Origin of the sequence: Sporosarcina sp. FSL K6-1540, assembly GCF_038620285.1 — a bacterium.
GTDB lineage: Bacteria > Bacillota > Bacilli > Bacillales_A > Planococcaceae > Sporosarcina > Sporosarcina psychrophila.
This window is the reverse complement of sequence record NZ_CP152018.1, coordinates 4,435,729-4,493,399: the sequence shown is the minus strand read 5'-3', so window position 1 is coordinate 4,493,399 and position 57,671 is coordinate 4,435,729. Positions and strand designations below refer to the sequence as shown.

Below are 57,671 nucleotides of genomic sequence, written 5' to 3'. Positions count from 1 at the left end.
TATGGGGTTGGATCTATCATCCTAACTTTGGAATTCTTAATTATATTACTAGTTTTTTTGGAATAGAGCCGGTCTCCTGGCTGGGAGATCCTAAAACAGCTTTGATGGCGATTACAGTTATATTAATCACGACTTCCGTTGGACAGCCAATTATTCTGTACGTTGCTTCACTCGGTAACATTCCGACTACGTATATTGAAGCAGCCCAGATTGATCGAGCTACACCGTGGCAAATTTTCCGGAAAATTATATGGCCATTACTGATGCCGACAAGTTTATATGTGATTGTCATTACGACAATTAATTCGTTTCAGTGTTTCGCTCTCATCCAATTGCTAACCTCTGGAGGTCCAATATACAGTACATCGACCGTGATGTATGGCGTATATCAACAAGCATTCCTACTTGGTAATTTTGGCTTAGCTTCTGCAATGGGGGTCATTTTAGCTTTAGTCATTGGAGTGATTTCTATCATTCAATTTAAATACTTAGGCAATGATGTTGAGTATTAGGGGGAGGGAAACGTCATGAAAGCACAATCCCAGTTAAACATGAAGAAAAAGTTTAATCGATCTAGTAATAAAAAATGGTTTCATGAATTAAGCGCATTCAAAATAATAGCTACTCTATTACTGATTCTCTCTGCACTATTCTTTGTTTTTCCGTTTTATTGGATTATCACGGGGGCATTCAAAGCTCAAGTTGTTGCGATAACGATACCACCAGAATGGTTTCCACTAAAACCAATATTGGATAACTGGGTAACACTATTTAGTAATCCGGTTTGGCGCTGGACATTTAATAGTTTTTTTATTGCAAGCAGTGAAATGATTGCTGTCTGTTTTGTAAGCGCTACAGCGGGCTTTGTTCTAGCCAAAAAAGTATTTCCTGGGCGCAAGCTGATCTTTATTGTACTAATTGCTGCAATGGCACTCCCTAAACAAGTTATTCTTGTTCCATTGTTCACAATGCTAGCGGATTTCGGTTGGGTAGATACATATAAAGGGTTAATCATTCCGGCAATCGGCTGGCCATTCGGTGTATTCCTTATGAAACAGTTTTCTCAAACGATATCCAATGAACTTTTGGAAGCTGCTAAAATAGATGGCTGTGGTGAAATTCGTACGTTTTGGCATATTGTTATTCCGATGCTAAAACCAGCTCTAGGTGCTTTGGCAATCTTTACATTCATGTTAAGTTGGAACGATTATTTCAGCCAACTTGTTATCACTCGTTCGACGGAAATGATGACCCTACCACTAGGTATTGCTACGATGCAGGGTGAGCATAAGACTGATTATGGGGTCATGATGGCTGGAGCAGCACTTGCATCTGTACCGATGATCGTCATATTCACATTGTTCCAAAAGTCCTTTACACAAGGAATTACGATGGGCTCAGTCAAATAAACACCCGCTTCGTCGCTCGGCGAAAGGCTGCCTCTTGTAGAGCGCCTTCGCTCAGTTTACATAGATAGTCAAGAGGGGAGAAAAGAATATGTTACTTGATAAGTATAAAGGAATTATTCCAGCATTCTATGCTTGTTATGATGAAGCAGGAGAAATATCACCAGAGAGAATTAAAGCGTTAGCGATTCATCTTTATGAAAAAGGAGTACAAGGTCTCTACGTTGGTGGCAGTTCGGGGGAGTGTATTTATCAAAATCTTGAGGAGAGAAAGGCGACATTGAAATATGTTGCCGAAAGCCTGAAAGGGCAACTTACGTTGATCGCCCATGTTGGAGCACCATCAACAAAAGAAAGCGTTGAATTAGCGAAGTACGCGGAAGAATTAGGGTATGATGCGTTGTCTGCTATACCGCCAATTTATTTTCAACTGCCTGAAAGTGCAATTGAAAAGTACTGGACGGAAATTATGGATTCAACGGACCTGCCGTTTATTATTTATAACATCCCTCAAACGACCGGATACAATCTTTCAATTAACTTACTCAAGAAGTTATTACAGAACGACAAGCTAATTGGTGTGAAAAACTCTTCGATGCCAGTCATGGATATTGAAAGATTTAAAGCGGCAGCACATGACGACTTTATTGTTTTTAATGGCCCAGATGAGCAATATGTATCCGGAAGGTTAATTGGTGCGGATAGCGGGATTGGCGGAACTTATGGTGTGATGCCAGAGTTGTTCCTAAAAGCGGAAGAGTTTGTATCAGCCGGGGATTTCTCAGAAGCGCGGAAAATTCAACATGACATTAATGATATCATTATGGCATTATGTTCATTGAATGGTTCAATGTATTCCGTTATTAAAGAAATCTATAAACTAAAGGGCGTAAATATTGGTAGCGTTAGAGGCCCATTAGAGCCGGTATCTGGAGACGATATTGAGAAAGTTGAAGGTATTAAGACTAGGATTGACGAAGTAATAATGAACTATCAGACTCAAAATTAAAATGTTGGCGGTGGATAAATGAAACCAATTGTATTGAATTCAGAAACGATTTTGGGCGCTATATCACTTGAAAAAAGTGGAGGGCTTATTAGTCCTTGGAGAATTTTTCATGAAGATAAAGATTTTTATACGCCAAATCAACTTAACCGAACAGCAGAGATACCTGCCGGCGTTCGAATAACGTTTGAAACAAACTCCCCAACGATTAAAGTGGAATTTGCAGCATCTGAAGTTGAAGTAGAATTCGATGTCGTGATTGATAGGGAATTAGTGAAAACGATAATAGTTAGATCTAAGGATACGTCTTTTACAGTGGATGGTCTTTTAGCAAGTAATAAAGTTGTTGAAATTTATTTATCGCAACGACAAAAAATGGCCGTAAGGAATGTTTATATTGCTGAAGAAGCGAATTGGAACGCTTACCCTTCTTTAAGGAGGAAATGGCTGGCCTATGGGAGTTCCATTACTCAATGCCAGGCGGCAGAAAGCCCTTCACAGACATGGCCGGTTATTACCGCGGCCGAATTAGATTTGGATTTAACTTGCCTGGGATTCAGTGGGCAATGCCAGTATGAACCAATGATTGCTAGGACGATTAGGGATACGCCCGTTGACTTCATTTCCCTTTGTGCGGGCATAAATATATACGGTGCAAACAGTTACAATGAACGAACATTTCAAGCGATTATCATTGGATTTATTAAAATTATTCGTGAAAAACAGTCGAAAGTTCCAATAGTTTTAAGTTCTCCTATTTATGGAGCATTTAGAGAGGGGACCCCTAATCTAGTCGGCTTTACGCTTATTAAGATGAGACAACAAATACAAGAAATTGTAGAGATATTTAGAAGAAATGGTGATGATCATCTTTTTTATGTGAACGGGTTGGATATCCTGGGGGAAGACTACGCCGGCTTACTACCGGACGAACTTCATCCGAATGCAGAAGGCTATAAGCTGATGGGGCATAATTTTGCAAATGAATTTAAGGAATATTTTAAATGAAAGCAGGGCTACATGGAGGTGTATTTAACTGAAAACTAAAGCGGAAATTTTTGCTGCTATAGAACATGAACTTATTGTTTCTTGTCAGGCACTTCCAGAAGAACCAATGCACAGTTCGTTTATAATGGGGAAAATGGCATATTCCGCAATGAAGGGCGGGGCTAAAGGAATTAGAGCGAATAGCGTTGAAGATATTAAAGAGATTAAAAAAAATGTGGAATTGCCGATCATTGGCATCATTAAAAGTGTTTACAAGGGATCTGATGTTTTCATCACACCAACTCTAAAAGAAATAGATTTACTTTATCGAGAAGGTGTGAACATTATTGCGTTAGATGCAACTAATAGAATCAGGCCGGACGGTAAACTCATAAGCGAGGTTTTCCCTACTATTCGCGAAAAATATAGTGATCAACTATTCATGGCTGATTGCTCAACGTATGAAGAAGCGAAAGAAGCTTATGCATTAGGATTTGATTGCCTAGGAACAACACTTAGTGGCTATACCGACTATACGCGAGGGACAAGTTTGCCGGATTTAAAGTTAATTGAGAGGCTAGTGAAGGATTTTCCTATCCCGATTATCGCAGAAGGCGGTATTTGGACACCAGATCAACTTAAGCGCGTGTTCGAACTAGGGGCTTACTCTGCTGTTGTTGGAACAGCAATAACAAGACCTATGGATATTACAAAAAGGTTTGTTGATGCTATTAAATGAGTGATGTTAATTGAACAGTAAAAAGGAGCTAAAACCATAGCGGTTTATAGCTCCTTTTTGTGTAGGTAACCCGTGGCGGTGATAATACGGCAGATGCCAGTCATAATCGGAGCCATGGCGAGCATAACAGGTCTCATGCCGGTCATAAGTGTGTCTATGGCGAGCATAACGAGTTCTATGCCGGTCATAATCAGATGGACGGTCGCTTTTCCAGCAAGAAATGCCTTGAATCTGAGGTGCAGTAATGTATTTAGTTAATTGTTTGTTTGTTCCTTCAGAAGAGAATCAAACGCGATGCTCTTTGTAATTGTGTATTTTTGCAATATGCCCTAACTGAGTGATTTCTTCGTCAGTCGTTTTTTTCTCGTAAGCGATGATTGAATCGAGCAATTGCTCAGTTGTGCGCGCACCAACGAGGGCTGAGGCTACTGTTTTATCATGAAGGGCGAAAGCAATTGCCGCCGCGTGCAGGTCTTCTGATTGTTCACTCAGCGCTTGGACTGTATGTGTTAATTCACTCGCATTATATTCGACAAATCCATTCGCTTTTGCAGCTCTTGATAAACCTTCCGATGTTAAAAAACCTTTGGCAATGGTCCCACGCGTAATAACAGAGGCACCGGCCTCGTGGATCGTTGGAAACCATTCTTCTGGTCTGCGGTCAAGCAAGTTATATTGCATCATGACAGAGACTGCTGAACTAGTATCCAAGAATCGCTTAATAACATTCGGACGAATCGAAGAAATGCCGTATTGACGAATAAGACCATCTTTTTTTAAACTTTCAAATGCATCAATTGTCTCCCCCACATTGTCTTCCATTGTCCCGCCATGAAGCTGGTAGACATCGATATAATCTGTGTCGAGGCGCAATAGACTCTGTTTGACTGCCTCCATAATATGCTCTTTTGAAGAATCCCATGTCCATCCTTCACCACTCGGATTCATCTTATTGCCGGCTTTCGTCGCAAGGATAATATCATTCCGTCTTCCTTTTATCGAAGACCCCAGGAGTTCTTCATTTTTACCGCTATTATACAAATCGGCTGTATCAAAGTAATTGATGCCTGAGTGAATCGCAGCGTCGACGATGTTTTTCGATTCGGTTAAATCATCTGGCAGTGACATACATCCGAGTCCGATTTCGGAAATGTATAGACCGCTTTTACCCAATTCTCTTTTCTTCATGAAAGCACCCCCTGTTTTGTTCATGGTACAATGACGTCACACTATTATCCATAAAAAGGAGTCGGAAATGATGAGTAAATATGAAGAAAAAACAATTTCAGGTGAAACACTTTATGAAGGTAAAATTATCACACTGCGTGTTGAGGAAGTGGAACTTCCGGATGGTAAGAAAGCGAAACGTGAATTGATCAAACATCCGGGGGCAGTTTCCATCATTCCGATTACTGCTGATGGAAAAATTGTACTCGTTGAACAATATAGAAAAGCGCTGGAACGTACGCTGATTGAAATTCCAGCGGGGAAAATTGATCCGGGAGAGGAACCGGCAGTGACGGCGGTCCGCGAACTGGAAGAAGAAACGGGATACGGCGCGAAAGAATTTACTTATATCCAGTCCTTTGCAACGTCCCCTGGTTTTGCAGATGAAGTAATTCATATGTATTTAGCACAAGATCTATATAAAATCGAAAACCCGGCAGCGGGAGATGAAGATGAATTCATTGGACTACTAGAAGTGACACTCGTAGAAGCGCAAGAAATGGTTGTGTCAGGAGAAATTTTCGATGCAAAAACTGCGTTCGCTGTTCTTTATGCCAAAAACCTTTTAACAAAGTGACCTAATTTTGAACGGACAAGCATATGTTGTATAAGGTGACACTTCAATCGATGGGGGAAGTCTTATCCCCCCGCGGATTGAGGCAGGACTCAGACTTATTACGCCGTGTTCTATGGCAAAAAGGAGGGATGAATTTCAATCCCTCCCTTCTGAGTGACCGACAGGGAGGAATGAACTGCAATTCCTCCTCGTTGGCCCGAACCAATCGGGCTTTACGGACAGTTGACCCCCATTTACGTTTATTCTTACGCCAAAACTTAAATGGGGTTCTTTTGACGTACTAATGCCGATGATGCCACAGGAAGTGGTGTTTCTAGTCGGCTTGTCCGTCACCGTTAATGCAGGATAAACTATGCGGAGGTGAAGCTTTGGTCCGTTCTTTATCGTTCATCCACTTATTTGTCATTCTTGCAATTGGCTTTATTGGTGGAGCGCTCTTATTTCGCGAGATGCCTACAACTGCGGTAGAGAGGGTAGTTACATTTTATGATGCTCGGGTCGTTCTAGGGCATGATGCAGGTTATATAAAACCCGTGGGTATGGCAGCACTATTTTTTATCATTGCGTTTATACTGGCGATGTTTAGGAAAACAAGATTCACCGTATTACTTTTCGGAGCAGTGAAATGTGTTCTTTTCGGATTGTCTTCATCCTATTTACTAGCTTCAGGCACGAAAATAATGGCTTATTCAATTTGGTGGTTTCCGTTTCAGTTTCTTATTTGTTTTCTGTTTTTAGTGTATTGCGCAATCCTAAGTCCACCTTACTTTATGCGTTCAACGATGGGGAAAGGCCCTAATACACGCGCATTACCGATGATTGTCGGCATGTCGATTGCCATACTTGCTATCGAAATTATCGTCTTTCAATTCATTTTAAAGTAGAATATTTTCGTCTTTAATTATCTGTCTGCTCCCTTTCTGTTGTCATAAGGAAAGCCCATTTGTTATAATGGATACAGTTTGAGGGGGGCGTCGTATGGAGAGCCGAATCGATCGGATAAAAAAACAATTGCATGGGGCCAGCTACAAGCTGACACCTCAGCGCGAAGCGACGGTTTTGGTCCTCCTTGAGCATGAGGAAGATCATCTGAGTGCTGAAGATGTATTTTTGCTAGTCAAAGAGAAAGCACCGGAAATCGGGCTTGCTACCGTGTATCGTACGTTGGAATTGCTGACAGATCTTAAGGTAGTCGATAAAATCAATTTTGGTGACGGTGTATCGAGGTATGATCTGCGGCAGGAAGGTGCTGCCCATTTCCATCATCATCTTATTTGTATCGAATGTGGAACAGTGGATGAAATTCAAGAAGATCTTCTCGGAGATGTCGAAAAGATTGTTGAAAGTCGCTTTGAATTCGCTATTAAGGACCATTGGTTAACGTTTCACGGTATTTGCAAAAGATGTAAATCGGATGTAGATGAAGGTGAGAAGTAAGAAGAGGGATGGCATAATGCTGTCCCTTTTGTCGTTGGGTAGGAAATTATAAAATTTAGGTCTGTAGAAAACTTGAGGAAAAGCTATTCCACGTTCAGATTCCAGCACTTTTGTCTTGGACTCAAACCTGTAACAATCGAAGGGGGGAAGGGATTTGTTCAAATTAAAGGCAAATGGAAACGGTTTTTCTGTTTCCCGCTTGTTATGAAAGACATCCGTTTTGCGCTTGAAGATTACATGCACTTTTTACAAGTGGAGCGGCAGTTGTCAGGAAATACAATTATTTCATATAAGCGTGACCTTGCCGAATATCTAGACTATATGGAACAGGCAGGTTACGAATCATTGGATGACGTAGATCGTCCTGTTATAGTGGGGCATTTACATCGATTGAAAGAAGGCGGGAAATCGGCTAGGACCATATCTAGACATATTTCATCAATCCGTTCATTTCATCAATTCCTTCTTCGGGAAAAGGTCACGACCCAGGATCCAACAGTCCATTTGGAACTGCCGAAACTTGAGCAGAAATTACCACGTGTTTTGTCAATGGACGAAGTAGACAGACTAATCAAGGCGCCAGATCGTTCAAAGCCACAGGGTGTCAGAGATACTGCGTTGCTCGAAATTTTGTATGGGACAGGTATGCGTGTAAGTGAACTGATTGGACTTAATATGGATGATATTCATCTCACGATGGGGTTTGTCCGTGTATTCGGTAAAGGTGGGAAAGAAAGAATTATCCCTCTCGGGGGGAAATCAATTACGGCGTGTAAGCGTTATATCGAAGAAGCACGTCCAATTTTTATAGAAAAACAAAAAGGTGCCGATGCATTATTTGTCAACATGAGGGGAACAAGACTTACTAGACAGGGTTGTTGGAAACTGTTGAATGGACATGCCCTAAAAGCGGGTATACAGAAAGAGTTGACGCCACATATATTGCGTCATACTTTTGCTACTCACCTCATCGAAAACGGGGCGGATCTGCGGGCAGTACAAGAAATGCTCGGACACGCCGATATTTCCACTACGCAAATTTATACACATGTCAGCCGTTCGAGGTTGAAAGAGGTCTATGTGAAATTCCATCCAAGAGCATAGAATTCTACAGGAAAGATTATTTTTAAGGAGGACTAACTTATGGGGAAACAACAATTCAAACGTATCCATCTAATCGTGCTCGACTCTGTGGGCATCGGAGAATCACCGGATGCTTCTGCATTCGGCGATGAAGGTGCTGATACGCTGGGACACATCGGGGAAGCAATGGGAGGCCTGCATATGCCGAACATGGGCAAACTAGGTCTTTCTAATATTAGGGAAATTCAAGGTATTTCCGTTGCGGAAGAACCACTTGCTTTTTACGGTAAAATGCAGGAAGCATCTGTAGGGAAAGATACGATGACGGGGCATTGGGAGATCATGGGTCTTAACATTGACACGCCATTTAAAGTATATCCAAACGGCTTTCCGCAGGAATTGATCGCGGAACTTGAACAAAGAATAGGACGTAAAGTAATCGGCAATAAACCGGCTAGTGGCACCGCAGTCATTGATGAATTTGGCCAGGAACATATGGAGACGGGCGCAATTATTGTCTATACGTCTGCAGATCCTGTGCTACAAATTGCGGCGCACGAGGGGATTATTCCAATTGAAGAACAATACCGGATTTGTGAAATCGCACGTGAGTTGACATTGGAACCAGAATATTTAGTTGGTCGCGTCATTGCACGTCCATTTATTGGAGAACCGGGCAACTTTACACGAACAACAAATCGACATGATTATGCACTTAAACCATTTAATCGTACAGTGATGAATGAATTGGTGTCTGCGGATTATGATGTTATGGCGATTGGCAAAATTGCTGATATCTTTAACGGTGAAGGCATTACCGAATCCGTTCGCACTGTGAGTAATATGGACGGCGTCGACAAATTACTTGATGTTATGAAAAAAGATTTCAAGGGCCTCAGTTTCACGAATCTCGTTGATTTTGATGCGTTATTTGGACATCGGAGAGATCCGCTTGGTTACGGCAATGCACTACAAGAATTTGATGTCAGGTTGCCAGAAATTTTAGAATCACTGCGTGATGACGATCTACTTATTATTACAGCGGATCACGGTAATGATCCAACTTATCCCGGAACGGATCATACCCGTGAATATGTCCCACTCGTGGTCTACTCGCCTTCATTAAAAACTGGTGAGGAAATGCCACTGAACGAGACTTTCTCAGATATTGGTGCTACGATTGCGGAAAACTTTGAGGTAAAGATGCCTGAGTTTGGTAAGAGTTTCTTGCGTTTATTAAAAGAAAAGGTGTGATGAAATTGTTCAGAATGGTAGATGTAATTGAGAAAAAACGAAACGGTGAAGTCCTTACAAAAGAAGAAATCACCTTTTTTGTGAACGGCTATACAGTTGGTTCGATTCCGGACTATCAAGCGAGTGCATTCCTTATGGCAATTTACTTTAAAGGGATGACTGCAGAGGAACAGGGATATTTGACGATGGCGATGGTCGAATCTGGAGATCAGATTGACTTATCCGCAATCGAAGGGATTAAAGTCGATAAGCATTCTACGGGCGGAGTTGGCGATACGACTACGTTAATCCTTGTCCCTCTTGTCGCGGCGTGTGGCGTTCCTGTCGCGAAAATGAGTGGTAGGGGTCTTGGTCATACAGGCGGGACACTCGACAAGCTAGAGGCCATAGAAGGGTTCCATATCGAATTGACAGAAGAGCAGTTCGTCAAGCAAGTGAATGATTTAAAATTAGCGGTCATCGGCCAAAGTGGCAACTTGACACCTGCTGATAAAAAACTCTATTCATTGCGCGATGTGACAGCAACTGTTGACAGTATCCCGCTAATTGCCAGCTCAATTATGAGTAAGAAAATTGCTGCAGGTGCAGATGCGATTGTCCTCGATGTTAAAACGGGTGACGGTGCATTCATGAAGACTGAGGCAGACGCAAGAGCTCTGGCTCATTCGATGGTGGCGATTGGTAAACAAGTCGGTAGAAATACGATGGCGGTTATTTCGGATATGAGCCAGCCGCTTGGGTTTGCAATTGGGAACTCGCTTGAAGTGATTGAAGCGGTTGAAACGCTAAAAGGGAATGGTCCTGAAGACTTGACGGAACTATGTCTAGTTCTTGGTAGCAAGATGATTGTTGCAGGCGAAAAAGCTACTTCAGTTGAGGAAGCTAGGGAAATGTTAAAAGCGGTCATTACTGACGGTTCAGCACTTGAACTGTTTGGTAAACTGATTGAAGCGCAAGGCGGAAATGGGGCAATCATTCATGATACATCTCTATTACCGACAGCGAAATATCAGATTGAAGTACCTGCACTTTCATCGGGTTATGTAACGAAGATGGAAGCGGATGACATCGGTGTTGCCGCAATGCTTCTTGGCGCGGGTAGAGCAACAAAAGATGATGAAATCGATCTTGCGGTAGGTATTGTGCTTACTAAAAAAATCGGAGATGCTGTGCAAGAGGGAGAACCACTTGCCATTATCCATTCGAATACTGAAGCTGTAGAACAATCCATGACACTGATCCAGAAACATATTACGATTGGAAAAGAAGCTGTGGAAAGCCCGCGCCTTATAGGCGACATGATTACAGGCTAAATAGTAGTTGAAAATAAAAGCTACCCTATCAACCGAGTTTGGTTGATAGGGTAGCTTTTTGAAATTAATCATACCCGGAGCCAACCGATCATATCCGGCCCACCCAATCATACCCCCAGCCAACCGAGCATATCTGGCCCACCCAATCAAACCCGCAGCCAACCGAGCATATCGGAGCCCACCCAATCAAACCTGCAGTCTGGCCGAGCATATTCGGCCCAAACCAATCAAACCCGCAGCCAACCGAGCATATCGGAGCCCGCCCAATCAAACCTGCAGTCTGGCCGAGCATATCCGAGCCAAATCAATCATACCTGCAGCCCAACCGAGCATATCCGGCCAAAACCAAATCATACCTGCAGCCAACCGAGCATATCCGGTCCAAACCAATCATACCTGCAGCCAACCGTGCATATCCGTCCCAAACCGATCATACCCGCAGCCCGACCGAGCATATCCGAGCCAAACCGATCATACCTGCAGCCCAACCGAGCATATCCGATCCAAACCAATCATACCTGCAGCCAACCGAGCATATCCGTCCCCACCCGATCATACCCGCAACCAACCGAGCATATCCGAGCCCACCCAATCATACACACAGCCAAACCGAGCATATCTGCCCCCAAACATTTCTTTTTTTATCGGATGTGTAAATCGTATGGAAGACGTACATACTTTCATCAGTAGTGGGCAATGTCGAAACATAAGAACTTTACGCTGACTGTGACTAGTTCTGTCAGGCGAAAGGGTTTCGGCCTCCAAATGTGGAATATTTCGCAGGAAGGAGGGGGTTCAGCATGGCTGACATCGAAATTATTGACAATGGGATTTTAATTGCAACACTGCAAGGGGAATTGGACAATCATGAGGCAAATCGAATCCGGTCCCACATTTCTTCATCTATTTATAGCGGACAAGTCCGAGCGATTATTTGGGATTTGTCGAGGCTTGGTTTCATGGATAGCGCAGGAATCGGGCTCATTCTTGGAAGGATGCGCGATTTAGCACCTGTGGAAGGGGAAACGCTCATTTTGAATCCGTCCACGACAATGGAGAAGATATTCACATTTTCCGGTCTTGGACCAAATATAAGACATAGTACGGTCGATTTAGCGATCGGTGAAATCGGAGGGGTATTACATGAACAATGAAATGACGTTATCATTCGTCGCAATTGAGGAAAACGAAGCACTGGCAAGGATGGCAATGACTTGTTTTATAACGCCGTTGGACCCGACTATTGAAGAAATTTCAGAATTTAAGACCATTGTGTCGGAAGCCGTGACGAATGCAATTATTCATGGCTACGAATGTGATGGGAAGAGTCTTGTCACAGTCCGCGCTGTGATTGAAGAAAACAAAGTTACAATGACGGTCCGCGATGAAGGAATGGGTATTTTTGACGTAGAACAGGCGATGGAACCGATGTTTACGACACGCCCCTTCATGGAGCGTTCAGGAATGGGATTTACGATAATGGAAAGCTTTGCCGACAGTTTGTCCGTCGAATCAGTATTGGGAAATGGAACAATCGTCAAGTTCGAGAAAACGTTTTCTCCGGTCCCGGAAGCAAGCAGAATGAGGTGACCCATGGACGCATCCGTTGAAGTGAAACCTGCATTGTTGACCCAAGAAAAGATGAGAGAACTCATTAAAGTTTCTCAAGAAGGTGATAAAGAAGCGAGAAGAATGATGGTGGAGGGAAATACGCGGCTGGTCTGGTCTATTGTCCAGCGGTTTGCTTCCCGTGGCGCAGATCCCGAGGATTTGTTCCAAATTGGTTGTATTGGGCTTATGAAATCAATTGATAAATTCGATTTGTCGTATGAAGTGAAATTTTCTACTTATGCGGTTCCTATGATTGTCGGAGAAATTCAGCGTTTTCTAAGGGATGATGGAATGGTAAAAGTGAGTCGATCCATCCGTGAACTTAGTTTCAAAATCCGGCATGCAACTGATGATTATATTAAATTGCATGGAAAATCGCCATCGATTTCAGAGGTTGCAGCAGTCTTGGAGGTATCCGTCGACGATATTGTTCTCGCATCTGATGCTTTACGTGATCCTGCATCACTTCATGAACAGCTATATGAAAGCGAAGGGGATAGCTTAACGCTGATGGATCAGTTGCGAGATGATCGGTCTGAAAGAGTGTTCGACCATATCCCACTTCGGGATGTCATTTCTAAATTAAATAAACGAGATCAAACGATCATTTATATGCGTTACTATTTGGATTGCACGCAAAGTGATATTGCAGAAAGAATTGGCATATCACAAGTCCAGGTGTCACGGCTTGAAAAGAAAATTTTAGCCCAATTGAAATTATGGATGGGCGTTGATTCGGAAGAAATTATACTAAATGTGAGGACGGATTGAACTAATGGAAAAGCTATTCCAATCGGTGAATGAAGGGGAAGAGTGGTTCTATACCTGTTTCGGTAAAGACAAGACGTTCGATGCTACTGCCAGATCATTGCATCTTTGGGATATGCCTGCTCTGTTGCTTTATATTAATGGACTCATAGACAGTGAAACAATCACGACTTTATTGACTGAAATGCAAGGGGCTAGAGGAAAAGAGGACGAAAACCAGGAGGATGGAGGGGAACGATTCCTCTCCTTTTTCCCGTATCACGCCGTTTCCAATGTGAAAGATAGGGACGAATTACTTACTTCAATATTAAGTGGACAGGCAGCCTTCATCACGCCTGATGGCTATGTGTTTACCATTGATATTCGGTCTTATCCAGGCAGGCAACCTGAAGAGCCTGACAATGAAAAAGTCGTCAGAGGATCGAGAGACGGATTTACGGAGAATCTTATTCAAAATACCGCGCTAATTAGAAGGCGGCTTCGTACTGAGGATTTACGATTTGAAATGCATAAAGTGACGATGAATGGGAAAACAGATGTTACAATCACCTACATGCAAGGGGCAGCAAGTAAAGAACATCTTGATTATATTCGTGAAAGGCTGGATGCTATTCACCATGATGGGCTGACAATGACGGATAAGTCGCTTGAAGAATTTTTGTTCAAACAGCGGTTTCATCCAATGCCTTTCGTTCGTTTTACAGAGCGTCCTGATATATGCGCGGCGCATTTATTGGAAGGGCATGTCGCTATCATCGTGGATACATCACCTTCTGTTATACTTGTTCCGGCTCCACTATTTCATCATTTACAACATGCTGAAGAATACCGTCAAGCCCCGCTTATTGGAACATTTGTCAGGATTATGCGTTTGTTTGCAGCTACCATGAGTCTTGTTCTTTTACCATTTTGGTACTTGCTCGCAACGAACCAACACTACTTACCCGATTTCCTCAGTTATATAGGACCGAAAGATATCGGGGAAATCCCATTACTTGTTCAGCTTCTTATCGCAGATGGCGGAATCGAAATACTTCGAATGGCGGCTATTCATACACCGACACCGATGTCGACCGCGATGGGGCTTGTTGCAGCGATTGTCATTGGACAAGTAGCGATAGACGTTGGTCTTTTCACCCCAGAAGTTGTTTTATATGTGGCGGTAAGTGCAATTTTCACATTCTCAATACCTTCTTACGAATTAAGTCTTACGACAAAAATCTTCAGGATTTGTATTCTGTTGTCGACTGCATTATTAGGAGCACCCGGATTTTTCTTGTCCATAACCGTACTTTTCTATTACTTATGTGCATTGAAGCCAATGGGGGTACCGTATTTGTGGCCCGCTGTACCATTTTTTCCAAAGGCAATGTTACGTGTTCTTATTAGGTTTCCAATGACTGCCGATGCACCTAGACCGTTTATAACGGATTCTCCTGATCGAGACCGTGTCTCTTAGATCATTGCCTCAACCCTTCTTTATATGATAAAATTTTAGTTATCTAATTCGAGAGGGGCAGGCAACATGCATTTATATGGAACACAATCAGTCAACGAACGTGGCCATCTGACAATTGGTGGCACAGATACGGTTGATCTCGCACATACTTATGGAACACCACTTAACGTCTATGATATTGCCTTGTTCCGTGAACGGGCAAGCGCCTTTAAGAAAACATTTGAATCGATGGGCATCCGTGCGCAAGTCGCTTATGCGAGTAAGGCATTTTCGTCTATTGCTATCTACGAAATCGCCGAACAGCAAGGACTTTCTCTAGATGTTGTTTCTGGAGGGGAATTGTTTACAGCGGTGTCTGCAAACTTCCCGCGTAATCGAATTCATTTCCACGGTAACAATAAAAGCTTTACCGAATTACAATATGCTTTTGATGAAAAAATAGGATGTATCGTTATTGACAATTTTTCTGAAATCGAACTGGTTAAGGAAATCGCGGAATCTCGTAAAGAGTCTATGAACGTACTTATCCGTGTAACACCGGGAGTGGAAGCTTCTACACATGATTATATTACGACTGGCCAGGAAGATTCGAAGTTTGGTTTTGATTTGAAAAATGGCCAGACAGATGAGGCTTTCCTTCAGTTGTACAATCATCCTTACATCAATTTGTTAGGTATGCATTGCCATATTGGTTCTCAAATATTCGAAACAGATGCGTTTCGTTTAGCGGCAGAGGCGCTTATGAATAAGATGGTTGCCTGGCGCGATAATTATGAATTCATCTGCACAGTTCTGAACTTAGGTGGCGGATTTGGTATTCGTTATACTGAAGAAGACAAACCGCTTGAACCGTCAGTATATGTCGAAGAAATGGCGACGGTTGTTCTTTCAATGACGCGGAGCCATAACTACCCATTGCCAGAAATTTGGATTGAACCCGGCAGATCGCTAGTCGGAGATGCAGGTACAACTTTGTATACTGCTGGTAGCTCAAAAGAAGTGCCTGGTATTCGGAAATATGTCGCAGTTGACGGTGGAATGTCGGATAATATTCGACCGGCGTTGTACGGTGCAAAATATACTGCCGTTTCGGCAAATCGTATGAACGAACCTCACGTCGATAAAGTGACGATAGCGGGGAAATGTTGTGAATCCGGTGATAAGCTTATTGAAGAGGCTCAACTCGCTGATCCAACTGAAGGAGACATCATCGCTGTTTTCTGCACAGGTGCTTATGGCTATTCGATGGCTAGTAATTACAACCGTCTTCCAAAACCGGCAGTTGTATTCAGTGAAAATGGACAACATCAGCTTGTCGTCCGCAGGGAAACTTATGAAGACATTGTCAGATTAGACATTCCGTTGCAACTAGTAAGACGGGAGGAGAGGATTTGAGAAAACGCAACATCCTCCTTTTCATCTTCATTGTAGTTGCAGCTATTATGTGGGGAGCGGTATACTGGAAGTTCGTCATGCCAATTATTGATCCGCGATAAAGTGAAACTTCAATCAGTAGGGGGCTTTTCTTCCACTGATTGTTAGTTGCGGCCACAGGGATTATGTTCCGATTGATCTGGCTTTTCCGGAAGTGGGTCCTCCACTTAATGTGTTAAATCACTATATATATTGAACAAATGAATACCTATATAAACTGAGCGAAGGCGGCCTTTCAAGGGGTAGCAGAAGCCAAAAGAATGGCTGCGCAGCTGCCTGACTGATTGCGGAAGGAATCCCCTAGCGCCGCAGCGAATTCGATGGGATTTCTGTATGTCAATATATATAGGCCTTAAATGGGCTCTTACTGCTCATTACTGCGCGATAAAGGAAACTGCTTATCATTGGAAAACGTAGTTAGTTCTATCCAATGACCAAAGTGTTTTCAGAAAAGAAGGGATTCAATTGATACTTTTGCGTTATAAGAAAACGTACGAAAAAATTGCGATGGGGCTGCTTTCTTATATGCCCGGCGATAAAACCGTCAAGAAATTGCAGGAATGGATTCAACGATATGAAACAGATGATAGTTGGCAACTATATCTTTTGAAAAAAGATGAGGACTTCATCGGTTTGATAGGCATCGAATTAGGGGAAGAAGACTACACTTTACAGCATCTCTCTGTCAATCCATCTTTCCGTGGTGAAGGAATTGGTCAAGAAATGGTCATGAAGCTGCAAGCGCTCTTCCCTGATAAAACATGTATTGGAACTGAAGAAACTGATTTATTCATACAGAAATGTAAGCCTAAAGAAGAAGGTTCAGACTAATTAACGTCTGCCCTTCTTCTTTTCTTCGCGTTCCCGAAGAATATCACTACGGTCTCTGAGCATATGTTTATGAATGACAGCATCACTGCCGAATGGTAGAAGTGTCATAGATTGTTCCAACTTACTAGCCAGGTCAGTAACGTTAGCTGATAGGATAGTGATGGGGAACGATTCGAATGGCAGATCTTGCTCCAAACGGTTGACTGCTTTTGTAACATCGTAAACTAATTGGTCAAAATCAATTTCTTCCGTGTATTTAGGGTAGTTAGCAAGGAAAGTCGGAAACTTTGTCATTGCTTTGTTAAGTGTACGGGATGCTCCTGGTTTATTGCCTCTACGCCAATGATACATTCCTGTCGCAAGGAGGATATAGGCTGTCAACGGGTGATCTTTATCGCTGTCAGGAATAGACTTCCAATACTCCTCCAGTACTTCGTGGCATTCAAAATAGTCTTGATTGCCATTGAAATAAACAATAAAATTTACGAATAGCGGATGATGATACGGATGCATGTAATCAGCCCTTTCCATAGTCTGAAAGATAGGTAGGTGTCACGAATGACATATCAAGTAAAATTAGAGGCTTTCGAAGGGCCACTAGATCTATTATTGCATTTAATCAACCGACTTGAAATTGATATATATGATATCCCGATGGCGGAACTGACAGCGCAGTACATAGAACACCTCCAAGCGATGCGAGTACTGCAATTAGATGAGTTAAGTGAATACCTCGTCCTCGCTGCGACGCTGATTGAAATTAAGAGCAAAATGCTTCTACCAGTCCACGAAGGAGATGAGTTTGATGACGACTTTGATTTTGACATGGAAGACGATCCACGTGACGAGTTAGTTGCGCGCCTGATTGAATACAAAAAATATAAAGATGCAGCAATTAGTCTGAAAGAGTCTGCAGATGAGCGATCCGGTCATTTTACCAAACCACCCGAAGATCTTACGGAGTTTGGTGAAATTGTGGCGAGTGAATCAGATGAAAGTTTGAACGTTTTCGATTTAATTGGCGCGTTTCAAAAGATGCTTAACAGAAAACGTTTGAAGGCACCTATGATAGCAAGTATATCTAAGACGGAAGTTTCTATCAGTGAAAAGATGGATGAAATTATGGCAATACTAGAAAAGGGCGGCGGGAAATGTGATTTCTACTCCTTATTCGACAAAGGCGAAACAACAGATCTTGTCGTAACTTTTTTATCGTTGCTTGAATTGATGAAACGGCGGGACATCATTGTCAATCAGGAAGGTAATTTTGACGATTTGACAGTATCGTACCGACGGGAGGATGAGTGAAATGGAATTTAAAGACCGTTTGCCTGGGATGATCGAAAGTTTTTTATTCATAGTAGGGGATGAAGGGTTAACGATTAAACAGTTAACATCTCTAGCTGAGCGTAAAGAATCAGAGGTTACTGAGGCAATTGACTGGCTACGTATGAGTTATGAAGAGCGCAAAGAGAGCGGCATTATGCTGAAGCAGTTTGGAGGGGCATATCGTCTTGTGACGAAAGCTGACTTCGCGGAAGATATAAAACGGTTGTTGGAAAATCCATCTCCGAAATCCATGACCCAGGCATCACTTGAAGTATTGGCAATTATCGCATATAGGCAACCTGTGACACGTGTTGAAATTGACGATCTTCGGGGTGTTAAATCCGAGGGACCTATCAATACGCTAATTGCCAAGGGACTCATAATGGAAAAAGGTCGATCGGAAGGAAGTGGACGAGCGATTCTCTTTGGCACAACAGACTTGTTCCTGGACCGTTTCGGTTTGGCATCACTAAATGGATTGCCACCCCTTTCGCAGGAAGAAGAAGGCGAGACAGTTGAAACAGACTTGTTCATGACAAAGTTCCAAGAAGCGTTTGCGATGGAAAATGATGGAGGAGGAAGCATTTCTTGAAACGGGCGATAATCGTTGTCCTATTTTTCACGTTACTAGTTGGCGGAGGTTTGAAAGAAGTCGCTGCGTCCGGCCAAGCATGGGCCGTTATTGACGCTGATACAGGCAGATTGTTGGAAGGTCATAATGAAAACGTTAGACTGCCGATAGCCAGTCTAACAAAAATCTGGACGGCTTTTACGTTCCTTGAAAGTGTTACAGAGCCCGGAGACGTCATAATTTCGCCACAAGCTGCTTCGGCCGAAGGTTCGTCCCTTTATTTACCGCAAGGGATGAAGATTGAAGCAGATGCCCTGCTAACTGGTCTAATGCTACGGTCAGGCAACGATGCAGCGCGTGCGTTAGCAGAACACGCGGGCGGTTCAATGGACGGCTTCGTGGACCTGATGAACGACAAGGCACTGTTGTATGGATTGAATGATACTGTCTTTTCGAATCCGTCAGGTCTGCATGATGAACGTCACTTGTCTACTGCATACGAAACAGCGCTCATGCTACATTATGCTATGGAAAATGACCAGTTTCGTACTATTGCTACCACAAAGAATTTTAGTTATCAGGGGAAGGATCAAGCTTATAGCTGGCGTAACAAACACCGCCTCCTACATTCCGAATCGACTGCGATTGCAGGAAAGACTGGTTTTACAAAAGCCGCGGGCAGAACGCTTGCAACTTATTTCGAGAAAGATGGCAAAAACATCATCGTTGTCACTCTGAACGATGGTGACGACTGGAATACACATAAAAGTTTGGCCAATAACGTGTTTTCCTCATTCAAGTTGGTGACTGTCGCTAAAAAAGGGGTATATGATATTCTACCCGGTGTAGAAGCAGAACTGTCCAAGCCAATCCGTTTGTTATTGAAAAAAGGGGAGAAATCGAAACTATCAAATGTTATTATTATCCCCCGTGGAAAAAATGAAAAAAGTACAGGGCATTGGACCGTGTCACTCAGTAATGAGCCACTTATTACGACGGAAGTACTTATAAAACAATGAACTTGTTACCAATGGCAAAAAACACAGCAAACTTCAAGCGAATATTAATCGAAAATATGCAATTGTGACGGTTTGGGGAAGACTGACGCCATATAGGTCAGTCTTCTTTTCATTTGCTACAAAGTGTGACATAATTTTTTCAAAGGTAAGAAAGTATAAGTTTCTTGACATGGAACAGTGTCTAGACTTCAGGCGCCAGCCGCTTGGCTCATAAGCAATCCAGCTATGTGGCAAAGAGCGCCACGTCGCTGGATTGACTTATGACCATCGCGTCTAGCGGGCGCCTTCCGCTTTTCTTACAGAATGAAGATGGGGTGACTTAATGGAAAGATTACAGAAAGTGTTGGCACAAGCAGGCGTGGCATCACGTAGAAAATCAGAAACACTAATTGTTGCAGGAAGAGTGAAAGTGAACGGTGTCGTCGTAACAGAGCTTGGAACAAAGGTATCTAGTTCGGATCGTGTAGAAGTTGAAGGAGTTCAGCTTGTTAAAGAGACTTACGTCTATTTCTTATTATATAAACCAAGAGGAATCATTTCGACAGTGGATGACGAGAAAGGCAGGAAGACGGTGTTAGACCTATTCCCGCAAATCGAACAACGGATTTTTCCGGTTGGACGTCTAGACTATGATACATCCGGTGTTATTATCATGACGAATGATGGCGATTTCTCTTACTTAATGACGCATCCGAAATTCGGTATTAAGAAAAAGTATATTGCAAAAGTAAAAGGAATCCCTAGTCGTGAAGCGTTGCGCAAACTTGAGACTGGAATTGACCTAGAAGACGGTAAAACTGCCCCTGCACATATAAAAATGCAGTCAGTAGATAAAAAAACTGAAACTGCGCTTATTGAGATTACAATACATGAAGGAAGAAATCGTCAAGTACGCCGTATGTTCGATGCAATTGGATGTCCGGTCCAAAAACTTCGCAGGGAATCATTTGGTAACGTAACAACTCACGGAATGAATGCTGGAGAAGCTCGGGAATTAACAAAACATGAAGTGAAACAGCTACGTGTACTCGCGGAAACAGGTAAAATAGGCTGATTGTGAGTCAATTGCACCTCGATTTAATTGCGCCTAAATTTTGAATTGCGCTTGTAGCCGCAGGACGCGGCGAACTCAGGTTGCCTTCCCAAACTCCTGTCAAAATTTGTGACATCCGCCTGGGGCTTGCCGTAACTAGTAGGAGACTTCTACTGATTACGGCAATTGTTCACAATCCCTTCAATTATGATGCGTTTATACAAAGGTCTATTTGTTATAATTAAAGGCAGAACTTATTTATTGTAAGGAGGCATTACGTATGGCTAAGGCGGATCAAAAGAAAACACGTCTTATTATAAGGACAATCGTCCTGTTACTTCTCGTCTCGGCAGTTGTCTATACAATCGCTTCAAAAGATAAAGTGAAGGTATTAGCAGTTGGAGATAAAGCACCCGATTTTGAGCTTGTCGATTTGGAAGGTAACAAACAACGACTTTCTGATTATAAAGGTGAGGGAGTTTTCTTGAATTTTTGGGGAACTTGGTGCGGACCATGTAAAAAAGAAATGCCATACATGGAAAATCAACATAAAGCATTCGAAGAAAAAGGTGTCAATATTCTTGCCATCAATATCGCAGAGTCTAATTTGAAGGTTGAAACGTTCAGAGACCAGTATGGCCTGTCTTTCCCAATCGCTATTGATAAAGATAAGAGCGTTAAGGAAGTCTATAATATAGTGCCACTTCCTACGACCTTCCTTATCAATAAAGACGGCAAAATCGAACAAATTATAACAAGGGAAATGTCTGAAAATGAGATAATTTCACTCATGGAAAGCATTCAACCCTAATAAGGAGTAAATCCAAAATGAGCAAAATCAAATGCCAGTGCGGTCATGATAATCCATTTGGCACAGTGCTTTGTGAGCGATGTGGTAGACCGCAGACTGAAGAAGCGAAAGAAAGCAAACTTGTCGACATGCGTTACGAAGGTGCGGCAAGAAGATCGCAGACATATAAACGGTCGATCATCGATAAAATATGGAATTTCTTTTCGAGTGTAAAAATTGGAATTAGTATTATCGTTGCCGTTCTCGCAACTGCTGCGATAGGTACTATTTTTCCACAGAAACTGTATGTAGCCGCGTCAACTGAGGCGGAGTATGCAGCTTACTACGAACGGCTTTATGGATTGGCAGGCACGATTTATTACAAACTTGGTTTTCATGACATGTATAATAGCTGGTGGTTCATCACGTTGGTCGGGATGCTTGGAACTTCCATCATTATTGCCAGTGTCGACCGAGTTATACCGCTTTATAAATCATTGAAAAGGCAACGTACAAAACGCCATCCTTCATTCATGAAAAAACAACGAGTCTATGGTGAAGGACCGTCGGAAGACCCAGAAGCTGCACTTATAAAAGCTGAGGGGAAACTGAAGGAACTTCGTTACAATGTGAAAATCGAAGACGGAGCTTTGCTTGCAGAGAAAAACCGTTTTTCAAGATGGGGTCCGTACGTCAATCATTTAGGACTTATCATTTTTCTGTTTGGTATTCTACTGCGCGGTATCCCTGGGTTTTATGTTGATGAAACAATGTGGATTCGCGAAGGGGAAACACGCTCTATTCCAGGTGCAGAAGGTTATTATTTGGAAAGCAAAAATTTCATTATGGAAAACTACACGAAAGAGGAAGCTGATGAGGTATTCGGCGATGCGCTTGAACGTGTCGGCATGATTGCGAAAAACTATCAGACGGATGTCGCTCTATATCAGACACCTGAAGGCGGTCTTCCAGGATCTGATGAAATGGACTTCGTTAAAGAATACTCTATCATTGTTAATAAGCCATTGAAATTTGATGGATTCAACGTTTTCCAAATGGATTTTCGTTTAGATGAATTAAAATCGATGACATTCCAATTAACTGAAAAAGCTACGGAATCTTCACTTGGGGAGTTTACAGTCGATCTTACTAATCCGGAACGTGAATATGAACTTGATAATGGCGCGCGCGTTATTTTGAGCGATTATTATCCGGATTATGACGGGATTGAAGACGGAGAACCGAAATCGAAATCTCCAGTACCGAATAATCCAGCATTCATCTTTAAAATGGTGACCCCAGCCAAGCCGGACGGCGAGATGAGTTTCGTCGCCATCAAACAAACGCTTGAAACGGAAGTCAACGATTATAAGGTGAAATTCGTTAGTGCAGAAACCCGTGATATATCTGGGCTGACAGTACGCAAAGATAAAACATTATATCTCCTTTTACTAGGAGGAATTATCTTTATGATTGGTGTTTCGCAAGGATCTTATTGGAATCATCGACGAATCTGGATTCAAAAAGGACCTAATGGAGAGCTACTAGTTGCAGGACATACGAATAAAAACTGGTTCTCCTTGAAAAAAGAGTTAGATCAAGTGAAAGACGTTGCTAATTTACCGTCCTATGAAGACAGACAGGACAAGGAATCTATCTTGCGAGATAAGGAAGTGGACAAAGTATAATGGGACTTGCATCGTTAAGCGCTAACTTGCTGTTAGTTTCATTTATCGCTTACCTCGTCGCGACGCTATTTTTTGGCGGCGCGGTGAAAGGCGCTAAATCTGAAGCATCTTATAAAAATAACCGTTGGGGAAAAATTGCGATTACCATCACGGTCATCGGATTCATTACCCATGTAGGTTACTTCATCACACGCTGGATTGCATCAGGTCACGCACCAGTAAGTAATATGTTCGAATTTACGACTGCCTTTGGGATGATGCTCGTTGGGGCATTCATTCTTCTGTATTACTTATATAGAACACCATCACTCGGCTTGTTTGCTTTGCCGATTGCGATTATTATTATCGGCTATGCAAGTATGTTCCCGAAGGAAATTACACCACTTATTCCAGCACTGAAAAGTTACTGGTTGACAGTTCATGTAATTACAGCTGCACTTGGTGAATCGATCCTCGCGATTAGTGCCGTAGCCGGGTTAATCTATTTATTGAAGAATATCGATTTGACGAAAAAGTCGAAACAGCGGTTCTGGCTAGAGGCGGTTATTTTCACGCTTATCTTAGTAGTCGGTTTCGTGTTATCTTCGTCAACGTTTAAATTGACTGGCTATGAAGCACATTTCACTTATATTGATAAAAATGAACAAGCTGCTAAAATTGAGTACAATTATCCACCACTTTTCGGTATGTCTGGCTATGAGTCGCTAACACCGGACGCGATGACGCCTTGGGCTGAAATGCCACCAATCGTCAATGCGAAGACGCTGACGACGTTCGTCTGGTCAATCGCAAGCGGAATCATTCTCTACTTGATTCTTAGACTCATTTTCCGTCGTCCAATTGCGGCATTGTTGCAGCCATTCGCTAAAAAAGCGAATTCGCAACTAATGGATGAAATTGGATACCGTGCGGTTATGATTGGTTTCCCTATCTTTACACTAGGTGCTCTCATTTTCGCAATGATCTGGGCTCACGAAGCGTGGTCAAGGTTCTGGGGATGGGATCCAAAAGAAGTATGGGCCCTTATCACATGGTTATTCTATGCTGCATTCCTTCACGTGCGTTTATCACGCGGTTGGGATGGCGAAAAATCGGCATGGCTTGCGGTTATCGGTTTCGTCATCATTATGTTTAACCTGATTGCCGTGAATTTGATCATCGCAGGGTTGCATTCATACGCTTAAGCGAGAACTGCCTAGTAGTTATCTAACTACTAGGCAGTTTTTTGTTTTATAAGTGAAAATAAAAATCCCCTTCAAATCTACTTCGGTGCTTAGTTTATGCTATACATTGGCTCAACATATATAAAGGGGGATTATAAGATTCGGTAATGTCAATGTGTTGTAACTTCGAGGTTTCAAGTCAAGTGCTTGGGGCCGTTTATGATCGGTTGGTAAGGGTATATGGTGGGTGTGTGTCGATTATGATCGGTTGGCAAGGTTATATGCTCGTTCGTACGCCGATTATGATCGGTTGCAAGGTTATGCTCGTTTGTGTGTCGTTTATGATTGGTTGCAAGGTTATATGCTCGTTCATGTGGGGTTTATGATCGGTAGTCAAGAGTATATGCTTGGTCATGCGTCGATTATGATCGGTTGGCGAAAGTATATGCTTGGTTGTGTGTTCACTTTTGATCTTACTAGACACCGGTTCGCCATTTTGAAGTTGCGCTTAAGAACGTCGCTACGGCTTTTCTGTTTCTTTTTTGCACAACGACTTGTACAATGAGGATAGTAGCTAGTTGAAAGGGGTAATCATTTATGGAAGAAAAAGTGACGTTGTTAGTAGTAGACGACGAGGAAAGAATCCGTCGTCTGTTAAATATGTATCTTACTCGTGAAGGGTATGAAGTCGAAGAGGCTGTCGATGGCGCGGATGCACTCGAAAAAGCGCTTGTGAATAACTATGATTGTATTTTACTCGATTTGATGATGCCTGAAAAAGATGGATTAGAAGTGCTAGAAGAACTAAGAGAAAAGAAAATTATGACGCCTGTCATGATGCTGACGGCAAAAGGCGAAGAGTCAGACAGAGTAACTGGTTTTGAGTCGGGTGCTGATGATTACATAGTGAAGCCTTTTAGTCCGCGTGAAGTTGTTCTGCGGGTTAAAGCAATTCTTAGAAGGTCTGTTACGTTTCCAGGTGCCGCTTCATCATCTACATCGAAGGACTTGGTCGTCTTCCCTCAATTAACGATAGATCACGATGCACACCGGGTTACAGCTGAAGGAGAAGAAGTTGGGCTGACGCCGAAAGAGTACGAATTGCTCTATTTTCTTGCGAAGTCGCCTGACAAAGTATTCGACAGAGAGCAGCTGTTAAAAGAAGTGTGGCATTATGAATTTTTCGGAGATCTCCGTACAGTAGATACGCATGTCAAACGGCTACGTGAAAAGCTGAGCCGCGTTTCTGAACAAGCAGCAAAAATGATTGTTACTGTTTGGGGAGTCGGTTACAAGTTCGAGATTCCTAATGAATAGAATATGGAATTCAATTGTCGGGAAGCTATGGGCAACCATATTGCTTCTCGTTTCTTTTGTATTATTTATTGTTACGGCCTTGCTCCTTGAATTCCTAGATGACTTCCATACACAACAGGCTGAGGAATCATTGCGAAGGGAAGCAACAACGATCGGGAAAATTGTTAATGATCACGAAAGTCAAACTTCGATGAACTTGATTATTGATGACATTCTTGACGACGAAACGAATGCGATGATTGTCGATACCAATGGGGAAGTTACGCATTCATTCCATAAAGGATTGAACAAGGATAGAATAGAAAATAAAGTGCTCTATGAATCCATGTTTTATGCAGCTGAAAAGAATAATAAACAAGTTGTAAAAGAGATGATCTTACCTTCGATTAATGAAGAGAATGTCATGGAACAATACCTTGTTCTATCCTATCCACTTGAAAAAGGAGAGCAACTCGGTAGCTCAGTTATCATTTATCAAAGCCTTGAAGCCGTCCATAGGACAACAGAAAGTACTACACGTATCGTATTCTTATCAGCATTTATTGCCTTTATTTTAACAACATTTTTCGCCTTTTTCCTGTCAACAAGAATTACTTCCCCTTTACGTGGATTGAGGCAGGCGGCATTTGAATTATCGAAAGGGAATTTCGATACAAGATTGCCTGTAATGCAAAATGATGAAATTGGCCAGCTTGCAACTGCATTCAATCAGATGGGTAGACAGCTTAAATACCACGTTGAACTTATTAATCAGGATAAAGAGCAGCTTTCAAGCATCCTTACATCGATGACTGATGCTGTCATTACATTTAATCGAGATTATACAATCCTGCTAAGTAATCCACAAGCTGAACAGTTATTGCAGAATTGGTATTTTAAAAATGGCGCACAAGAGGGTAACCATCATATCCCACCGGCGATTTTTCATATGCTTGAACATGTTATTACGTTCGCTGAGGAAGTTGAAGATGAATTAGAATTAGGTGGACAGTTTTATGGAATCTCTATTAGCCCGTTATATAGCGGAAATAGTATTCGTGGGGCAGTTGCTGTCTTACGTGATATGACAGATCAGCATAAGCTTGAGAAACTTAGATCCGACTTCATAGCAAACGTATCTCATGAACTTCGGACACCGATATCTATGTTGCAGGGGTATAGTGAAGCCATTATTGATGGAGTTATAACAAGTGATGAAGAGCGCGACGAAATGGTACAGATCATACACGATGAATCGAAAAGGATGGGCCGACTTGTGACGGATCTTCTCGATCTCGCAAGGATGGAATCAGGACATATGCGACTTTACAAAGACGATCTATCGATGATTCCTTTTCTCGACCGGATAGTCAATAAATTCATGCAAGTTGCGCGTGAAGCAAATGTCGATTTGACTTTCGAATTCTTGGAAGATACAGTACTCATTTCAAATGTAGATGAAGACCGTATGGAGCAAGTATTGACGAATTTAATAGACAATGCAATCCGCCATACACCTGATGGGGGAAGTGTTAGACTTGGAATACAAAAACAAGTTGATATGATTGAAATAACAGTGACAGATACAGGTGTTGGAATTCCGCAAGAGGACTTACCGTATATCTTCGAACGTTTTTACAAAGCAGATAAAGCGAGAACTAGAGGAAAAGGTGGAACAGGTCTTGGACTCGCCATCGCGAAAAGCATTATCGACTCACATGGTGGCAAGATCGCTGCAACAAAAGGCGACACTGAAGGAACGATTTTCAGTTGCATATTGCCCTTAAAAAAGATGTAACTTAATAGCTTGAAATACGACTAATTGATAGAACGGGGGTATTTCATGGACGACTCCGTTTTCCATCGGCTTTACGAACAGTACCATCAGGATGTGTTCAAGTTTCTTATCTATTTGACGAGAGACCGTGACCATGCTGAGGACCTCATGCATGAAGTCTATGTGAGGGTACTGCGTGCCTACGCCGGTTTTGAGGGGAAAAGTTCCGAGAAGACATGGCTCTTTTCAATTGCTAAAAATGTAGCAATCGACCATTTCAGGAAAAATACAGTTCGTAAAAAGCATCTGTTCGATAAATTCGACTGGGAAAAGAGCGAACTCGTATCGACAGGTATCCTGCCGGAAGAAATCGTAACACTCAGTGAAGAGATGCAAGAGCTGCTGCAAGCACTTAATACATGTACTGGTGATCAGAAAATGGTTATCATCATGCGCTATTTCCAAGATCTTTCCATAGCTGAAACAGCCGAAATTCTTAGCTGGACAGAAGGCAAAGTGAAGACAACACAACATAGGGCGATCAAAGCATTACAAAAGAAATTGAATGCTCTTCCGACAGAAGGGGGGAAACTAGATGACCCACAAAGATTGGAACGACAACAAGATTGAAAAACTCCTCGGTGATGTGCCTGACATATCAGATAATCGTCCAATGTCGGAAATACTGGCACGGCTGAAGCAAGATGAACGGCTGAATACGCCTCACCGTAAAAAATCAAAGAAATGGATGCCAGCACTTGTCGCTGTTGCTGCTTTGCTTGTTATCGGCCTGTTGGTTCCTTCTATGTTTGGTGAAAATGAATTGTCAATGAAGGATCAAAGTACCGACAATAAAATGATGCAAAGTGAGGACGCCGAGCCTTCTGCAAGAGGTGCGAGTTTGGAAAATGAATCGAGTACGGATGAAGAAGCGGAAATGGGCACAATGGATGGATTTTCTACTAAGATGGCATCTGAAACAGGGAAGACACACCATTTTGCTGTCTACTCCGAAGACGTTATCGATAGTACACTATTCCATTTAGGTCTTGCAGGTGATCAAGCTTTAAGCATTCCCATTACATTTATCATTCCGAACAGTCAAATCAAGAAGGATATTGGTTTCTTGGAGCCAACGAGTTATGATTTGTACAAAAAGTATGCGAGTCGTCTCGATGAAAGTGCACTAGGTTTTCAAGAGTACCATCCTTATAAAGGCAATATAGCCGCAGAGGATCATGTAATTATCCACCAGCTACCGCAAGGTCATGGTTATGACATAGGTTCGGGATCGATGGAAGTCTATCTCGACTCTTTACAAGATACGTTTTACGGTTATCAGGAGGTCCGATTTGAGAACGAGGATGGAACTGCGACCATGTTCTCTGAAGTAGGTCAACCGAGCACACCGTTGATTTTGAAAAGTGGTCGTAATCATTTGAATTACTATATGTTTGAACAACAAGATGGACAGCAGTTTCTTACATCGAACTTTTCCCAACCGCAGCCATCGTTGAACGAGGCATTACAGCAAATGAAAGTGAAGCCGAATGATGTTTTCAAGCCAGTCATTCCAAGTACTTTAAATTTTGAAGTAAAGGCAGATGACAAATTGACGACCATCAAATTCACACAACCACTGGATTTGGACGCGATGGAGCCGGAAAAAGCGATGCAAATGGTTGAGGGCATGCTCCTGACAGCAGCTGATTTTGGTGAACAGCTTCAATTCGAAAATGTCGTTCAAGAAGAATGGAACGGTTTTAACTTCAGCCAGCCTTTACCGGTACCGGTTGGATCTAATCCACTTCCACTTATATTGAAGTAAATAGAAAGACCTTTGTAAACAGCCTTGTTTACAAAGGTCTTTTTTTTGTATACAATAAGGTTGTAACAAAATATTGATTCATCTTCGGGGCAGGGTGTAATTCCCGACCGGCGGTAAAGGAAAGTCACTTTCCAAGCCCGCGAGCTTAACAGCTGATACCGGTGTAATTCCGGAGCCGACAGTATAGTCTGGATGGGAGAAGGTGAAGGTGCGGCCATCTTTTTGTGTTGTCTACAAAAAGAGGTGCTTATTTAAATGTGGGTTAAAAGAGAAAGAAATAGTCTCTTTTCTACTCTCTATTTGAGTATACCTTTCAAATCCCTCGAGCTTATTTGCTTTTGGGATTTTTTGTCGACATAAACAAGGTGGAACGGCCTTTCCTCTTTTGAAGTGAATCGCAAAAGGAGAGAGGAACAAATGAATAACAAAAAGTTGCGAAAGATGATTCTCATCGCGATGTTAGGGAGTATTGCAACTGTTTTGATGCAGTTTAACTTCCCATTACCTGCACTACCTGGATTCCTGAAAATTGATTTCAGTGAGATTCCAGCGGTTTTGGCAATAATGACGATGGGACCTGTAGCAGGTATTGCGGTCGAACTGCTTAAAAATATAATGCACTGGTTCATGTCAGGTAGCCCGACAGGTGTTCCTGTTGGTGAAATTGCAAACTTTGCAACAGGCGTGCTTTTCATAATGCCGATTTATTTTATCTTTAATAAATTTAAAACATCTATTGGTCTAGCTGGAGGCCTCATTGCTGGAACTGTCTCGATGGCTATTGGCATGAGTGTCTTGAATTACCTACTGTTTTTACCAATGTATACGTATTTCATGAATTTCCCAGCCATGGCAGGGAATGAGTTAGCTACTTTTATTGTTTTAGGAGTTCTACCATTTAACTTGATCAAGGGAATTATGCTAATGATTATTTCCATGCTGCTTTTCAAGAGTATGAAAAAATGGATTGCACAACAGCGTACCCAATTAACTTCATAATATAAAAAAAGGTCGTCCCGGGATTTTCCAGGACGACCTTTCCACGTTCGATTTATCTAGCTTCGTGACAGTGGTCTCTCAGCCAATTGGTAGAGCCACTCACGAGTCTTTAACACTATTGTAGAGTAACGTCTGTCTGGAAGCCAGCACGACAAGTTGTCGTAGTTTTAAAGCGACTTCTGTTATCGACAGCGCTTGCCTAGTTAATCTTCGTATTTAAGTGCATCGCCATCAAATGGTGCGTCGGCGGTTTTGATAGAATCGGTTGGGCAGCCATCGAAAGCGTCTTCTAGGTCTTCCATCAGTTCTTCTGGAACTTCAGCTGTTCCCATGTTATCATCGAGGATAACATAAGCAATTCCTTCATCATCATAATCGTATATATCCGGGGCAGCAGCTCCACACGCACCACACGCTATACATGTATCCTGATCAACGATTGTATATTTAGGCATAGTCTTTCTCTCCTCTTTTCTCCGTACAAACAATTTACTTCACCTTTCATTCTAATGATGTTGACAAGAGTTTTCAACAAAAAACATTTGTTAATCGGAGGAATTCAAAATGAAACTATCTTCAATACTATTAACCATCATAGGCAGAATAGACGGTGAACGAACAATCTATGCGGGACTTCACCTATTACGCGGCAAAAGATCGGGACAAACACTGCAAGATGTTGAATATTATGGTTTGAAGGAATTCTTTGGTATTGTACCAAAACTGACAGCTGAACGATTCGATGAGGCGGCTAAACAGTTAAGTGATAGGGGTTTCATCTCAACAATGGATGATTCTTTCGTCAAACTGACGGAGCAAGGTCGCGTGGAAGTTGGCAAATTACCGTCCTACCGATTTAACGGCTGGGATTATAGAGGAAGGGAAATGATTTTTTTCGGAAGGTTATCGCTTGTTGTGCAGACGGTTTCGAATTTCAAAGCAAAGGAAAAATCGTTTATGCCCGCTCAAAAAGACCGTGATATTCAAACTTTTGTTAAAATGCTACTACATAATCAGCGAATCAGTGATCCAGTATTTGCTAAAGGCGTCAGCGAAGAAATTCGGCTATGTATTACTCGAAGTGAAATGGATGAAAGACAAAAAACAATTATCACTCATCGCTTAAGTGGTTTCGGACTGACAGGCTGGACATGGGATCAGTTAGCAGATAATTTGAAACTAAATCCATTCGATATCCGTCTACTATTTATAGAAGGTCTACATATGATGCTTGCTGTCATTATTCTGTCTCCTGATTTGCCTTTTTTGCGAAAAATAGCTGAAAGCGTCAAGGTTTCGACATATTTGACGGATTCCTCTGTAAAAACGAAGCAACTTTTTGATTGTGGCTTTTCTCTTGAAGAAATTGCGATGGCGCGCAACTTGAAACAGAGTACAATTGAAGATCATTTTGTAGAAATGTCTATTAATGATACAGAATTTCCGCTAACACAGTTTGTTTCTGAGGAAGATGCAGAAGCAGTAGCTGGAAAAGTGAAGGAAATTGGAACCCGTAGACTTCGCTTGCTGAAATCTGAATTCGAAACGCTTTCCTATTTTCAACTTCGTCTCATCTTAGGTGCGCGGACGGGAGGGGGCAACTAATGGCTATTCACAAATTATTAAAAGAGAGATTCGGTTTTGATCAATTCAGGGCAGGACAAGAAGATGTCATTCGAGATGTGATTGCGGGCAAGGACACGATTGCAATTTTACCTACAGGTATAGGGAAGTCACTTTGCTACCAATTACCTGCCTATGTACTTGAAGGTACTGTCTTAATCGTTTCACCACTCGTTGCGTTGATGGAAGACCAGGTGGCAATCATGAAAAGGAACGGTGAAAAAAGGGTTGTTGCGTTAAACTCATTTCTTTCTTATTCGGAGAAAACCAGGATAATGGGGGAATTAGGCCGCTATAAGTTCATTTTCATATCACCTGAAATGTTGTTGCAAAAAAATGTGACTGCTCATTTTCGTAACATTCATTTGTCGTTAATTGTTGTTGATGAGGCTCATTGTATTTCTCAATGGGGATTTGATTTTAGACCAGAATATTTGCGGCTAGGAGAATTTTTTGAAGGATTAAACCGACCAGGTATTTTGGCTCTTACCGCAACGGCCGATGATAAAGTAAAGGCTGATATTTGCAGGTATCTGCAACTTCAAATGCCTGCAATTCATCAACATTCGTTGGACCGCCCTAATATTTCTTATTCAATTGTCAAAGTTGATAATGGGATGATGAAAACGGAGTGGATTAAGAATCGTATAGTAACGACGGCGGGTCCTGGAATCATTTATGTGGCATCGCGAAAGCGGGCTGATGAACTATCTCAGCTTCTTCAGCTGGAGGGTGTTTCTGTGGCATCTTATCACGCCGGCAAAGAGCAAGAAGATCGAGCGTTCATTCAGGAACAATTTATCACTGGTGAAATTAGCTGGATATGTGCTACAAATGCGTTTGGAATGGGTATACATAAAGACGATATCCGTCAAGTGATCCATGAACATGTACCTCAAGCTATCGCAAGTTACATTCAGGAAGTGGGGCGTGCGGGACGTGATGGTGATTTAGCGGCAGCGACGTTACTTTTTTCGTCCGATGACGAAGGAAGAACGCGTTTCATTATCCAAGACGATCTCCCTCAAGAATGGGAAATCAAGCACTATAAAAGTCTTCTCGTAGAGAACTATCCGCCTGCTGAAGCAGCTGAACTGGCACGGATTAGCGAAACAGGAAAACGTGTCATAGACTACTACATCGAACGGATGCCGATTGAAGATGTCATTATTCGTATGTCTGAATTGATACGTGAAAAAGAAGCGCAACTACAGACGATGCTTCGATTAGTTCATTCTGAAAGATGTATTCGGGAAGAGATTTTAGGTTTTTTCGGCGAGGCATGTGGAATGAAACCGAAGTTTTGCTGTTCGGTTTGTGGAACAGCGGATGGTCTAAAGCTTGATGTACAAAAAACAATCGTGTTGGATAAACGAATGGTGGATTGGGAGGAAAGGTTGACGGGGCTTCTTGGATAAGAAACCTGTTGTCCATTTAACTTCATTCTGAAGAACTATGCCTGATGACTCGTGGAACAAGGAAAGTTGCAGTTCAATCGCCCCTCTGAGTAACCAATATCCTGTTGGTGCAAATACAGCAAGGTGTATTTGATTTTTACGACAAAATTCGTCATAATGAAAGAATAGCACGATGTGATAGGAGAATGTAGCGATGAAAAATGATGATTATAAGACTGACTTTGAAGAGCACAGGAAGGAAATCGGTCTAGACGATGGTCATGAGGTTAGCAAGCTTCCATCGCGTAGCGAATTGCATAGGAAAGGTCGTAAACCTAAAAAGAAATCCAGCCATACGATGATTAATGTTATTCTTGGGTTATTCACACTTATTCCGGTACTCATTTTAGTGTATATTATTTCCGATTTTTATACTCCGGGTGATCGTACGTCAGCAAAAGGTGGGGAAACCGGCACGCTCTTTGAAATGAACAGTGAAAAGCCAGTTGAAAAAACTGCTGATGCTGATAAAGACGATGAAAAAAAAGCAACTAGTAATGAGGACGAAAAGAGTGCTGTGAAAACTGAAGCTGAAGCAAAAGTTGAGGAGAAGCCAGTATCTAAACCAGTAGTGAATGTCAATCCAACACCAGAAAAGAAACCAGAAGTAAAAGTAGAAACGAAGCCGGAGAAGAAACCGGAAGTAAAACCGGAGTCTAAACCAGTAGCAAAAACGCATACGGTTGGTAGTAATGAAAACCTTTATCGTATTTCTTTGAAATATTATGGTAACGGTGGAGGCGTCGAAAAAATCAAAAGCGCAAACGGCTTAACATCGAATGAAATTGGGGTTGGACAGAGACTTGTCATTCCTTGAGGAATAGCAGTATGAAAAAGGCGAAGTATAGATTCTTTGCCTTTTTCTTATGATAATAGGGAAATCTGGGTTTTTTGACACGGAACTGTGTCAAGCTCCAAGCGCCAGACGTTCGGGTCATAAGTGAGCCCGGCTAATCGGCAAAAGAATGCCGCTTCGCCGGTCCGCCCTAAGCCTGTCGCATCTACATGGCACTTTGCGCTTATCTTATGAAGGGTGGGCATGATTACGGTTAATAAAATGATATGGTCATCTGTTTCGCTGATGATTGGATTTTTAATATATATGTTTATGAGTGCTAGAAGAAGGAATGTTATTTACCATAATATGAATGTTGCGTCTGATAGTCAGGCTGACAAAAAAATGTCGGTATTTTTCATTTCAGATATCCATCGGCGTAAAATCGATGATAAATTGCTAGCGAAAGTTCAATCTGCCCATGATATCGATATTGTTATCATTGGCGGTGATCTAGCTGAAAGAGGAGTACCACTAGTACGGATAGCTGAAAATATCCGTAAGTTAGCGCAATTGGGACCGTTATTTTATGTTTGGGGTAATAATGACCGTGAAGTTGGAGAAGAAGAAATGCGAGAGATTATTACTCGTTATGGCGGGAAAATCCTTGACAACGAAAGTAGTGTTATTCCTGGACATCCGCGTTGGGGTATAGCTGGAACGGACGATCCGTCAAGTCGAAATGTCGATATTGACTCGACCCTCCGTGTTGTCAGTCAGTATGACAATGTTATTTTGGTCACGCATACGCCTTCGCTTTTTAGGAAAGTGGAGCAGTTATATGAGCCTCGATTGATGCTTGCGGGGCACACACATGGCGGACAAATTCGAATCGGGAAATACGGTCTACAGGAAAAAGGATCGTTCCGATTGAAGAAGGGTAGAGCGAAGCTAATCAGTAATGGATACGGCACGTCTACGTTGCCACTGAGGCTTGGTGCGGCGCCTGAATGTCACGTCATCGTCATAAATTATGGAGAAGTGTACTAAAGGAGTGTATTAAATAAAATGATACAAAAAGATGTAATAGTGGTAGGGGGAGGTCCATGTGGCCTGTCAGCAGCAATAGAACTGCAAAAACAGGGACTGGATGTTCTTGTTATCGAAAAGGGCAATATAGTCAATTCGATTTATCATTATCCGACGCATCAGACGTTTTTCAGTTCAAGTATGAAGTTGTCTATAGGGGATATTCCATTTATCACGGCTATAGATAGACCGAAGCGGAATGACGCACTTGTTTATTACAGGAAAGTTGCGGAACTGAAAGAAATTCCTATCAATAGTTTTGAAAAGGTAGAGGATGTTGCGAAAATAAGTACGGGATTCCATATTTTGACGGATAAAGACGAGTATTTAGCAACTAATGTGGTAATCGCGACTGGCTACTACGACAATCCAAATCAACTCGGTATTGAAGGGGAGGACCTCCCGAATGTCTTCCACTATTTTGAAGAGGCACATCCTTACTTCAGAAAAAAAGTGGTTGTAATTGGAGGAAAGAACTCTTCCATCGATGCTGCTCTCGAATTGGAACGTGCTGGGGCACTGGTTTCAGTTGTTTACCGCGGTTCCGATTATTCACCAAGTGTTAAGCCCTGGATTTTACCTGGTTTCGATAGCCTTGTTCGTAGTGGTGAAATTGCCATGCATTTTAATGCGGATGTTGTCAAAATCACGGATGCTTCCGTCACGATTGATATCGAAGGGGAATTGTTTGACATTGAAAATGATTATGTCTTCGCAATGATTGGCTATCATCCCGATCACACTTTCCTAAAAAAGGTTGGTATTTCGATTGAAGAAGAAAGCGGTCGCCCTTCTTTTGACGAAGAAACAATGGAAACGAATGTCGAAGGGCTCTTTATTGCAGGTGTTATTGCTGCGGGGAACAATGCCAATGAGATTTTCATCGAAAATGGTAAGTTTCATGGTGAAATAATTGCGCGTACGATTGATGCAAAACAAAATAGTGTAAAATAAAAGCTACCCTTCAATCTAGGAAAACAGGTTGAAGGGCAGCTTTTTGACATTTACATCTACAACAATTTTACTTCGTACAAAGTTCGAGTAATAGTTTTAAGCGTGCTTTTTGGCCACTTAGCCCGTGTTCGAAGCGTACACCCATATCTTTCAGCATCTTACCTCCGCCTTCATACGCATAAATATCCTGTGCAATCCCATTGAAGCATCGGGAAACTAGGATGACTGGAAGACCTTCAGAAAGTAGACGTCTGATTCCGCCGACCACATCAGGTGGGACGTTCCCTTGTCCTAGTCCTTCAAGTACGACACCGTCATAGCCAAGAGAAGATATCGAAACAAGCAAGTCGGATTCCATTCCGGCATAGATTTTAAACATGGCTACTTTTTTGTTGATGGACACGACAGGGAGATAGGTTCTTGATAATGGTGCATGGTGGAAATGAATGGCTGACTTCGTTACAATGCCGATGGGTCCATATTGCGGACTTTGAAAAGTAGAGACACTACTGCTATGTGTTTTCGTCACATTCGTCGCTGTGTGGATTTCATCATTAAGTACGACGAGTACCCCTTTATCGTTTGCGTCGTCTGCTGCGGCAACTCTGACAGCTGACATCAGGTTATAGACGCCGTCCGATCCAATTTCATTGGAAGAACGCATTGCACCCGTCAATACAATTGGGATATTGAAATTTGTTGAGAGTTCAAGGAAATACGCTGTCTCTTCAAGCGTGTCTGTGCCATGTGTAATGACAATACCATCAAAGGAATTATTCTCCATCAGACGGGAGATCAGCTCTTCGAGTTCAAGCATTCGTGCAGGTGTAATATGTGGAGAAGGTAAATTAAAAGCTTCCACTTCTGTTATGTTGGCGAATTGCTGGATGTTGTCTATTTCTAATGCGAGAGGATTTGCAGCACTTAACATTACTCCGCCGGTTTTGGTATCCAGTTCCATTGAGATCGTACCGCCTGTATGAACAAGCAGAATGTTTTTCTTCATAGTAGTTCCTCCTGTTTAAGGGAAATCATGGTATAATAAAGCAAAATGGGGGCCGGCCGATGTTCATATTGTTCACTGTAGCGATTGCGCCGGGATTGGCGCTCTTTAGCTATTTTTATTTGAGAAAACAGATTGCGAAAGAACCATCACTTACATTATTTCATACATTCATATACGGCGCTATCATGACTTTTCCGATAATGTTTATCCAACACGTATTTGAAGAGGAAAACATCTTCTCCCACTTTTTCATTCGGAATGTTATTTTTACAAGTGGACTTGAGGAGTTCTTTAAATGGCTCATCCTGTTGCTTGCCATTTATAGGCATGTTGAATTTGAAGATGCATACGATGGGATCTTATATGGTGCCAGCGTGTCATTAGGTTTTGCGACGGTTGAAAATATTATTTATCTACTTACATTTGGAGCGGACACCGCATTTCTTCGGGCTTTATTGCCGGTTTCCAGTCATGCACTATTCGGTGTAGTAATGGGCTATTATTTTGGCCGAGCAAAATTTGCCGTAGAATCAAACATCAATATGTATTTGTTTCTAGCATTCCTTGCCCCATATAGTCTTCACTTCATCTATAATGGCATCCTCGCTGTAGATAATCTCTGGCTCTATCTGATTATTCCTTTCATGCTGTTTCTTTGGTGGTTTGGCTTAACTAGAGTTAAATATGCACATACGTTCGCAATGCAGCAATTCAGACGCAAAGCACGAACAAACACAAAATGATTCAGCTTTAGCTGGATCATTTTTTATTTGTTAATAATATTGCTGATTTTGGACAAACTATAGAAAAAGGAGGAATGAAAGTGAAAAAACTGGTCATCCGTATGATAACAATCATCTTGCTCCTTGGATGTGCTTATGCAACCTCACCTGTCCAAATAAAAGCATTCAGTTCCCAAAATGTCGCACGCGGCGCATTTGGAGATGATGTAATCGAGCTGCAGTCGAGACTTCAGTATATTGGTTATTACACTGGGACGATTGATGGAACATTTGGCTATGGAACCTATTGGGCATTGCGCAATTTCCAAGAGAAGTATGGACTTCCGGTAGACGGAATTGCAGGATTGAAGACTCGGAAAAAATTGGTGGATGCATCACAGTATGATGAGAAGTTCGTAAAAGATAATTTGAATAAAGGGAATAAGTTCACGTATTACGGAAGTAAACCGCTTGCATCTCAGGTAGGTCAAGGAGCGGGTAAAACGGAAAATATCCAATTGCCAGCAAAATATTCGGATCAGGATCTTAAGCTGATGGCGAATGCTGTCTATGGTGAGGCAAGAGGAGAACCGTACGAAGGGCAAGTTGCAGTAGCTGCAGTCATATTGAACCGGGTTGAACATCCAGATTTTCCAGATACAGTTGGCGGTGTCATCTTTCAACCGCTTGCTTTCACAGCGGTCGCTGACGGGCAAATTTGGCTAACACCGAACGAACGGGCAAAAGAAGCCGTTCTCGATGCTATTAATGGATGGGATCCTTCCGAAAATGCAATTTACTACTTCAATCCAATTACAGCGACGAGCAAGTGGATTTGGTCACGACCTCAAATTAAAAAAATTGGTTTGCATATATTTGCCAATTAATCAATACGGAAAAGTATTGAAAACTAGTGATAAAGGAGGGGAGGCGGAATTTTCCGGAAACAACGAAAGTTTCCGGCGATATTTTGCCGAAATATGAAAAAAATGATTTTTGTATTAGTGTACTCAATAGCAGCACTTTCAATCTTTTCTTACGGTAAAGCAGCTGAAAATGAACAATTATCTATCGCACTAAGTGGACAATACGCCAGTAAAATGACAGATGCATCGGAGAAACTGGAAGAATTGGATAATGCGGTGAAAAAGACTTTATTATTTAATGAGGCGGATGGATCCTCAAAAGCGCGAGATGACATTTGGCGTCTGTCATCGGATATTAAAAACTCTGTTTCTTCATTACCGATGGATCCAAGCTTTTCAACATCGTGGTTGAATTATCTTGGACGTCTTGGTAATTATGCCAAGGAAGCAACTCGTGTAGCCGATAACGTCGAATATCACCGGGTTATGGAGCTGGCTTCTAAGAACCTTCGCTCAATGGCGGATGAGTGGCAAGTGGCAACTGCGGGCATGGTAAGTGGGAATTTATCGATAGACGGTTGGAAACAGAGATTGGATGTTGCTGATTCAGGCCATGATTGGACCGCTATGGGTACTAGTGTTAAACAGTATACGGAGAGTGATTTCCCACTGACAGCAAGTGAGTCGGATTCTATGAAGAAAAAAGATTTGAAAAATATTGCGGATCCTGAAGTGACTCGTGAAGAGGCCATAGCTGAGTTCAAAAAACTTTTTCCACACCTATCTAATGAGACTATCGGTGTAGAAATGAGTCAACCAGGCTCACCTTATCCGTTTTATCACATTCGTTTTGCCGAAGCTGAGTCAGTCGGTTATATTGATATCACGGAAAAAGGGGGGCATGTCCTTTCATTCCTTACAGAAAGGCCATTTGGCAAGGAGATTCAGCCGTTTGACGAACTTAAAAAGAAAGCAGAGACGTTTTTAAAAGATGCAGGTTATAAGGACCTTGTTTACGAGGAAGCAAGGGAAAATAATACGGCTTGGCATATGGTATTTGTCAGAGTAGAACCGGAATATGGAGCGAAAGTATTTTCAGATGTAATCCATTTAAAGATTGCAAAAGATAATGCGGGCATCGTTGGTCTGGATGCTTCCGAGTATATTCGGAAAGAGAAGACTGAACGACAGCCGATCACGAAGAAGAATTGGAAGACATTTTTCCATTCGGGCGTCGAAATTGTCAAAGAAGAATATGCATATGTTGAAAATGATCGGTTAGAACAAAGGCTAACGCACTATTTGACAGTTACGATAAATGAGAATGGGCAAATAGGCACATATGCAGTAATCGTCGATACGGAGACCTCTGAAGTGATCAAAACCGAGAAATTACAGTAAAAATGAAGTGTAAATAGTCATTGGAATTTCCATCCCGTCATGACATAATAGTATCTATGAATAGCGACACGCGCCGATAGCGCCTGAAGCTAGACCATATGACATAGGGATGGCGGGTGCTTTAATATGCTACTTTCGATTGGGACGATTATTGTTATCGATAAAGACTTTACAAAAGATAGCGAAAAGTTCAAAAGTAAAGTGGTTGATATAGGAGACGGTTTCGTAATGATTGACTACCCAAGCCATATTGAGACGGGACGGACAGCATTTTTTATGGATGGCACGCAGTTGCACGTTACATTCATAGATAGTATGAAAATGTCTTATGCTTTCCGGACTGAAGTGAGCGGCCGCCTTAATAAGGGAATTCCAATGATTAAATTATCCTATCCTGGTGATGAACAGCTTATCAAGATTCAACGACGTGAATTTGTACGGGTAGAATCAGCAATTGATATTGCTGTTGAGAAAGATGGACGCTTCAGCCAGTTTGTGGCGGCAGACCTTAGCGCAGGCGGAGTCGCGCTAACTCTCCTTAACCCCGACACTTTCAAAGAAGACGAGCTGTTATCGCTGACCATCGTGCTCCCTTTCATGAACCGTGAAATTAAATATGTCAAAGCTGATGCACGGGTTATAAGGGTTTTTGAGAAAGATGGCAGACTAATTGCCTCATTACAATTTGAGACAATCAATCAAGTTGAGCGTCAATACGTTATCCGATTCTGTTTTGAACGGCAGTTGCAAATGAGAAATGAAAAATAGAATTTAGTTGGGGGGAGTCTGTGTGAATGAGACTTTTCCCTTTTTAATTGTCCAAACTCCAGCCAGTTAACCAAGGCGCTTACGCTCTTCTTGGTGTCTAGACTCCAGGCGCCTAGACCCTCGAGTCGCTTCAGTCCTTAAGTTAAAGGCAAAAAGCGCCTTTATCTTAAGGCCCTCCAGCGCTTTTCGGGTCTACCCAGGCGCTTACGCTCTTCTTATGATACAATATTGTCTAATTGACTACGGGGGTAGATGAAATGGCATTAGAGATAAAAATCGCGATTGATGGTCCGGCTGCGGCTGGAAAAAGTACAATTGCTAAAATCACAGCTGAAAAATTGGGCTATACGTATATCGACACAGGTGCTATGTACCGCGCACTAACGCATAAAGCGTTAGTTCACAACATAAATACTAGGGATGGACAAGAACTTGAAAAGTTATTGGAAGAGACGGAGATAGTTCTTAGGCCATCAATTAACGGCCAAGCGGTCATTGTAGATGGTAAAGACGTAACAGAAGACATCCGTTCACAATTAGTGACGGCTTCTGTATCCTCTGTCGCTACTCATATGGGTGTCCGTCAGCTGATGGTTGATAAACAGCGGATTCTAGCTATAGGTGCAGGTGTTGTAATGGACGGGCGCGATATCGGGACGGCTGTCCTGCCGGATGCAGAACTAAAGATTTTCATGACAGCCTCTGTTGAGGAGAGAGCGATGAGACGTCATATTGAAAACGAAAAACGTGGCTTCACAACGTCTCTTGAACAATTGAAAGCTGAAATTGCTGAACGTGATCGCGCGGATAGTGAAAGAGAAGTGTCTCCACTCAGACAAGCGGAAGATGCTGTTCTTATCGATACGACTTCGATGTCAATTACAGATGTGGCGGAAAAAATCAGTGAACTTGCAGAAAAGAGGATGAACTTATGAACTTATATCCACTTGGTAAAATGCTCTGCAGTGCAATATTTTATCCGTTATATCGCATTAAAGTAATTGGTGCGGAGAACTTCCCGAAAGAAGGGGGTGTTCTGCTTTGCACGAATCACATCGATAATGTCGATCCTCCGGTTGTCGGTAGTACTTGTCCTAGGCCTGTTCACTTCATGGCAAAAGAAGAGTTATTCAAAATGCCATTGCTAAAAAGTATTCTTCCGCAAGTGAATGCATATCCTGTGAAACGGGGTATGAGTGACAGGGAAGCATTCCGGAATACATTGAAAATCCTTAAATCGGGAAAAGTTGTCGGGATGTTTCCAGAAGGAACGAGAAGTAAGACGGGGGAACTTGGTAAAGGGCTTGCAGGCGCAGGATTCTTCGCGCTGAAGGGTGGCGATGCGGTCGTTATGCCTTGTGCAATTATAGGGCCTTACAAAGTGTTTAGAAGATTGAAAGTTGTCTATGGTAAACCGTTAGATCTGACAACTTATCGTGAAAGTCGGACTTCAGCTGAAGACATGACAGAGATCATCATGAGTGAAATTCAAAAACTTATCGAACAAAATAAATAAGATAAGGGTAATTTTTTGTTATTTTGAATAGATTCGAATAATATAGAAGTAGGATTCTTTATGAAGGAGGACTACATAATGACTGAAGACATGAACTTAGAAGCAGCGAACATCTACAATGAAGGTGACCGTGTTACTGGGAAAGTGACTAAAATCGAAGAAAAGTCTGTGACAGTTGAAATTGCGGGAGCACCTTTTGATGGTGTTATTCCAATCAGCGAACTATCGAGCCTTCACATTGAAAAAGCTGAGGATGCAGTTGCAGAAGGCGATGAAATTAAACTGATTATCACTAAAGTGGAAGAAGATAATTATGTCCTTTCAAAACGTAAAGTCGATGCAGAAGGTGCATGGGGTTCTCTTGAAGAGAAATTCAATAATAAAGAAACAATCGAAACGGAAGTAAAAGACGTTGTTAAAGGCGGACTAGTTGTTGACCTTGGTGTACGTGGTTTCATTCCGGCATCACTTGTCGAAGATTATTTCGTCGAGACTTTTGAAGAGTATAAAGGTCGTATGATGACATTTAAAATTGTTGAAATGGATAAGGAAAAAAATCGTTTAATTCTTTCTCATCGTGCAGTTATCCAAGAAGAAAAAGCATCACAAAAAGGTGAAGTTTTGGATAATCTCAAAGAAGGTGAAGTACTGGAGGGGACTGTTCAACGTCTTGCAACATTCGGTGCTTTTATTGATATCGGTGGCATTGATGGACTTGTTCATATATCTCAACTTTCTCATGATCATATCGAGAAAGTTTCAGACGTTCTAAAAGAGGGCGACAAAGTGAATGTGAAGATCCTATCAATCGACCGTGATTCAGAACGAATTTCACTATCCATCAAGGATACATTGGCTGGTCCGTGGGAAGGAATTGAAGAGAAGGCTCCTAAAGGATCTAAGTTTGAGGGGACTGTGAAACGTCTCGTCTCATATGGTGCATTTGTAGAAGTGTTCCCTGGCGTCGAGGGGCTTGTCCATATTTCGCGTATATCCCACCAACACATCGGTACTCCGCATGAAGTGTTGAAAGAAGGTCAAAAAATCGATGTCAAAGTACTAGAAGTCAATACGGATGATAAACGTCTATCTTTAAGCATTAAGGATCTTATTGAAAAAGAAGACAATAACTCTTATGGAAATTATGAAATGCCAGAAGAAGCATCAGGTTTTTCACTGAGCGATGTCATCGGAGATCAGCTGAAGAACTTTTCAACTAAAGACTGACTAAGAAATGTTGTTTAATTTACTCGATGTGACTAATTTGTGAATATAATGAACGAGAATTTGAAAAGATGATGATGCCCCTTATGGGCATCATCATCTTTTTTGTTGCATAGGAAATGATACTATTCCCGATCCGTGGATAATTAATAACGTAGGAATTGTCATAGGGGTTGTCTAAATAGTTACATATAATAGTAAGCAAGGTATTTTCTTATCGGCGTGATAAGTGGGGGATTAGTAAGAGGCCTTTATTCCGCCGACAGGGCTTTAGTAAAAAAAGAAGGTGAATAATATGCCATATACAATAATCAACAACTACATTCCGACGTCTCTTTATCCTCTGAAAGCGACGTATCCGATGAAGCCGGAATACATCACCATCCACAATACAGCCAATGATGCGACGGCAATCAACGAGATTGCTTTCATGACGCGGAACACGACTGCGACGTCGTATCATGTGGCAATCGATGATAAACATGCAGTGCAAGCTATCCCGTTTACACGCAACGGTTGGCACGCTGGGGATGGTCAAGGGGCAGGTAATCGGAAATCCATAGGGATTGAAATCTGTTACTCACAATCAGGCGGTCCGAAGTATGTTAATGCGGAAGCGAATGCCGTCGACTATATAGCACGCATACTTAAGCAATACAGCTGGGGTATAGATCGTGTTAAATGGCATCGGGATTGGAGTGGTAAAGAATGTCCGCACCGTATCATAGGTGAGGGGCGTATGACGACCGTTCGCAATGCCATAGTTAAACGTCTGGCAGAATTGAATATCCCAACGCTACCAAAGGAGGATGCACGCATGTTTAATCCAAGCTCAGCAACGTTAAAAGTTGCTTATGAACAATACTTGTCGGATGCCGTAAAAGAAGGTTTAATTTCCGACAAATGGTTAACGGACTTTAGGGCAGGTAAGTTGTCACTAGATGATGCACTCGCACTAAAAGTCTTTATTGACCAGCGCAGATGAGGTAATTAAGGTAGGGAAGATCAAAAGGCGGTAAATCCATCAAGGACAGTCGTCATTTTCAAAAGAAAAGAACGTATAAGATTTCAGCGGAGCGGTGTCTAGATTCCAGCACCTAGCCTTCCTTTATCTTAAGGCTCTCTAGTGCTTTTCCGGTCTACCAAGCGCTTGTGCTTTTCTTATTTGTCATAATAAGAACGTTCGCTCCATATGTTGGTGGAAAGGGAGGGGGGGAGGGAATGAGTGTGCGTAATCAATTGGTCAAGTCGATGAAGTATAATGAGTCATTAGATATGATGTACCAGGCGAATGACGGTCAAATTAGTAAGAGGCGAATAAGGGTGCTGGATGTCGGTGAGGTATCGTTCAGAGCATACTGTTTTCTGCGTAAGTCGAATCGTACGTTTACAAACGACAACGTGTTGGCGCTTGTTCCCATCATTATAAAAGAAAGATCCGTGATCTAACAGTTAGACGTTTACAGATTGTAGTATGAAGTGTTGCGTTATTAATAGAAGAAATAAATTTAAAATTCGCAAAGTATAGCGCTGCAGGTTTCATTTATGCTTCGCGAAAATCAGTAGCAGTGATAGTGGATATGCGGAAAATTAATTGGTAATAATAAGAAAGAGCGACTTCTCAGAAATGGGATAGTCGCTCTTTCGATTATTAATATGAATTGTAGGACTTACTTCATTTTCAAAGTTCTCAAAAAGCCCCACATACAAATAGTTTAGTCTTGCGTAAGTTAAATTCACGTAAAAATGATATACTGTCGTAGTGTGACAAAGACAGTGTTTACAGTTATAAATGTGCCTGTTTAGACGTGTTAATGATTATTGTGTATAATATGCAGAAGATAAGCTGGAAGGATGTTAGATTATGAATAAACCAACAGTAGCGATCGTCGGTAGGCCGAACGTCGGGAAATCGACAATATTTAACCGAATCGTTGGTGAACGAATTTCAATCGTAGAAGACGTTGCGGGTGTTACACGTGACCGTATTTACAGCTCCGCAGATTGGCTCGCACATGAGTTCAACCTTATTGACACAGGAGGAATCGATATTGGAGATGAGCCTTTTCTTGAGCAAATCCGATTACAAGCGGAAATTGCAATAGACGAAGCGGACGTTATCATTTTCCTTGTGAATGGTCGTGAAGGGGTAACAGATGCTGATGAGCAAGTTGCCAAGATCTTGTACAAAACGAAAAAACCTATTGTACTTGCTGTAAACAAAGTTGATAATCCAGACATGCGGGACATGATTTATGATTTCTATTCCCTTGGATTCGGAGAACCGTATCCGATTTCTGGTGCGCATGGACTAGGTTTAGGGGATTTGCTTGATGCAGTAGCGAATGATTTCCCAGAACCAGGTGCTGAAGAAATTGAAGATGATGTCATCCGGTTTTCGTTAATTGGGAGACCTAACGTTGGTAAATCATCACTTGTCAATGCATTTTTAGGTGAGGAACGGGTCATAGTTAGTGACATACCTGGAACAACAATAGATGCTATCGATACGGCTTATGAATATGATGGACAGAAGTATAAAATTATTGATACTGCTGGTATGCGTAAAAAAGGGAAAGTGTATGAAAATGTAGAGAAATATGCTGTTCTTCGTGCACTAAAAGCGATTGATCGCTCTGATGTCGTTCTTATCGTTATCAATGGTGAAGAAGGCATACGTGAGATGGACAAGCGCATCGCCGGCTACGCAGAAGATGCTGGAAAAGGCGTCATGTTTGTTGTTAATAAGTGGGATGCTGTCGAAAAAGATGATAAGACGATGAACAAGTTTATTGCGGATATCCGTGATAATTTCCTATTCCTCGATTATGCACCGATTGCTTTTGTTTCAGCAAAAACAAAACAGCGTGTTAATACGTTGTTTGAAAAAGTTAAATTAATTAATGAGAACCATGCACTACGTATTCAGTCAAGTGTCTTGAACGAAGTGATTGAAGACGCTGTTGCAAGAAACCCTGCACCTAATAATAAAGGACGCAGATTGCGTATTTATTATGCTACGCAAGTAGCTGTTAAACCGCCAACTTTCGTCGTCTTTGTGAACGATGTAGAAATCATGCACTTCTCTTATGAACGCTTTTTACAAAACCGTCTTCGGGAGTCATTTGGCTTCGAAGGAACTCCGATCAGGATTATTACTCGAGCAAGAAGCTGATCGACGTTACGGGAGAAAGGATGTCTGTATGAAATGGAAAAAGTAACTGTTATCGGAGCCGGAAGCTGGGGAACTGCGATTGCTTTTGTTCTTGCTGAAAATGGTCATGATTGCTTACTTTGGGCGAGGCGTTCTGACCAGTCCGCTGAAATTAACGAAAATCATACAAATAAGTCATATTTACCAAGTATTTCTTTACCTACTAATTTGAAAGCAACATCAGATTTGGAAGCGGCGGCGATGCATAGTGATACTGTCATCATCGCTGTTCCGACCAAGGCGATTCGTGATGTCTGTTCTGAACTGAATGCAATGGCGATTAGCCCTAAATTAATTGTCCATGTTTCAAAAGGTATTGAACCAGATTCGTTAAAACGAATCTCAGAAATGATTTCGGAAGAGCTAGATTCCTCGAAAACAAAGGCTATTGTTGTTCTCTCGGGTCCAAGTCATGCTGAAGAAGTTGTTCTGCGTCATCCGACGACAGTAACGGCTGCATCATTCGATTTGGAAGCGGCAGAAAAGATTCAGGACCTATTTATGAACCATTATTTCCGTGTCTATACAAATCCGGATATAGTTGGTGTGGAAATCGGAGCTGCGCTTAAAAATGTAATTGCATTGGCAGCCGGTATTTCTGATGGACTAGGTTATGGTGATAATGCCAAAGCTGCGCTTATTACGCGCGGATTAGCGGAGATTTCAAGACTTGGCGTGAAAATGGGTGCGAATCCACTTACATTTTCAGGTCTGACAGGTCTAGGCGATTTGATTGTTACATGTACGAGTGTTCATTCACGCAATTGGAAAGCGGGCAATATGCTCGGAAAAGGGAATAGTCTAGACGAGGTCGTATCAGGCATGGGTATGGTCATCGAAGGTGTACGGACGGCTAAAGCGGCACATCAGCTTGCAGCCCAGCACGGAGTCTCTATGCCGCTCACAGAGGCACTGTACTCCATACTATTTGAAGGAATACCGCCGAAACAAGCTGTGGACCAACTTATGAACCGTATGAAGAAGCAGGAAGTTGAAGATCTCTTCGGCAACCGTTGACTCTGTAATTCAAAAAGACTTGTGAAAAACGTCAGATTACGTTGCTAGCCTCCCCCTCCGCTCCACACGTATAAAAGCCAGCACATTACGTGCAAGCGAGGGACTTGGGGCTATGCTCACTGGTCCTTTTCTTCTGCCTTTTTAAATACTGATTATACGAAAGGAGGACTTCCTTTGTCCTCGATGGATAAAATGTGGCTGTCGTTCTATGCGATGGGATTCATGGTTATTTCCATGGGTCTTATTTATGTGAGTCGGCATAAGCTTCAAAATAAAGTTTTGAAATTACTATTTGCTATAATAGCCTATTCTTTATTAATCTTCTCATTTTTTGCGATGATTTATCTCGTATTTAATGGGCCGACAGGAGGGGCATGATGACTATGTCAGTAAAAAAAATCGGGCTACTCTTCATATCTTCCTTGGTTTTTGTTCTATCTGGATGTATGTACCCGTCCGAAAAAACAACTGGACAGGAAATCCCGTATGCTGATCAGCTGGAATCAATGCAAAAAGCGGTTGATGCTTATCAGAAAAATTCGGGAGGATTATTGCCAATCAAAACACGTGACCTTGAAACAGATATTTACATCAAATATCCCATTGAGTTCTCCAAAGTTGTACCAGCTTACACGGAAAAAATGCCTTCAAATGCGTATGAAACTGGTGGGATCTATCAATATGTGTTGATAGACGTTGAAACGACTCCAACGGTAAAGCTTGTTGATTTGCGCTCAGCGGAACATATTCGCGATTTAAACCTAAGGAAAAACGTCAATGGTCGAGCTCCATTCAAGGAGTCCGTGGGTGACCATGTCTATACAGTCGATTTCGAAGCAATGGGCTTTAAAGAGCCGCTGACGGTTCCTAGCCCCTATTCAGATGCAATCTTACCGATTGTTATCGGTGGGGATGGTGTTTTTTACATCGATTATTCGATTGATTTAAACCGAATGTTGCAAGAAAAGACCCAGACTGTTAAACCAGGGGAGGATATTCGTCACCTTTTAACGGATAACTATCCTGTTTTACCGGCTTATTCATTACCTTATACAGTGAATGCAGACAACGAACCAATATTCATGAATAAATCAAAATGAAAAACGTTTCATGCCACGTGCATGAAACGTTTTTTTTTTACATAAACTAATATGCGCATCTAAAGGAGGACGATAGAATGAAAGAGGAATTATATGAAAATCTGGCTAGACGCACAGACGGTGATATTTATATCGGTGTCGTCGGACCTGTTCGTGTAGGGAAATCTACGTTCGTGAAAAGAGTTATGGAAGAAGTCGTTATTCCAAATATGACGGAAGCATCGGATCGAATTCGTGCGCAGGATGAGCTTCCTCAGAGTTCACCAGGCTCAGTTATTATGACATCAGAACCGAAATTTGTGCCCGCCCAAGGGACTTCGGTATCTGTAGGGGATGGTGAGCTGAAGTTTCAAATCAGGCTTGCAGATTGCGTTGGCTATGTGATAGACGGCGTAAAAGGCTATGAAGATGAGAATGGCCCGAAATTGGTTCACACGCCATGGCACAACGAACCAATACCATTTGAAGAAGCGGCGCGTATTGGTACGGATAAAGTGATTCGTGATCATTCTACGATTGGTATTCTTGTTACAACGGATGGAACAGTAAACAATATTCCACGGGCAGCAGCACAAGTTGCTGAAGAGGAAATCGTTAATAAGTTGAAAGATATTGGTAAGCCTTTTGTTATTGTTCTGAATTCTAAAATGCCGGCCAATGACAGAACGATCGCATTAAAACAGGAACTACATGAAAAATATGGGGTTCCTGTCATTGCGATAAGTGCTGATCAGTTAAACGCACAGGAAATTCAACTTATTTTAAAAGAAGCATTGTACGAATTTCCGATTTCTGATATTGAAGTCCAAAAACCAGATTGGATGGAAGTGCTCGGAAGTGAACATGAACTGAATGCCAACATCGACAGAGTGATTAATGAGGGATTTTTGGGTGTATCAAAAATCCGTAAAATACAGGAGTTGGCAGAAAGTTTAAAAGATGAAAAATATGTTAGGCATGCAGAAGTCATTGAAGTAGATGCTGGTAAAGGGAAAGCAATCGTGAAAATTACTATGGATGAACAGGCTTTCCGTGAAATTTGTGAAGGAATTATGGGACAGGAAATCGGCTCGAAAAAAGACTGGTTGTTGTTTGTTCAGGAAGCGGCCAAAGCGAAAAAGTCGTATGACATGTACTCGGAAGCAATCGATACAGCTAGAAAGCAAGGCTACGGTGTTGCTCTTCCGACAATTGAGGATTTCAATCCTTCTGCACCGGAACTTATCAAACAGAACAACTTTTTCGGCGTTCGCATGAAAGCAACGGCACCGTCGCTTCACATTATTCGGGTTGATATGGAAGCCGAATTTTCTCCATTAATCGGTTCCGAATTTCATAGCCATCATTTATTAAAAGAATTAAAGAATGCTTATTTGCATGATAGAGAGGCATTATGGGAAACACAGCTATTCGGAACACCGCTCCATGAAGTCATGAAGGAAAGCATTCGTTTCAAAACAGCTTCTGTTCCGATGAAAGCAAGAAAACGTCTGCGGGAGACGATTGAACAGATGGTGAATGATGGAAATAAAGGCATGATTACATTTATCGTCTAAAGGAAAAAGATCCGTCAAAAGCGGATCTTTTTCCGTTTTTTTAGCTAAAAGTGCATGATATTAGCGATTACGCGATAATATTGTTGCGTCAGGGATTTTCTTGTGATACTCTTTTTACAGTATTAGAAGCTAGCTAATGCCCTTTGAGAGGAGGTGAATGGTGTGAATAAAACAGAATTGATTACCTCTGTAGCTGAAGCAGCAGAACTAACTAAGAAAGATGCTACAAAAGCTGTCGAAGCTGTATTCGATACGATCCAATCTACTCTTGCAAGTGGTGAGAAAGTACAATTGATCGGTTTCGGTAACTTCGAAGTACGTGAGCGTGCAGCTCGTAAAGGACGTAACCCGCAATCTGGGGAAGAGATCGATATCGCTGCAAGCAAGGTACCAGCTTTCAAAGCAGGTAAAGCGCTTAAAGACGCAGTGAAATAATTCTCAAGTTTACATAGAAGTCCGTCCGTCGTATCTAATTCATTAGATACTTGGGGCGGACTTCTTTCCATTTTTATCTTATTGTCCAATGTAGAGTGAACGAACTGTACGGAAATGGGCGAGTATGCTACTATTTTTGTTGGAATAGCTTTATTTCCGATTGGGAGGTTTCGAATGATGAATGTTGTCGATTACGAGAAAATAGAGAAGGCAGTTTCAATGATCTTGGAAGCAGTCGGTGAAGATCCCGAGCGTGAAGGGCTGATAGATACTCCAAAGCGTGTCGCAAAGATGTACGCTGAGGTATTTGAAGGTTTGAATAAAGACCCAAAGGATTATTTCAAAACAGTGTTCCATGAAAATCACGATGAAGTAGTTCTTGTAAAAGATATACCGTTCTACTCGATGTGTGAACATCACCTTGTGCCGTTTTTTGGGAATGCGCATATTGCATACATACCGCGTGATGGAGTTGTTGCTGGCCTGAGTAAATTAGCGAGAGCCGTCGAAACGACTGCCAAAAGGCCACAACTTCAAGAACGTATCACATCCACAATTGCGGAAGCGATGATGGAAATGCTAAATCCAATCGGTGTCTACGTAGTAATTGAGGCGGAGCATCTGTGTATGACGATGCGAGGCATCAAGAAACCAGGCGCGAAGACAGTGACTACAGTTGCGCGTGGTATATACGAACAGGACGATGTGAAACGGGCTGAGATCCTATCACTTATTAAGATGTCTTGAAGCCTTTGCGAGTAACGCCTTTTCTATGATATGATAAGACCATAAAAGAATAGACAGGAGAGGTGAAAATGACACAAACCGACTATATCGTTATAAAAGCGAAAGAAGACGGCGTGAACGTAATCGGTCTGACACGAGGAAACGATACGAAGTTTCATCATACGGAAAAATTAGACCGTGGTGAAGTGATGATCGCACAATTTACTGATCATACGTCAGCAATGAAAATACGTGGCAAAGCTGACGTTCATACCGCATACGGTGTCTTGTCAAGCGAAGGGAAAGACTAATTCGTATTTGACACACTTTTCCGTAGACGTCTTTGAATGGAGATTCGACGATGGAAACCCAAAAAATTAAACTGCATATCGAAAATTATATAGGTGAAGTAGAGAATGCAATTCGCGAGCCGATTGTGGATAGAGATGTTGGTCAAATAACAATCGATGCTGTAAAAGCCTTTATTCTCCTGTTGCCAATGTTGAACGGGGAAAGGTGGAACAATCGTTTACATACAGCGTCAATCGCAGTTGGTGCTGTTCACGCTGCTTTTGATGCGCATGATTCGATTAATGTATCTGACGCTACATCAAAGCAACAGCAACTTACTGTTTTGTCGGGGGATTATTTCAGCGGAATCCATTATCGGCTACTCGCCTCTCTGCCTGAATTTGGTTTCATCCGTTCCTTGTCTGAAACAATCGGACAAATTAACGAGACAAAGACGATTTTTCACGACCAATTACCAGATGGACCTGAAAAGTTGATTGAAACAGTTAGAATCATCGAAGCAGGGTGTATAACTGATTTTTTATATACATTCGGATTTGCACAATATGTCCCGCTAGCCAGTGCAGCATTGTCGCTTTTATGGTTTGAAGAAGGGAATGCTGAATGCAATTCTATTTCGGATAAGCGTTCACGCCGCACAATGAATGCTGCTGATGCGGATCATGCGGTTTTTCAGCTTCATGCTGAAATGCAAAAAGCACTTGATGCAGCAGATTATCTTCAGCCTTTTTTACAGCGAAAAATCCGTAACCTAGTGACACCGCTAATTGGTAAACTGAATTGAAGAAAAGAGGTATAACTCTTGTCGATATCAAAAGAACAGAAAGTCCACACCGTTTTTGAAAAAATATCCGTCGATTACGATAAGATGAATTCCGTGATCAGTTTCAACCAACATAAGAAATGGCGCGATGACATCATGTCACGCATGAACGTCCACGAAGGTGCTCGTGCATTGGACGTGTGTTGTGGAACTGCTGATTGGACGATCGCTATTGCAGAGGCGACAGGTGCCTCTGGGCATGTTACAGGACTCGATTTCAGTGAAGGCATGTTAGAAGCCGGCCGGCCGAAAGTTGCAGCATATCCAACTATTACGCTTGTACAAGGGAATGCGATGGAATTGCCGTTCCCTGACGACTCGTTCGATTTTGTTACAATTGGTTTCGGATTGCGTAACGTACCGGATTATTTAACAGTATTAAAAGAAATGAATCGTGTCTTAAAGCCTGGTGGAATGATTGCATGTCTAGAAACTTCTCAATCTGAACTTCCAGGCTACAGGCAATTATTCCGATTTTATTTCAATTTCATCATGCCCGTTCTCGGGAAAATTTTTGCGAAAAGTTACAAAGAATATTCATGGCTTCAAGAATCGGCAAATGATTTTCCAGGGATGAAACAACTTGCCCAGCTATTTTCGGAAGCGGGCTTCACTGAAGTGTCCTTTAAGTCATACAGTGGCGGCGCCGCGGCTGGTCACGTTGGATATAAACAATAAAGACAGCAGGGGAAGGTAATCGTTTTGGAGAAATTGAAGTTATTGTCACTTTATGGTGATTTTCGAAAGGATCTCGCTTATATAGAAAAGGAACTTGAACGATCCCTCAATTCATCTTCCCCTATCATTCGGCAAGCATCACTTCACCTGCTTCGTGCGGGTGGAAAAAGGATTCGACCTATTTTTGTTATCCTGTCATCCAAGTTTGGCAACTATTCGTTGGAGGATGTGGCAAAGGTAGCTGTCTCACTTGAGCTTGTCCATATGGCGTCTCTTGTCCATGATGATGTTATCGATGATTCAGATATGCGTCGTGGCCTCGAAACAGTAAGGGCGCGTTGGGATAACAGAATTGCGATGTATACGGGGGACTTCATCTTTTCACGTGCACTTACATCGATAGGTGAGATTGAAATTCCTGCTATTCATCAGCTACTTGCAGAGACTATGCTTGAAATTTGTAAAGGTGAAGTCATCCAGATTGATCATCAGCGAAAAACCAATCAGACGATTCGGGATTATTTGCGCCGCATTAAACGAAAGACGGCACTTCTCCTGTCATCCAGTTGTGAACTTGGTGCGCTTGTTTCAGGAGCGGACCCTGCGAATGTAAGGAAATTGCGTCGCTTCGGTTATTTTGCAGGCATGGCTTTTCAAATTGTCGATGATATTCTTGACATTACATCAACGGATGAAGAGCTTGGAAAACCGGCAGGCAGTGATCTGTTGAATGGTCATCTGACTTTGCCCATCCTATACATAAAAGACGATGTGAATTTCCAACCTTATATGAAGCGGTCGTTTGACGGGACTTTAACGGAATCTGATCGTGAAGAAATGTTGACTTATATTCGCGGTACAGAGGCCATTCAGATGGCGCAAGCTGTGAGCGATTTGTATTTGCAAAAAGCAATGGATGAAATAAATGAGTTGCCTGATGGTGATGCAAATGCTAAAAAGGCATTCATGCAAATATCTGCTTTCATTGGCAGACGTAAGTATTAGTGCATTAACAGTTGAAAAATCAGGCATCGGGTGGTACGATCGAAAAGGAGAAATCCTGATACATATATAAGAAGGAGTGTTAAATATGGAAAGAACATTTTTAATGGTTAAACCAGACGGCGTACAACGTAATCTAATCGGTGAAATCGTGGGTCGTTTCGAAAGTAAAGGTTTCCAACTTGTAGGCGCTAAGCTTATGACAATTTCACAAGAACTTGCTGAGCAACACTACGGCGAACATAAAGAGCGTCCTTTTTTCGGCGAGCTTGTTGATTTCATCACATCAGGTCCTGTATTCGCAATGGTTTGGGAAGGCGAAAACGTTATCTCAGTTGGCCGTCTAATGACAGGCGCAACGAACCCGAAAGAATCTGCACCTGGAACAATCCGCGGTGACTTCGCTGTTACTGTTGGCAAAAACATCATTCACGGTTCAGATGCTCCAGAATCAGCTGTTCGTGAAATCGGTCTTTTCTTCAAGGAAGAAGAACTTGTTACTTATGACAAATCAATGAACAACTGGATCAATTAATTACCTTAAACAGCCCTGCGAATTTCGCTAGGCTGTTTTTGTTCTTTCGAAATGGGTTCCAATCCGTTATAATAGTAAGAATATATGAACGGGGGGACGCAGGTTGCCGGATTATGCTGTATTTATTGGAAACGTCAAGAAAAAGACGGGTATCGAACTGTCACTTTATAAAGAAGCACAGATGAAAAGAAGACTCACTTCTCTATATGAGAAAAGAGGGTACCGAAATTTTATAGAGTATTATGAAGCTATACATAATGATAAAGAGCTACTTGAGGAATTCCTTGATCGGATGACCATCAACGTTTCTGAATTCTACCGCAATGCCCAGCGCTGGGACGTGCTGGAAAAGAAGATATTCCCCAAGCTCCTTGCTCAAAGTAAAAAACTGAAGATTTGGAGTGCTGCCTGTTCCACGGGTGAAGAACCATATTCGATAGCACTCGTTTTATTATCACATGTGCCACTGCGTGATATATCAATCTTGGCGACTGATCTGGATTTAGGTGTAATTGAACGGGCGAAAGTCGGTTTATACCCTGAAAGAGCTTTGAAGGAAGTGCCTGCCTCAATCGTGAAACAGCATTTTGTCAATGAAGGTCATTTTTATCAGGTGAAGGATGACATCAAACGGACTGTGACATTTAAGCAACAAAATTTGTTAGAAGACCGATACGATACAGGGTTCGATTTAATTGTCTGCCGCAATGTAATGATTTACTTCACAGAAGAAGCGAAAGATCAGATTTACACGAACTTCTCCAAATCGCTTAAACAGGGTGGGATTCTTTTTGTGGGAAGTACAGAACAGATTTTCAATCCTTCAAAATACGGATTAGAATCAGAAGACACATTTTTTTATAGGAAAATTTAAAATATCCGGATAACTTTCCGGATATTTTTAATATAAACATATAGTCAAAAGCATCTTACTTTGGTAGAGTGCTATAAAACGAATGTTAATCCATTCGTCGGAGGAGGAAATGGAATGAGATATTTCACTGCCGGTGAATCACACGGTCCGCAACTAACAGCAATCATTGAAGGGCTACCTGCTCAAATGGAATTGACTGCTGAAATGATTAATGGGGAACTTTCAAGGCGTCAAGGTGGACATGGTCGCGGAAGACGTATGCAAATAGAAAAAGATCAGGTTGTCATTTCATCAGGTGTCCGCCATGGTAAAACACTTGGGTCACCGGTGACGTTGACGGTTGTTAATGATGATTGGAAGCATTGGACATCGATTATGGGGGTAGAACCACTCGCTGATGATGTTAAGCCAGAAGATGTGAAACGACAAATAACGCGTCCAAGACCAGGTCATGCAGATCTTGTGGGTGGCATGAAATACGGTCATCGAGATTTGCGCAACGTTCTAGAACGATCGTCCGCGCGTGAGACGACGATGCGTGTGGCAATCGGTGCGGTCGCAAAACAGTTCCTTCGCGAACTAGGTATCGAGACTGTCGCACATGTAACAGAAATTGGGGGATTCACAACAAATCCAGATACATATGCAGGAAAAGGGACGGAAGAGCTCCGCAATATCATCGAGAATGACCCTGTCTACTGTGCAGACCCTGAGGCTTCGAAACTGATGGTCCAAGCAATTGATGATGCGAAAGGCCGTGGAGATACGGTTGGAGGCGTCGTAGAAGTGGTTATTGAAGGATGTCCACCTGGAATCGGGAGCTATGTTCAATTCGATCGGAAGATGGACGGTAAGCTTGCGGGAGCGATGATGAGCATCAATGCGTTTAAAGGCGTTGAGATTGGACTCGGGTTTGAAATGGCAAAAATGCCAGGCAGTAAAGTGCATGATGAAATTGTTTGGAGTGAAGAACAAGGCTATTTCCGTAAATCAAATCGATTGGGTGGCCTTGAAGGTGGAATGACGACAGGTATGCCAATTGTAGTCAGGGGCGTCATGAAACCTATCCCTACCTTGTACAAGCCGCTTGAAAGTGTCGATATTGATACGAAAGAACCGTTTGTTGCTACAATCGAACGTTCAGACCCTTGTGCGGTACCTGCAGCTTCTGTTGTTGCAGAACATGTCATTGCAACTGAAATGGCGAAAGCCATTATGGAAGAATTCCGTTCGGACACGATGGACGGTCTAAAAAAGGATATTGAAGAATATAGACGGTATGTAAAGGAGTTTTAATATGGGGAAACTTACAGTTGCTGTCCGGGATCATCAATATAACGTCCATATAGGTCAAGATACGTACGAGCTATTCA

General features: G+C 42.0%; 63 protein-coding genes and 1 riboswitch (2 of these 64 only partly in view). Of the genes, 59 read left to right on the top strand and 4 right to left on the bottom strand.

Annotated elements, in window-relative coordinates; genetic code table 11:
• The 5 genes from MKY15_RS21645 to MKY15_RS21625 form a co-directional block, all read left to right on the top strand.
• On the top strand, positions 1 to 512 hold the 3' portion of the coding sequence (locus MKY15_RS21645) for a sugar ABC transporter permease (RefSeq protein WP_187047913.1). The gene continues 337 nt to the left of window position 1, outside the view; the window shows 512 of its 849 coding nt (coding positions 338–849); the start codon falls outside the window, past its left edge; the stop codon is at positions 510 to 512.
• Between the two features lie 15 nt (positions 513 to 527).
• Entirely contained in the window at positions 528 to 1,409 is an 882-nt protein-coding gene (locus MKY15_RS21640) for a carbohydrate ABC transporter permease (protein WP_342538551.1), read from the top strand.
• A gap of 88 nt (positions 1,410 to 1,497) precedes the next feature.
• Positions 1,498 to 2,415: a dihydrodipicolinate synthase family protein gene (locus MKY15_RS21635; protein WP_187045155.1), complete on the top strand. Its 918-nt coding sequence runs from the start codon at positions 1,498 to 1,500 to the stop codon at positions 2,413 to 2,415.
• A gap of 18 nt (positions 2,416 to 2,433) precedes the next feature.
• Positions 2,434 to 3,420 carry an SGNH/GDSL hydrolase family protein gene (locus MKY15_RS21630; protein WP_342538549.1) on the top strand — a complete coding sequence of 329 codons (987 nt, stop codon included), beginning with the start codon at positions 2,434 to 2,436 and terminating at the stop codon, positions 3,418 to 3,420.
• A gap of 28 nt (positions 3,421 to 3,448) precedes the next feature.
• A complete protein-coding gene (locus MKY15_RS21625; RefSeq protein ID WP_342539797.1) occupies positions 3,449 to 4,138 on the top strand; it encodes an N-acetylmannosamine-6-phosphate 2-epimerase in 690 nt (229 codons plus the stop codon).
• A 285-nt stretch (positions 4,139 to 4,423) separates the two neighbouring features.
• Here MKY15_RS21625 and MKY15_RS21620 read toward each other — a convergent pair whose 3' ends face one another.
• Positions 4,424 to 5,326, bottom strand: coding sequence for an aldo/keto reductase (locus MKY15_RS21620; protein WP_342538548.1), 903 nt, complete (start codon positions 5,324 to 5,326; stop codon positions 4,424 to 4,426).
• Positions 5,327 to 5,396: 70 nt separating this feature from the next.
• On the opposite strand from MKY15_RS21620, the gene MKY15_RS21615 reads away from it, so the two are divergent.
• The 12 genes from MKY15_RS21615 to MKY15_RS21560 all read left to right on the top strand — a co-directional run bounded on the left by MKY15_RS21615 (position 5,397) and on the right by MKY15_RS21560 (position 17,132).
• The gene (locus MKY15_RS21615; protein WP_342538547.1) at positions 5,397 to 5,942 is read left to right on the top strand and encodes an NUDIX hydrolase; all 546 of its coding nucleotides are present in this window, start codon (positions 5,397 to 5,399) and stop codon (positions 5,940 to 5,942) included.
• 368 nt (positions 5,943 to 6,310) lie between these two features.
• The gene (locus tag MKY15_RS21610) at positions 6,311 to 6,826 is read left to right on the top strand and encodes a hypothetical protein (protein WP_067210496.1); all 516 of its coding nucleotides are present in this window, start codon (positions 6,311 to 6,313) and stop codon (positions 6,824 to 6,826) included.
• Between the two features lie 94 nt (positions 6,827 to 6,920).
• The gene (locus tag MKY15_RS21605) at positions 6,921 to 7,379 is read left to right on the top strand and encodes a Fur family transcriptional regulator (RefSeq protein WP_067210494.1); all 459 of its coding nucleotides are present in this window, start codon (positions 6,921 to 6,923) and stop codon (positions 7,377 to 7,379) included.
• Positions 7,380 to 7,583: 204 nt separating this feature from the next.
• Entirely contained in the window at positions 7,584 to 8,483 is a 900-nt protein-coding gene (gene xerD, locus MKY15_RS21600) for a site-specific tyrosine recombinase XerD (protein ID WP_342539796.1), read from the top strand.
• 39 nt (positions 8,484 to 8,522) lie between these two features.
• On the top strand, positions 8,523 to 9,716 hold the full coding sequence (gene deoB, locus MKY15_RS21595; RefSeq protein ID WP_340742331.1) for a phosphopentomutase: 1,194 nt from the start codon (positions 8,523 to 8,525) through the stop codon (positions 9,714 to 9,716).
• A gap of 14 nt (positions 9,717 to 9,730) precedes the next feature.
• Positions 9,731 to 11,029: a pyrimidine-nucleoside phosphorylase gene (locus MKY15_RS21590; RefSeq protein WP_231885839.1), complete on the top strand. Its 1,299-nt coding sequence runs from the start codon at positions 9,731 to 9,733 to the stop codon at positions 11,027 to 11,029.
• An 800-nt stretch (positions 11,030 to 11,829) separates the two neighbouring features.
• Positions 11,830 to 12,183, top strand: coding sequence for an anti-sigma factor antagonist (locus MKY15_RS21585; protein ID WP_067210483.1), 354 nt, complete (start codon positions 11,830 to 11,832; stop codon positions 12,181 to 12,183).
• A complete protein-coding gene (spoIIAB, locus tag MKY15_RS21580; protein WP_067210481.1) occupies positions 12,173 to 12,619 on the top strand; it encodes an anti-sigma F factor in 447 nt (148 codons plus the stop codon). Before MKY15_RS21585 ends, spoIIAB begins: the two co-directional genes overlap by 11 nt.
• A gap of 3 nt (positions 12,620 to 12,622) precedes the next feature.
• Positions 12,623 to 13,411 (top strand): SigF/SigG family RNA polymerase sporulation sigma factor, encoded by a 789-nt coding sequence (locus MKY15_RS21575; protein WP_067210478.1) that lies wholly within the window; start codon positions 12,623 to 12,625, stop codon positions 13,409 to 13,411.
• A 4-nt stretch (positions 13,412 to 13,415) separates the two neighbouring features.
• Entirely contained in the window at positions 13,416 to 14,867 is a 1,452-nt protein-coding gene (locus tag MKY15_RS21570) for a spore germination protein (protein ID WP_067210476.1), read from the top strand.
• Between the two features lie 66 nt (positions 14,868 to 14,933).
• The gene (gene lysA / locus MKY15_RS21565) at positions 14,934 to 16,262 is read left to right on the top strand and encodes a diaminopimelate decarboxylase (RefSeq protein WP_342538546.1); all 1,329 of its coding nucleotides are present in this window, start codon (positions 14,934 to 14,936) and stop codon (positions 16,260 to 16,262) included.
• A gap of 504 nt (positions 16,263 to 16,766) precedes the next feature.
• Positions 16,767 to 17,132 carry a GNAT family N-acetyltransferase gene (locus MKY15_RS21560; RefSeq protein ID WP_335339500.1) on the top strand — a complete coding sequence of 122 codons (366 nt, stop codon included), beginning with the start codon at positions 16,767 to 16,769 and terminating at the stop codon, positions 17,130 to 17,132.
• Here the strand turns inward: MKY15_RS21560 and MKY15_RS21555 are convergent, their stop codons facing one another.
• On the bottom strand, positions 17,133 to 17,645 hold the full coding sequence (locus tag MKY15_RS21555) for a DUF309 domain-containing protein (RefSeq protein WP_067210470.1): 513 nt from the start codon (positions 17,643 to 17,645) through the stop codon (positions 17,133 to 17,135).
• 45 nt (positions 17,646 to 17,690) lie between these two features.
• Here MKY15_RS21555 and MKY15_RS21550 point away from each other — a divergent pair, with 45 nt between their 5' ends.
• The 13 genes from MKY15_RS21550 to MKY15_RS21490 all read left to right on the top strand — a co-directional run bounded on the left by MKY15_RS21550 (position 17,691) and on the right by MKY15_RS21490 (position 30,625).
• Positions 17,691 to 18,440, top strand: coding sequence for a segregation/condensation protein A (locus MKY15_RS21550; RefSeq protein ID WP_067210467.1), 750 nt, complete (start codon positions 17,691 to 17,693; stop codon positions 18,438 to 18,440).
• A gap of 1 nt (position 18,441) precedes the next feature.
• A complete protein-coding gene (scpB, locus tag MKY15_RS21545; protein ID WP_067210465.1) occupies positions 18,442 to 19,053 on the top strand; it encodes an SMC-Scp complex subunit ScpB in 612 nt (203 codons plus the stop codon).
• On the top strand, positions 19,050 to 20,051 hold the full coding sequence (locus MKY15_RS21540; protein WP_187045149.1) for a serine hydrolase: 1,002 nt from the start codon (positions 19,050 to 19,052) through the stop codon (positions 20,049 to 20,051). The genes scpB and MKY15_RS21540 overlap by 4 nt, the downstream gene beginning before the upstream one ends.
• 322 nt (positions 20,052 to 20,373) lie before the next feature.
• The gene (locus tag MKY15_RS21535; protein ID WP_342538544.1) at positions 20,374 to 21,105 is read left to right on the top strand and encodes a pseudouridine synthase; all 732 of its coding nucleotides are present in this window, start codon (positions 20,374 to 20,376) and stop codon (positions 21,103 to 21,105) included.
• 259 nt (positions 21,106 to 21,364) lie between these two features.
• A complete protein-coding gene (gene resA, locus MKY15_RS21530; protein ID WP_067210457.1) occupies positions 21,365 to 21,895 on the top strand; it encodes a thiol-disulfide oxidoreductase ResA in 531 nt (176 codons plus the stop codon).
• 17 nt (positions 21,896 to 21,912) lie between these two features.
• A complete protein-coding gene (locus MKY15_RS21525) occupies positions 21,913 to 23,562 on the top strand; it encodes a cytochrome c biogenesis protein ResB (protein WP_067210454.1) in 1,650 nt (549 codons plus the stop codon).
• On the top strand, positions 23,562 to 24,746 hold the full coding sequence (gene ccsB / locus MKY15_RS21520; RefSeq protein ID WP_067210451.1) for a c-type cytochrome biogenesis protein CcsB: 1,185 nt from the start codon (positions 23,562 to 23,564) through the stop codon (positions 24,744 to 24,746). The genes MKY15_RS21525 and ccsB overlap by 1 nt, the downstream gene beginning before the upstream one ends.
• A gap of 226 nt (positions 24,747 to 24,972) precedes the next feature.
• The gene (locus MKY15_RS21515) at positions 24,973 to 25,290 is read left to right on the top strand and encodes a hypothetical protein (protein ID WP_187045148.1); all 318 of its coding nucleotides are present in this window, start codon (positions 24,973 to 24,975) and stop codon (positions 25,288 to 25,290) included.
• 32 nt (positions 25,291 to 25,322) lie between these two features.
• Positions 25,323 to 26,042: a response regulator transcription factor gene (locus MKY15_RS21510; RefSeq protein ID WP_067210448.1), complete on the top strand. Its 720-nt coding sequence runs from the start codon at positions 25,323 to 25,325 to the stop codon at positions 26,040 to 26,042.
• Positions 26,035 to 27,819, top strand: coding sequence for an ATP-binding protein (locus MKY15_RS21505; RefSeq protein ID WP_187045147.1), 1,785 nt, complete (start codon positions 26,035 to 26,037; stop codon positions 27,817 to 27,819). The genes MKY15_RS21510 and MKY15_RS21505 overlap by 8 nt, the downstream gene beginning before the upstream one ends.
• A gap of 45 nt (positions 27,820 to 27,864) precedes the next feature.
• Positions 27,865 to 28,428, top strand: a complete 564-nt coding sequence (gene sigX, locus MKY15_RS21500; RefSeq protein ID WP_338656332.1) for an RNA polymerase sigma factor SigX — start codon at positions 27,865 to 27,867, stop codon at positions 28,426 to 28,428.
• Complete coding sequence (locus MKY15_RS21495) at positions 28,394 to 29,626, top strand: hypothetical protein (protein ID WP_342538543.1); 1,233 nt, start codon at positions 28,394 to 28,396, stop codon at positions 29,624 to 29,626. The genes sigX and MKY15_RS21495 overlap by 35 nt, the downstream gene beginning before the upstream one ends.
• A gap of 76 nt (positions 29,627 to 29,702) precedes the next feature.
• Positions 29,703 to 29,834, top strand: a riboswitch (FMN riboswitch).
• A 209-nt stretch (positions 29,835 to 30,043) separates the two neighbouring features.
• Positions 30,044 to 30,625, top strand: a complete 582-nt coding sequence (locus MKY15_RS21490) for an ECF transporter S component (protein WP_067210434.1) — start codon at positions 30,044 to 30,046, stop codon at positions 30,623 to 30,625.
• 203 nt (positions 30,626 to 30,828) lie between these two features.
• Here the strand turns inward: MKY15_RS21490 and MKY15_RS21485 are convergent, their stop codons facing one another.
• Positions 30,829 to 31,080 carry a ferredoxin gene (locus tag MKY15_RS21485; protein WP_067210431.1) on the bottom strand — a complete coding sequence of 84 codons (252 nt, stop codon included), beginning with the start codon at positions 31,078 to 31,080 and terminating at the stop codon, positions 30,829 to 30,831.
• Positions 31,081 to 31,189: 109 nt separating this feature from the next.
• Here MKY15_RS21485 and MKY15_RS21480 point away from each other — a divergent pair, with 109 nt between their 5' ends.
• The 5 genes from MKY15_RS21480 to MKY15_RS21460 all read left to right on the top strand — a co-directional run bounded on the left by MKY15_RS21480 (position 31,190) and on the right by MKY15_RS21460 (position 36,523).
• Positions 31,190 to 32,230, top strand: a complete 1,041-nt coding sequence (locus tag MKY15_RS21480) for a helix-turn-helix domain-containing protein (RefSeq protein WP_342538542.1) — start codon at positions 31,190 to 31,192, stop codon at positions 32,228 to 32,230.
• The gene (locus MKY15_RS21475; RefSeq protein WP_340742325.1) at positions 32,230 to 33,666 is read left to right on the top strand and encodes an ATP-dependent DNA helicase RecQ; all 1,437 of its coding nucleotides are present in this window, start codon (positions 32,230 to 32,232) and stop codon (positions 33,664 to 33,666) included. Before MKY15_RS21480 ends, MKY15_RS21475 begins: the two co-directional genes overlap by 1 nt.
• Positions 33,667 to 33,859: 193 nt before the next feature.
• A complete protein-coding gene (locus MKY15_RS21470; RefSeq protein ID WP_067210423.1) occupies positions 33,860 to 34,522 on the top strand; it encodes a LysM peptidoglycan-binding domain-containing protein in 663 nt (220 codons plus the stop codon).
• Between the two features lie 222 nt (positions 34,523 to 34,744).
• Positions 34,745 to 35,530: a metallophosphoesterase gene (locus tag MKY15_RS21465; RefSeq protein WP_067210420.1), complete on the top strand. Its 786-nt coding sequence runs from the start codon at positions 34,745 to 34,747 to the stop codon at positions 35,528 to 35,530.
• 18 nt (positions 35,531 to 35,548) lie between these two features.
• A complete protein-coding gene (locus tag MKY15_RS21460) occupies positions 35,549 to 36,523 on the top strand; it encodes a YpdA family putative bacillithiol disulfide reductase (RefSeq protein WP_340742324.1) in 975 nt (324 codons plus the stop codon).
• A gap of 67 nt (positions 36,524 to 36,590) precedes the next feature.
• Here MKY15_RS21460 and MKY15_RS21455 read toward each other — a convergent pair whose 3' ends face one another.
• Complete coding sequence (locus tag MKY15_RS21455; protein ID WP_342538540.1) at positions 36,591 to 37,529, bottom strand: asparaginase; 939 nt, start codon at positions 37,527 to 37,529, stop codon at positions 36,591 to 36,593.
• Between the two features lie 59 nt (positions 37,530 to 37,588).
• Between MKY15_RS21455 and prsW the strand changes: the two genes are divergently transcribed.
• From prsW to aroB, 24 genes are all read left to right on the top strand, one after another.
• The gene (prsW, locus tag MKY15_RS21450; RefSeq protein ID WP_067210413.1) at positions 37,589 to 38,272 is read left to right on the top strand and encodes a glutamic-type intramembrane protease PrsW; all 684 of its coding nucleotides are present in this window, start codon (positions 37,589 to 37,591) and stop codon (positions 38,270 to 38,272) included.
• A gap of 74 nt (positions 38,273 to 38,346) precedes the next feature.
• Entirely contained in the window at positions 38,347 to 39,138 is a 792-nt protein-coding gene (gene sleB / locus MKY15_RS21445) for a spore cortex-lytic enzyme (protein WP_082786826.1), read from the top strand.
• 93 nt (positions 39,139 to 39,231) lie between these two features.
• On the top strand, positions 39,232 to 40,518 hold the full coding sequence (locus MKY15_RS21440; protein WP_342538538.1) for a PepSY1/2 domain-containing protein: 1,287 nt from the start codon (positions 39,232 to 39,234) through the stop codon (positions 40,516 to 40,518).
• Positions 40,519 to 40,644: 126 nt separating this feature from the next.
• Positions 40,645 to 41,286 (top strand): flagellar brake domain-containing protein, encoded by a 642-nt coding sequence (locus tag MKY15_RS21435; protein WP_340742321.1) that lies wholly within the window; start codon positions 40,645 to 40,647, stop codon positions 41,284 to 41,286.
• 257 nt (positions 41,287 to 41,543) lie between these two features.
• Positions 41,544 to 42,221: a (d)CMP kinase gene (cmk, locus tag MKY15_RS21430; RefSeq protein WP_338656346.1), complete on the top strand. Its 678-nt coding sequence runs from the start codon at positions 41,544 to 41,546 to the stop codon at positions 42,219 to 42,221.
• On the top strand, positions 42,218 to 42,802 hold the full coding sequence (locus MKY15_RS21425; protein WP_067210403.1) for a lysophospholipid acyltransferase family protein: 585 nt from the start codon (positions 42,218 to 42,220) through the stop codon (positions 42,800 to 42,802). The genes cmk and MKY15_RS21425 overlap by 4 nt, the downstream gene beginning before the upstream one ends.
• Positions 42,803 to 42,880: 78 nt before the next feature.
• Positions 42,881 to 44,029 (top strand): 30S ribosomal protein S1, encoded by a 1,149-nt coding sequence (rpsA, locus tag MKY15_RS21420; protein WP_342538536.1) that lies wholly within the window; start codon positions 42,881 to 42,883, stop codon positions 44,027 to 44,029.
• 292 nt (positions 44,030 to 44,321) lie between these two features.
• Entirely contained in the window at positions 44,322 to 45,011 is a 690-nt protein-coding gene (locus MKY15_RS21415; RefSeq protein WP_067210397.1) for an N-acetylmuramoyl-L-alanine amidase, read from the top strand.
• 236 nt (positions 45,012 to 45,247) lie between these two features.
• Positions 45,248 to 45,475 (top strand): transcriptional regulator, encoded by a 228-nt coding sequence (locus tag MKY15_RS21410; protein ID WP_335339499.1) that lies wholly within the window; start codon positions 45,248 to 45,250, stop codon positions 45,473 to 45,475.
• A 415-nt stretch (positions 45,476 to 45,890) separates the two neighbouring features.
• Positions 45,891 to 47,201 carry a ribosome biogenesis GTPase Der gene (gene der, locus MKY15_RS21405; protein WP_067210395.1) on the top strand — a complete coding sequence of 437 codons (1,311 nt, stop codon included), beginning with the start codon at positions 45,891 to 45,893 and terminating at the stop codon, positions 47,199 to 47,201.
• Between the two features lie 33 nt (positions 47,202 to 47,234).
• Positions 47,235 to 48,257, top strand: coding sequence for an NAD(P)H-dependent glycerol-3-phosphate dehydrogenase (locus MKY15_RS21400; RefSeq protein WP_067210392.1), 1,023 nt, complete (start codon positions 47,235 to 47,237; stop codon positions 48,255 to 48,257).
• 174 nt (positions 48,258 to 48,431) lie between these two features.
• Positions 48,432 to 48,635, top strand: a complete 204-nt coding sequence (locus tag MKY15_RS21395; protein ID WP_067210389.1) for a DUF2768 domain-containing protein — start codon at positions 48,432 to 48,434, stop codon at positions 48,633 to 48,635.
• Positions 48,635 to 49,357, top strand: a complete 723-nt coding sequence (locus MKY15_RS21390; protein WP_342538535.1) for a hypothetical protein — start codon at positions 48,635 to 48,637, stop codon at positions 49,355 to 49,357. The genes MKY15_RS21395 and MKY15_RS21390 overlap by 1 nt, the downstream gene beginning before the upstream one ends.
• 77 nt (positions 49,358 to 49,434) lie before the next feature.
• Positions 49,435 to 50,913 (top strand): stage IV sporulation protein A, encoded by a 1,479-nt coding sequence (gene spoIVA / locus MKY15_RS21385; RefSeq protein ID WP_067210387.1) that lies wholly within the window; start codon positions 49,435 to 49,437, stop codon positions 50,911 to 50,913.
• A 162-nt stretch (positions 50,914 to 51,075) separates the two neighbouring features.
• Positions 51,076 to 51,348, top strand: a complete 273-nt coding sequence (locus MKY15_RS21380) for an HU family DNA-binding protein (RefSeq protein WP_067210384.1) — start codon at positions 51,076 to 51,078, stop codon at positions 51,346 to 51,348.
• Between the two features lie 177 nt (positions 51,349 to 51,525).
• Positions 51,526 to 52,095 (top strand): GTP cyclohydrolase I FolE, encoded by a 570-nt coding sequence (folE, locus tag MKY15_RS21375; RefSeq protein WP_067213970.1) that lies wholly within the window; start codon positions 51,526 to 51,528, stop codon positions 52,093 to 52,095.
• Positions 52,096 to 52,163: 68 nt separating this feature from the next.
• A complete protein-coding gene (gene mtrB / locus MKY15_RS21370; protein WP_067210381.1) occupies positions 52,164 to 52,385 on the top strand; it encodes a trp RNA-binding attenuation protein MtrB in 222 nt (73 codons plus the stop codon).
• Between the two features lie 50 nt (positions 52,386 to 52,435).
• Positions 52,436 to 53,170 carry a heptaprenyl diphosphate synthase component 1 gene (locus tag MKY15_RS21365; RefSeq protein WP_340742318.1) on the top strand — a complete coding sequence of 245 codons (735 nt, stop codon included), beginning with the start codon at positions 52,436 to 52,438 and terminating at the stop codon, positions 53,168 to 53,170.
• A gap of 18 nt (positions 53,171 to 53,188) precedes the next feature.
• Positions 53,189 to 53,887 carry a demethylmenaquinone methyltransferase gene (locus MKY15_RS21360; protein ID WP_342538533.1) on the top strand — a complete coding sequence of 233 codons (699 nt, stop codon included), beginning with the start codon at positions 53,189 to 53,191 and terminating at the stop codon, positions 53,885 to 53,887.
• 24 nt (positions 53,888 to 53,911) lie between these two features.
• Positions 53,912 to 54,892 (top strand): polyprenyl synthetase family protein, encoded by a 981-nt coding sequence (locus MKY15_RS21355; RefSeq protein WP_067210375.1) that lies wholly within the window; start codon positions 53,912 to 53,914, stop codon positions 54,890 to 54,892.
• A gap of 85 nt (positions 54,893 to 54,977) precedes the next feature.
• Entirely contained in the window at positions 54,978 to 55,424 is a 447-nt protein-coding gene (gene ndk, locus MKY15_RS21350; RefSeq protein ID WP_067210372.1) for a nucleoside-diphosphate kinase, read from the top strand.
• A gap of 103 nt (positions 55,425 to 55,527) precedes the next feature.
• Complete coding sequence (locus MKY15_RS21345; protein WP_342538532.1) at positions 55,528 to 56,298, top strand: protein-glutamate O-methyltransferase CheR; 771 nt, start codon at positions 55,528 to 55,530, stop codon at positions 56,296 to 56,298.
• A 114-nt stretch (positions 56,299 to 56,412) separates the two neighbouring features.
• Positions 56,413 to 57,594, top strand: a complete 1,182-nt coding sequence (aroC, locus tag MKY15_RS21340) for a chorismate synthase (RefSeq protein WP_187045132.1) — start codon at positions 56,413 to 56,415, stop codon at positions 57,592 to 57,594.
• A gap of 1 nt (position 57,595) precedes the next feature.
• Positions 57,596 to 57,671, top strand: the start of a protein-coding gene (aroB, locus tag MKY15_RS21335) for a 3-dehydroquinate synthase (protein ID WP_342538531.1). The gene runs 1,031 nt beyond the window's last position; the window shows 76 of its 1,107 coding nt (coding positions 1–76); the start codon lies at positions 57,596 to 57,598; the stop codon falls past the right edge of the window.

Excerpts from the sequence above, each read along its gene's own strand:
- MKY15_RS21435 (WP_340742321.1), top strand. The coding sequence starts at position 40,645 with ATGCTACTTTCGATTGGGACGATTATTGTTATCGATAAAGACTTTACA.
- MKY15_RS21555 (WP_067210470.1), bottom strand. The coding sequence starts at position 17,645 with ATGCATCCGTATCATCATCCGCTATTCGTAAATTTTATTGTTTATTTC.
- MKY15_RS21570 (WP_067210476.1), top strand. The coding sequence starts at position 13,416 with ATGGAAAAGCTATTCCAATCGGTGAATGAAGGGGAAGAGTGGTTCTAT.
- MKY15_RS21495 (WP_342538543.1), top strand. The coding sequence starts at position 28,394 with ATGACCCACAAAGATTGGAACGACAACAAGATTGAAAAACTCCTCGGT.
- sleB (WP_082786826.1), top strand. The coding sequence starts at position 38,347 with ATGAAAGTGAAAAAACTGGTCATCCGTATGATAACAATCATCTTGCTC.
- MKY15_RS21485 (WP_067210431.1), bottom strand. The coding sequence starts at position 31,080 with ATGCCTAAATATACAATCGTTGATCAGGATACATGTATAGCGTGTGGT.
- MKY15_RS21460 (WP_340742324.1), top strand. The coding sequence starts at position 35,549 with ATGATACAAAAAGATGTAATAGTGGTAGGGGGAGGTCCATGTGGCCTG.
- MKY15_RS21490 (WP_067210434.1), top strand. The coding sequence starts at position 30,044 with ATGAATAACAAAAAGTTGCGAAAGATGATTCTCATCGCGATGTTAGGG.
- ccsB (WP_067210451.1), top strand. The coding sequence starts at position 23,562 with ATGGGACTTGCATCGTTAAGCGCTAACTTGCTGTTAGTTTCATTTATC.
- MKY15_RS21575 (WP_067210478.1), top strand. The coding sequence starts at position 12,623 with ATGGACGCATCCGTTGAAGTGAAACCTGCATTGTTGACCCAAGAAAAG.
- prsW (WP_067210413.1), top strand. The coding sequence starts at position 37,589 with ATGTTCATATTGTTCACTGTAGCGATTGCGCCGGGATTGGCGCTCTTT.
- MKY15_RS21525 (WP_067210454.1), top strand. The coding sequence starts at position 21,913 with ATGAGCAAAATCAAATGCCAGTGCGGTCATGATAATCCATTTGGCACA.
- spoIIAB (WP_067210481.1), top strand. The coding sequence starts at position 12,173 with ATGAACAATGAAATGACGTTATCATTCGTCGCAATTGAGGAAAACGAA.
- cmk (WP_338656346.1), top strand. The coding sequence starts at position 41,544 with ATGGCATTAGAGATAAAAATCGCGATTGATGGTCCGGCTGCGGCTGGA.
- MKY15_RS21505 (WP_187045147.1), top strand. The coding sequence starts at position 26,035 with ATGAATAGAATATGGAATTCAATTGTCGGGAAGCTATGGGCAACCATA.
- MKY15_RS21620 (WP_342538548.1), bottom strand. The coding sequence starts at position 5,326 with ATGAAGAAAAGAGAATTGGGTAAAAGCGGTCTATACATTTCCGAAATC.
- MKY15_RS21455 (WP_342538540.1), bottom strand. The coding sequence starts at position 37,529 with ATGAAGAAAAACATTCTGCTTGTTCATACAGGCGGTACGATCTCAATG.
- MKY15_RS21470 (WP_067210423.1), top strand. The coding sequence starts at position 33,860 with ATGAAAAATGATGATTATAAGACTGACTTTGAAGAGCACAGGAAGGAA.
- sigX (WP_338656332.1), top strand. The coding sequence starts at position 27,865 with ATGGACGACTCCGTTTTCCATCGGCTTTACGAACAGTACCATCAGGAT.
- MKY15_RS21365 (WP_340742318.1), top strand. The coding sequence starts at position 52,436 with ATGGAAACCCAAAAAATTAAACTGCATATCGAAAATTATATAGGTGAA.
- deoB (WP_340742331.1), top strand. The coding sequence starts at position 8,523 with ATGGGGAAACAACAATTCAAACGTATCCATCTAATCGTGCTCGACTCT.
- MKY15_RS21585 (WP_067210483.1), top strand. The coding sequence starts at position 11,830 with ATGGCTGACATCGAAATTATTGACAATGGGATTTTAATTGCAACACTG.
- MKY15_RS21415 (WP_067210397.1), top strand. The coding sequence starts at position 44,322 with ATGCCATATACAATAATCAACAACTACATTCCGACGTCTCTTTATCCT.
- MKY15_RS21635 (WP_187045155.1), top strand. The coding sequence starts at position 1,498 with ATGTTACTTGATAAGTATAAAGGAATTATTCCAGCATTCTATGCTTGT.
- xerD (WP_342539796.1), top strand. The coding sequence starts at position 7,584 with ATGAAAGACATCCGTTTTGCGCTTGAAGATTACATGCACTTTTTACAA.
- mtrB (WP_067210381.1), top strand. The coding sequence starts at position 52,164 with ATGACACAAACCGACTATATCGTTATAAAAGCGAAAGAAGACGGCGTG.
- MKY15_RS21480 (WP_342538542.1), top strand. The coding sequence starts at position 31,190 with ATGAAACTATCTTCAATACTATTAACCATCATAGGCAGAATAGACGGT.
- MKY15_RS21410 (WP_335339499.1), top strand. The coding sequence starts at position 45,248 with ATGAGTGTGCGTAATCAATTGGTCAAGTCGATGAAGTATAATGAGTCA.
- MKY15_RS21615 (WP_342538547.1), top strand. The coding sequence starts at position 5,397 with ATGAGTAAATATGAAGAAAAAACAATTTCAGGTGAAACACTTTATGAA.
- MKY15_RS21535 (WP_342538544.1), top strand. The coding sequence starts at position 20,374 with ATGGAAAGATTACAGAAAGTGTTGGCACAAGCAGGCGTGGCATCACGT.
- aroC (WP_187045132.1), top strand. The coding sequence starts at position 56,413 with ATGAGATATTTCACTGCCGGTGAATCACACGGTCCGCAACTAACAGCA.
- folE (WP_067213970.1), top strand. The coding sequence starts at position 51,526 with ATGAATGTTGTCGATTACGAGAAAATAGAGAAGGCAGTTTCAATGATC.
- MKY15_RS21640 (WP_342538551.1), top strand. The coding sequence starts at position 528 with ATGAAAGCACAATCCCAGTTAAACATGAAGAAAAAGTTTAATCGATCT.
- resA (WP_067210457.1), top strand. The coding sequence starts at position 21,365 with ATGGCTAAGGCGGATCAAAAGAAAACACGTCTTATTATAAGGACAATC.
- MKY15_RS21465 (WP_067210420.1), top strand. The coding sequence starts at position 34,745 with ATGATTACGGTTAATAAAATGATATGGTCATCTGTTTCGCTGATGATT.
- spoIVA (WP_067210387.1), top strand. The coding sequence starts at position 49,435 with ATGAAAGAGGAATTATATGAAAATCTGGCTAGACGCACAGACGGTGAT.
- MKY15_RS21400 (WP_067210392.1), top strand. The coding sequence starts at position 47,235 with ATGGAAAAAGTAACTGTTATCGGAGCCGGAAGCTGGGGAACTGCGATT.
- MKY15_RS21590 (WP_231885839.1), top strand. The coding sequence starts at position 9,731 with ATGGTAGATGTAATTGAGAAAAAACGAAACGGTGAAGTCCTTACAAAA.
- MKY15_RS21605 (WP_067210494.1), top strand. The coding sequence starts at position 6,921 with ATGGAGAGCCGAATCGATCGGATAAAAAAACAATTGCATGGGGCCAGC.
- MKY15_RS21425 (WP_067210403.1), top strand. The coding sequence starts at position 42,218 with ATGAACTTATATCCACTTGGTAAAATGCTCTGCAGTGCAATATTTTAT.
- MKY15_RS21630 (WP_342538549.1), top strand. The coding sequence starts at position 2,434 with ATGAAACCAATTGTATTGAATTCAGAAACGATTTTGGGCGCTATATCA.
- lysA (WP_342538546.1), top strand. The coding sequence starts at position 14,934 with ATGCATTTATATGGAACACAATCAGTCAACGAACGTGGCCATCTGACA.
- rpsA (WP_342538536.1), top strand. The coding sequence starts at position 42,881 with ATGACTGAAGACATGAACTTAGAAGCAGCGAACATCTACAATGAAGGT.
- MKY15_RS21510 (WP_067210448.1), top strand. The coding sequence starts at position 25,323 with ATGGAAGAAAAAGTGACGTTGTTAGTAGTAGACGACGAGGAAAGAATC.
- der (WP_067210395.1), top strand. The coding sequence starts at position 45,891 with ATGAATAAACCAACAGTAGCGATCGTCGGTAGGCCGAACGTCGGGAAA.
- MKY15_RS21390 (WP_342538535.1), top strand. The coding sequence starts at position 48,635 with ATGACTATGTCAGTAAAAAAAATCGGGCTACTCTTCATATCTTCCTTG.
- MKY15_RS21440 (WP_342538538.1), top strand. The coding sequence starts at position 39,232 with ATGAAAAAAATGATTTTTGTATTAGTGTACTCAATAGCAGCACTTTCA.
- ndk (WP_067210372.1), top strand. The coding sequence starts at position 54,978 with ATGGAAAGAACATTTTTAATGGTTAAACCAGACGGCGTACAACGTAAT.
- MKY15_RS21550 (WP_067210467.1), top strand. The coding sequence starts at position 17,691 with ATGACATATCAAGTAAAATTAGAGGCTTTCGAAGGGCCACTAGATCTA.
- scpB (WP_067210465.1), top strand. The coding sequence starts at position 18,442 with ATGGAATTTAAAGACCGTTTGCCTGGGATGATCGAAAGTTTTTTATTC.
- MKY15_RS21475 (WP_340742325.1), top strand. The coding sequence starts at position 32,230 with ATGGCTATTCACAAATTATTAAAAGAGAGATTCGGTTTTGATCAATTC.